Annotated in this window: 50 protein-coding genes and 3 tRNA genes (2 of these 53 cut by a window edge); 46 read left to right on the top strand and 7 right to left on the bottom strand. The window is 65.9% G+C overall.

The window, feature by feature from the left end; all coding sequences use genetic code 11:
• Positions 1–41, top strand: the final stretch of a protein-coding gene (locus AC27VL_RS07340) for a ribonuclease E inhibitor RraB (RefSeq protein WP_488765930.1). The gene continues 307 nt to the left of window position 1, outside the view; the window shows 41 of its 348 coding nt (coding positions 308–348); its start codon lies off the left edge, out of view; it ends in the stop codon at positions 39–41.
• 113 nt (positions 42–154) lie between these two features.
• On the opposite strand, the gene asd is transcribed toward AC27VL_RS07340, so the two are convergent.
• Both asd and AC27VL_RS07330 read right to left on the bottom strand, forming a co-directional pair.
• Positions 155–997 carry an archaetidylserine decarboxylase gene (asd, locus tag AC27VL_RS07335; RefSeq protein WP_488765929.1) on the bottom strand — a complete coding sequence of 281 codons (843 nt, stop codon included), beginning with the start codon at positions 995–997 and terminating at the stop codon, positions 155–157.
• Positions 994–1,644 carry an SCO family protein gene (locus AC27VL_RS07330; protein ID WP_025876141.1) on the bottom strand — a complete coding sequence of 217 codons (651 nt, stop codon included), beginning with the start codon at positions 1,642–1,644 and terminating at the stop codon, positions 994–996. The genes asd and AC27VL_RS07330 overlap by 4 nt, the downstream gene beginning before the upstream one ends.
• Positions 1,645–1,767: 123 nt before the next feature.
• Between AC27VL_RS07330 and prmB the strand changes: the two genes are divergently transcribed.
• The 13 genes from prmB to AC27VL_RS07265 all read left to right on the top strand — a co-directional run bounded on the left by prmB (position 1,768) and on the right by AC27VL_RS07265 (position 20,071).
• Entirely contained in the window at positions 1,768–2,697 is a 930-nt protein-coding gene (gene prmB / locus AC27VL_RS07325) for a 50S ribosomal protein L3 N(5)-glutamine methyltransferase (RefSeq protein ID WP_488765928.1), read from the top strand.
• Positions 2,694–3,797, top strand: coding sequence for a chorismate synthase (gene aroC / locus AC27VL_RS07320; RefSeq protein ID WP_100461071.1), 1,104 nt, complete (start codon positions 2,694–2,696; stop codon positions 3,795–3,797). The genes prmB and aroC overlap by 4 nt, the downstream gene beginning before the upstream one ends.
• Positions 3,790–4,827, top strand: a complete 1,038-nt coding sequence (locus AC27VL_RS07315) for a 2-hydroxyacid dehydrogenase (protein ID WP_488765927.1) — start codon at positions 3,790–3,792, stop codon at positions 4,825–4,827. The genes aroC and AC27VL_RS07315 overlap by 8 nt, the downstream gene beginning before the upstream one ends.
• Before the next feature lie 90 nt (positions 4,828–4,917).
• The gene (locus tag AC27VL_RS07310; protein ID WP_089236322.1) at positions 4,918–5,946 is read left to right on the top strand and encodes an aspartate-semialdehyde dehydrogenase; all 1,029 of its coding nucleotides are present in this window, start codon (positions 4,918–4,920) and stop codon (positions 5,944–5,946) included.
• 130 nt (positions 5,947–6,076) lie between these two features.
• Positions 6,077–8,089, top strand: coding sequence for a FimV/HubP family polar landmark protein (locus tag AC27VL_RS07305; protein ID WP_488765926.1), 2,013 nt, complete (start codon positions 6,077–6,079; stop codon positions 8,087–8,089).
• On the top strand, positions 8,086–8,445 hold the full coding sequence (locus AC27VL_RS07300) for a VOC family protein (RefSeq protein WP_100553112.1): 360 nt from the start codon (positions 8,086–8,088) through the stop codon (positions 8,443–8,445). Before AC27VL_RS07305 ends, AC27VL_RS07300 begins: the two co-directional genes overlap by 4 nt.
• 32 nt (positions 8,446–8,477) lie before the next feature.
• Positions 8,478–9,248 (top strand): tRNA pseudouridine(38-40) synthase TruA, encoded by a 771-nt coding sequence (gene truA / locus AC27VL_RS07295; protein WP_089236319.1) that lies wholly within the window; start codon positions 8,478–8,480, stop codon positions 9,246–9,248.
• On the top strand, positions 9,245–9,901 hold the full coding sequence (locus tag AC27VL_RS07290; RefSeq protein WP_100553111.1) for a phosphoribosylanthranilate isomerase: 657 nt from the start codon (positions 9,245–9,247) through the stop codon (positions 9,899–9,901). The genes truA and AC27VL_RS07290 overlap by 4 nt, the downstream gene beginning before the upstream one ends.
• 168 nt (positions 9,902–10,069) lie before the next feature.
• Positions 10,070–10,744, top strand: a complete 675-nt coding sequence (locus AC27VL_RS07285; RefSeq protein ID WP_089236317.1) for a DUF1449 family protein — start codon at positions 10,070–10,072, stop codon at positions 10,742–10,744.
• Entirely contained in the window at positions 10,741–12,759 is a 2,019-nt protein-coding gene (locus AC27VL_RS07280; protein ID WP_191078760.1) for a flotillin family protein, read from the top strand. The genes AC27VL_RS07285 and AC27VL_RS07280 overlap by 4 nt, the downstream gene beginning before the upstream one ends.
• Before the next feature lie 82 nt (positions 12,760–12,841).
• Complete coding sequence (locus AC27VL_RS07275) at positions 12,842–18,214, top strand: DNA repair ATPase (protein ID WP_488765925.1); 5,373 nt, start codon at positions 12,842–12,844, stop codon at positions 18,212–18,214.
• 5 nt (positions 18,215–18,219) lie between these two features.
• Positions 18,220–18,918 carry a hypothetical protein gene (locus AC27VL_RS07270; RefSeq protein WP_243381817.1) on the top strand — a complete coding sequence of 233 codons (699 nt, stop codon included), beginning with the start codon at positions 18,220–18,222 and terminating at the stop codon, positions 18,916–18,918.
• A gap of 43 nt (positions 18,919–18,961) precedes the next feature.
• Positions 18,962–20,071, top strand: a complete 1,110-nt coding sequence (locus tag AC27VL_RS07265; RefSeq protein WP_488765924.1) for a toxic anion resistance protein — start codon at positions 18,962–18,964, stop codon at positions 20,069–20,071.
• Positions 20,072–20,152: 81 nt separating this feature from the next.
• Here the strand turns inward: AC27VL_RS07265 and AC27VL_RS07260 are convergent, their stop codons facing one another.
• Positions 20,153–21,040: a LysR family transcriptional regulator gene (locus AC27VL_RS07260; protein ID WP_100553105.1), complete on the bottom strand. Its 888-nt coding sequence runs from the start codon at positions 21,038–21,040 to the stop codon at positions 20,153–20,155.
• 96 nt (positions 21,041–21,136) lie between these two features.
• Here AC27VL_RS07260 and trpB point away from each other — a divergent pair, with 96 nt between their 5' ends.
• From trpB to glmM, 5 genes are all read left to right on the top strand, one after another.
• Positions 21,137–22,354, top strand: coding sequence for a tryptophan synthase subunit beta (trpB, locus tag AC27VL_RS07255; RefSeq protein ID WP_100553104.1), 1,218 nt, complete (start codon positions 21,137–21,139; stop codon positions 22,352–22,354).
• The gene (locus tag AC27VL_RS07250) at positions 22,351–23,019 is read left to right on the top strand and encodes a hypothetical protein (RefSeq protein WP_100553103.1); all 669 of its coding nucleotides are present in this window, start codon (positions 22,351–22,353) and stop codon (positions 23,017–23,019) included. The genes trpB and AC27VL_RS07250 overlap by 4 nt, the downstream gene beginning before the upstream one ends.
• A gap of 1 nt (position 23,020) precedes the next feature.
• On the top strand, positions 23,021–23,830 hold the full coding sequence (gene trpA / locus AC27VL_RS07245) for a tryptophan synthase subunit alpha (RefSeq protein ID WP_191078755.1): 810 nt from the start codon (positions 23,021–23,023) through the stop codon (positions 23,828–23,830).
• A gap of 216 nt (positions 23,831–24,046) precedes the next feature.
• Positions 24,047–24,922, top strand: a complete 876-nt coding sequence (gene accD, locus AC27VL_RS07240) for an acetyl-CoA carboxylase, carboxyltransferase subunit beta (RefSeq protein ID WP_089236309.1) — start codon at positions 24,047–24,049, stop codon at positions 24,920–24,922.
• Entirely contained in the window at positions 24,922–26,286 is a 1,365-nt protein-coding gene (gene glmM, locus AC27VL_RS07235; protein WP_100553101.1) for a phosphoglucosamine mutase, read from the top strand. The genes accD and glmM overlap by 1 nt, the downstream gene beginning before the upstream one ends.
• Positions 26,287–26,358: 72 nt before the next feature.
• Here glmM and galE read toward each other — a convergent pair whose 3' ends face one another.
• The 4 genes from galE to AC27VL_RS07215 all read right to left on the bottom strand — a co-directional run bounded on the left by galE (position 26,359) and on the right by AC27VL_RS07215 (position 31,335).
• Positions 26,359–27,366 (bottom strand): UDP-glucose 4-epimerase GalE, encoded by a 1,008-nt coding sequence (galE, locus tag AC27VL_RS07230; RefSeq protein ID WP_100553100.1) that lies wholly within the window; start codon positions 27,364–27,366, stop codon positions 26,359–26,361.
• A gap of 70 nt (positions 27,367–27,436) precedes the next feature.
• Positions 27,437–28,294: a polysaccharide deacetylase family protein gene (locus tag AC27VL_RS07225; protein ID WP_100553099.1), complete on the bottom strand. Its 858-nt coding sequence runs from the start codon at positions 28,292–28,294 to the stop codon at positions 27,437–27,439.
• Positions 28,287–29,432 carry a glycosyltransferase family 4 protein gene (locus AC27VL_RS07220; protein WP_191078752.1) on the bottom strand — a complete coding sequence of 382 codons (1,146 nt, stop codon included), beginning with the start codon at positions 29,430–29,432 and terminating at the stop codon, positions 28,287–28,289. Before AC27VL_RS07220 ends, AC27VL_RS07225 begins: the two co-directional genes overlap by 8 nt.
• Before the next feature lie 19 nt (positions 29,433–29,451).
• On the bottom strand, positions 29,452–31,335 hold the full coding sequence (locus tag AC27VL_RS07215; RefSeq protein WP_346558526.1) for a DUF3413 domain-containing protein: 1,884 nt from the start codon (positions 31,333–31,335) through the stop codon (positions 29,452–29,454).
• Positions 31,336–31,490: 155 nt separating this feature from the next.
• On the opposite strand from AC27VL_RS07215, the gene AC27VL_RS07210 reads away from it, so the two are divergent.
• The 27 genes from AC27VL_RS07210 to pnp form a co-directional block, all read left to right on the top strand.
• A complete protein-coding gene (locus tag AC27VL_RS07210; protein WP_100461028.1) occupies positions 31,491–32,468 on the top strand; it encodes an isopenicillin N synthase family dioxygenase in 978 nt (325 codons plus the stop codon).
• Between the two features lie 689 nt (positions 32,469–33,157).
• Positions 33,158–33,913 carry a triose-phosphate isomerase gene (gene tpiA / locus AC27VL_RS07205; RefSeq protein WP_100553097.1) on the top strand — a complete coding sequence of 252 codons (756 nt, stop codon included), beginning with the start codon at positions 33,158–33,160 and terminating at the stop codon, positions 33,911–33,913.
• A 50-nt stretch (positions 33,914–33,963) separates the two neighbouring features.
• Positions 33,964–34,401, top strand: coding sequence for a preprotein translocase subunit SecG (gene secG / locus AC27VL_RS07200; protein WP_089236303.1), 438 nt, complete (start codon positions 33,964–33,966; stop codon positions 34,399–34,401).
• A 51-nt stretch (positions 34,402–34,452) separates the two neighbouring features.
• Positions 34,453–34,537 (top strand) — tRNA-Leu (locus AC27VL_RS07195).
• Positions 34,538–34,649: 112 nt separating this feature from the next.
• The gene (locus AC27VL_RS07190; protein ID WP_005414075.1) at positions 34,650–35,006 is read left to right on the top strand and encodes an NADH-quinone oxidoreductase subunit A; all 357 of its coding nucleotides are present in this window, start codon (positions 34,650–34,652) and stop codon (positions 35,004–35,006) included.
• The gene (locus AC27VL_RS07185; protein WP_089236302.1) at positions 34,997–35,551 is read left to right on the top strand and encodes a NuoB/complex I 20 kDa subunit family protein; all 555 of its coding nucleotides are present in this window, start codon (positions 34,997–34,999) and stop codon (positions 35,549–35,551) included. Before AC27VL_RS07190 ends, AC27VL_RS07185 begins: the two co-directional genes overlap by 10 nt.
• Positions 35,552–35,584: 33 nt before the next feature.
• On the top strand, positions 35,585–36,331 hold the full coding sequence (locus AC27VL_RS07180; RefSeq protein WP_089236301.1) for an NADH-quinone oxidoreductase subunit C: 747 nt from the start codon (positions 35,585–35,587) through the stop codon (positions 36,329–36,331).
• Positions 36,328–37,635 (top strand): NADH-quinone oxidoreductase subunit D, encoded by a 1,308-nt coding sequence (locus tag AC27VL_RS07175; RefSeq protein ID WP_089236300.1) that lies wholly within the window; start codon positions 36,328–36,330, stop codon positions 37,633–37,635. The genes AC27VL_RS07180 and AC27VL_RS07175 overlap by 4 nt, the downstream gene beginning before the upstream one ends.
• A gap of 97 nt (positions 37,636–37,732) precedes the next feature.
• Entirely contained in the window at positions 37,733–38,260 is a 528-nt protein-coding gene (nuoE, locus tag AC27VL_RS07170; RefSeq protein ID WP_025876204.1) for an NADH-quinone oxidoreductase subunit NuoE, read from the top strand.
• A 4-nt stretch (positions 38,261–38,264) separates the two neighbouring features.
• Positions 38,265–39,605: an NADH-quinone oxidoreductase subunit NuoF gene (gene nuoF, locus AC27VL_RS07165; RefSeq protein WP_025876206.1), complete on the top strand. Its 1,341-nt coding sequence runs from the start codon at positions 38,265–38,267 to the stop codon at positions 39,603–39,605.
• Complete coding sequence (gene nuoG / locus AC27VL_RS07160) at positions 39,602–41,848, top strand: NADH-quinone oxidoreductase subunit NuoG (RefSeq protein ID WP_488765923.1); 2,247 nt, start codon at positions 39,602–39,604, stop codon at positions 41,846–41,848. The genes nuoF and nuoG overlap by 4 nt, the downstream gene beginning before the upstream one ends.
• Positions 41,845–42,939, top strand: coding sequence for an NADH-quinone oxidoreductase subunit NuoH (gene nuoH / locus AC27VL_RS07155; RefSeq protein WP_099819057.1), 1,095 nt, complete (start codon positions 41,845–41,847; stop codon positions 42,937–42,939). Before nuoG ends, nuoH begins: the two co-directional genes overlap by 4 nt.
• Before the next feature lie 3 nt (positions 42,940–42,942).
• Positions 42,943–43,431, top strand: a complete 489-nt coding sequence (gene nuoI, locus AC27VL_RS07150) for an NADH-quinone oxidoreductase subunit NuoI (protein ID WP_005417924.1) — start codon at positions 42,943–42,945, stop codon at positions 43,429–43,431.
• A 9-nt stretch (positions 43,432–43,440) separates the two neighbouring features.
• Positions 43,441–44,097, top strand: a complete 657-nt coding sequence (locus AC27VL_RS07145; RefSeq protein WP_100553094.1) for an NADH-quinone oxidoreductase subunit J — start codon at positions 43,441–43,443, stop codon at positions 44,095–44,097.
• Positions 44,094–44,399, top strand: a complete 306-nt coding sequence (gene nuoK / locus AC27VL_RS07140; protein WP_006381125.1) for an NADH-quinone oxidoreductase subunit NuoK — start codon at positions 44,094–44,096, stop codon at positions 44,397–44,399. Before AC27VL_RS07145 ends, nuoK begins: the two co-directional genes overlap by 4 nt.
• Before the next feature lie 7 nt (positions 44,400–44,406).
• On the top strand, positions 44,407–46,566 hold the full coding sequence (gene nuoL / locus AC27VL_RS07135) for an NADH-quinone oxidoreductase subunit L (RefSeq protein WP_180166332.1): 2,160 nt from the start codon (positions 44,407–44,409) through the stop codon (positions 46,564–46,566).
• 23 nt (positions 46,567–46,589) lie between these two features.
• On the top strand, positions 46,590–48,098 hold the full coding sequence (locus AC27VL_RS07130; protein WP_089236294.1) for an NADH-quinone oxidoreductase subunit M: 1,509 nt from the start codon (positions 46,590–46,592) through the stop codon (positions 48,096–48,098).
• 15 nt (positions 48,099–48,113) lie between these two features.
• Entirely contained in the window at positions 48,114–49,574 is a 1,461-nt protein-coding gene (nuoN, locus tag AC27VL_RS07125) for an NADH-quinone oxidoreductase subunit NuoN (protein WP_089236293.1), read from the top strand.
• 130 nt (positions 49,575–49,704) lie between these two features.
• Positions 49,705–49,781: transfer RNA gene (locus AC27VL_RS07120), tRNA-Met, on the top strand.
• 84 nt (positions 49,782–49,865) lie between these two features.
• Positions 49,866–49,942, top strand: a tRNA-Met gene (locus AC27VL_RS07115).
• Between the two features lie 356 nt (positions 49,943–50,298).
• On the top strand, positions 50,299–50,889 hold the full coding sequence (rimP, locus tag AC27VL_RS07110; RefSeq protein WP_089236292.1) for a ribosome maturation factor RimP: 591 nt from the start codon (positions 50,299–50,301) through the stop codon (positions 50,887–50,889).
• A gap of 4 nt (positions 50,890–50,893) precedes the next feature.
• Positions 50,894–52,405, top strand: a complete 1,512-nt coding sequence (nusA, locus tag AC27VL_RS07105) for a transcription termination factor NusA (protein ID WP_089236291.1) — start codon at positions 50,894–50,896, stop codon at positions 52,403–52,405.
• 92 nt (positions 52,406–52,497) lie between these two features.
• A complete protein-coding gene (infB, locus tag AC27VL_RS07100) occupies positions 52,498–55,140 on the top strand; it encodes a translation initiation factor IF-2 (RefSeq protein WP_089236290.1) in 2,643 nt (880 codons plus the stop codon).
• Positions 55,141–55,239: 99 nt separating this feature from the next.
• Complete coding sequence (gene rbfA, locus AC27VL_RS07095) at positions 55,240–55,623, top strand: 30S ribosome-binding factor RbfA (RefSeq protein ID WP_089236289.1); 384 nt, start codon at positions 55,240–55,242, stop codon at positions 55,621–55,623.
• Positions 55,624–55,732: 109 nt separating this feature from the next.
• Positions 55,733–56,641, top strand: coding sequence for a tRNA pseudouridine(55) synthase TruB (truB, locus tag AC27VL_RS07090; RefSeq protein ID WP_191078748.1), 909 nt, complete (start codon positions 55,733–55,735; stop codon positions 56,639–56,641).
• A gap of 179 nt (positions 56,642–56,820) precedes the next feature.
• On the top strand, positions 56,821–57,081 hold the full coding sequence (rpsO, locus tag AC27VL_RS07085; protein ID WP_005410445.1) for a 30S ribosomal protein S15: 261 nt from the start codon (positions 56,821–56,823) through the stop codon (positions 57,079–57,081).
• 148 nt (positions 57,082–57,229) lie between these two features.
• Positions 57,230–57,454, top strand: the 5' end (the start) of a protein-coding gene (pnp, locus tag AC27VL_RS07080) for a polyribonucleotide nucleotidyltransferase (protein WP_100553090.1). 1,884 nt of this gene lie beyond the right edge of the window; the window shows 225 of its 2,109 coding nt (coding positions 1–225); its start codon is at positions 57,230–57,232; its stop codon lies beyond the right edge, outside the window.

The raw sequence follows: 57,454 nt of genomic DNA, 5'->3' as shown, positions 1-57,454 counted from the left end.
ACGACGGCATGGACGTCGGCCCGGCGCCGACCCTGCAGTAACGCCCGCATCCGGTAGTGCCGGCCGCTGGCCGGCATTCCGTTGAAGCCATCCACGCATGGCGTGGATCTACTGGCCAAGCGTGAGCCCAGCACGGCTCGGCTCTACATGAACCTCAGCGCAGCTTCGCCAGTGCCTGGCCCAGCTGCACCGGATGCTCTGCATCCAGATGCGGGGCGAATTCGGCCACCCCCGGTGGCAGCAGCACGATCACGGTCGAGCCGTAATTGAAGCGCGCCATCTCTTCGAAGCGCTGCAGCGTGATGCCGCGGCCCCGGTAATCCTTGCGGGTGATGCGGTCGCCGTAATGCGGAATTTCTTCGCCGCTCCACACCGTTTCCACGCCCGACACCAGCAGCGCACCGACCATCACGCTGACCATCGGGCCGAAACTGGTGTCGAAGTGGCAGACCAGGCGTTCGTTGCGTGCGAACAGGCCTGGCACGTTGTTCACCGCGGCCGGGCCAACGCTGAACAGGCGGCCGGGCACGTGCACGGTTTCGCGCAGGGTGCCGGTCCACGGCATGTGCACGCGGTGATAGTCGCGCGGCGACAGGTACACCGTGGCATACAGCCCATCGTTGAACGGCTTGGCATCCTCGGCGCTGCCCAGCAGCTCGGCGGCGGTGAAGGACTGGCCCTTGGCCTGGAAGATGCGGCCGGCGTCGATCTTCCCGAGCTGGCTGATGCGGCCATCGGCCGGCATCACCAGGCTGCGCGGATCGGCATCGGCCACGCGTGCGCCGGGCTTCAGCGCGCGGGTGAAGAACTGATTGAAGGTCGCGTAGCTGCGCGGGTCCGGGTTGGCCGCTTCATCCAGGTTGACGTTGAATTTGCGGGTGACCGTGTCGATCAGCCAGCGCGATACGCGCGGGTTGTCCGAGTACGCCAGCGAACGCGCCATCGAGGACAGCAGGCGGTGGGGCAGGACGTACGTCAGGGCGGTGGTCAGACTCATGGGGCGGATTTCTCGGTCAGCTTCTGCAGGTCGCGGGCGATCGCCGGCGCGTTGAACGGGGGCCGCACCAGGCCGGCAAGCCGGCCCTGCGGATCGAGCACGGCCAGGCTGGCGGAGTGCTCGAGGGTGTAATCCTCGGGATTCTCGTCGAAGTGCTTGCCCGGTACCTTCTGGAACACGAAGCCCAGCGAGGTGGCAAAGCGCTCCAGCGAGGGGATGTCGGCGGTCGCCGCCAGGGTGTCCTTGTGGAAGCCATGGGCGTACTCGCCGAGGCGGGTGGCGGTGTCGCGCTCCGGGTCGACCGAGACGAACAGCACGCGCGGGCGCAGGCCATCGGGCAGGGCTTCCCACTGGTTCTGCGCACCGGCCAGCTCGGCCAGGGTGGTCGGGCACACGTCCGGGCAGAAGGTGAAGCCGAGGAACACCAGGGTCCAGTGGCCCTTCAGCTCGCCGGGAATCAGGCGCGTGCCGTCGGACTGGGCCAGGTTGTAGTCGGGCAGGGCGCGCGGCTGCGGGTACAGGGTGATCGCTTCGGTGGCCGGCTGCCCGGCCGGCGGCTTCGGCGCGAACACCTGCTGGGCGGCGAGCAGGCCAAGGCCCGCCGCCAGGGCGATCAGCAGGATGATGCCGACGTTGCGATTGAACATGGGATTCCGCCGCAGGAAGTGGCCACCATCATACCGGCTGCGACTGGATCGTTTCTGCCGCAACGGATGCCGGCGCAGGCGGCAACCCCTATAATCGGGGGCCACTTTGCCCGCAGTACCGCCATGACCGCTGAAACGGCCGCCGAACTCCATACGATCATCGATCTGATCCGCTACGGCACCAGCCGTTTCAACGCTGCGGGCCTGACCTTCGGGCACAGCTACGACAATGCCCTGGACGAGGCCACCCAGCTGGTGCTGCACGGCCTGCACCTGCCGCACGACCTCGGCCCGGCCTACGGCCAGGCGCGCTTGCTGCGCGAAGAGAAGCTGGCGGTGCTGGAGCTGTTCCAGCGCCGTATCGACGAGCGCATCCCGGCCGCCTACCTGACCGGTGAAGCCTGGTTCGCCGGCCTCAGCTTCAAGAGCGACACGCGCGCCCTGGTGCCGCGCTCGCCGATCGCTGAGCTGATCGAGTGCGGCTTCGAGCCGTGGCTGGCTGGCCGCGACGTCAGCCGCGCGTTGGACCTGTGCACCGGTTCGGGCTGCATCGCCATCGCCATGGGCCACTACTACCCGAACTGGGAAGTGGACGGCGTGGACCTCAGCGATGAGGCGCTGTCGCTGGCCGAAGAAAACAAGGAACGCCTGCAGGCGCACAACGTGACCCTGCTGAAGTCGGACCTGTTCAACGGCCTGACCGGCCGCCACTACGACCTGATCGTCACCAACCCGCCGTACGTCACCAACGACGAGACCGATGCCCTGCCGCAGGAATACTCCTACGAGCCGGAGATGGGCCTGCGTGCCGGCGACGACGGCCTGGACCTGGTGCTGAAGATCCTGCGCGACGCGCCGCTGCACCTGAGCGAGGACGGCCTGCTGATCTGTGAAGTGGGCGAATCCGAACAGCACCTGATCAAGCTGCTGCCGGAAGTCGATTTCGCCTGGGTCGAATTCAAGGTCGGCCAGATGGGCATCTTCGCGGTCGAGTGCCGCGAGCTGATCGCCCACAGCGCACGCATCACCGAACTGGCGGCACAGCGCTCGTGAGCTCCAATTCGTTCGGCAAGCTGTTCACCGTCACCACGTTCGGCGAATCGCACGGGCCGGCCATCGGCTGCGTGATCGATGGCTGCCCGCCGGGGCTGGCGCTGGACGCGGCCGAATTCAGCCATGACCTGCAGCGCCGTGCCACCGGCAAGAGCCGGCACACCTCGGCGCGGCGAGAGGCCGACGAAATCGAGATCCTGTCCGGGGTGTACGAGGGCCTGACCACCGGCACCCCGATCGCGCTGCTGATCCGCAACACCGATCAGCGCAGCAAGGACTACAGCAACATCGGCCAGCAGTTCCGTCCGGGGCATGCCGACTACAGCTACTGGCACAAGTACGGCATCCGTGACCCGCGTGGCGGCGGCCGTTCCTCGGCGCGCGAGACCACCATGCGCGTGGCTGCTGGCGTGGTCGCCAAGAAATGGCTGGCCGAACGCTTCGGCATCACCGTGCGCGGCTACCTGTCGCAGCTGGGCGAGATCACCCCGGCCGGTTTCGACTGGTCGGTGGTCGAAGACAACCCGTTCTTCTGGCCGCATGCCGCACAGGTGCCCGAGCTGGAGGCGTACATGGATGCGCTGCGCAAGTCCGGTGATTCGGTCGGTGCCTGCGTGGACGTGGTCGCCGACAATGTACCGCCGGGCTGGGGCGAGCCGATCTACGGCAAGCTCGATGGGGAACTGGCTGCCGCACTGATGAGCATCAACGCGGTGAAGGGCGTGGAGATCGGCGACGGTTTCGCCAGCGCCATGCAGAAGGGCACCGAACACCGTGACCTGCTGACCCCGCAGGGGTTTGCCAGCAACCATGCCGGCGGCATTCTCGGTGGCATCTCCACCGGCCAGCCGGTGGTCGCCTCGATGGTGCTCAAGCCGACCTCCAGCCTGCGCCTGCCGGGTGAGTCGCTGGATACGGCCGGCAATGTGGTGGAGGTGGTCACCACCGGCCGCCATGATCCCTGCGTCGGCATCCGCGCCACACCCATCGCCGAGGCGATGATGGCACTGGTGCTGATGGACCAGGCGCTGCGCCACCGCGCACAGTGTGGCGACGTCGGCACCATCACTCCGCGCATTCCCGGCCAGCTTGATGGCTGATACGCGGCCGACGGTCTGGGTGAGCCAGCCGCTGATCGACGCGGCCATCGTGCCGCTGCGCGATCGCGTGCAGCTGCGCACCACCGATACCGTCACCGCCTGGACGCCGCAGCAGATCGCCGCGCAGCTGGCTGACGTTGACGGCGCGATCGTCACCCTCAACGAGCGCATCGGCGCGGCTCAGGTTGCCGACGCCGTGCAGCTGCAGGTGATCGCGAATGTCGGGGTCGGCTACAACAATCTGGATGTCGACGCGCTCAGCGCCGCCGGCATCCTCGCCAGCAACACCCCGGACGTCCTCACCGAGACCACCGCCGATCTCGGTTTCGCCCTGCTGATGGCCACCGCACGCCGGATCACCGAATCCGAGCGCTGGCTGCGCGAGGGCCAATGGGGACAGTGGTCGTTCCAGACCATGCTCGGTGCCGACATCCATGGCAGCACGCTGGGCATCCTCGGCATGGGCCGCATCGGGCAGGGCATCGCCCGGCGCGGTGCGCACGGCTTCGGCATGAAGGTGCTGTACCACAACCGTTCGCGGCTGCCGGCCGACGCCGAAGCCGCGCTCGGTGCGACCTATGTGGATCTGGACACGCTGCTGGCGCAGTCCGACCATCTGCTGACCGTACTGCCGTACACCACTGCTTCGCACCACATCATCGACGCTGCGGCGTTGGCCAAGATGAAGCCGTCGGCCACGCTGGTGAACATCGCCCGCGGCGGCATCGTCGACGAACTTGCGCTGGCCGATGCACTGGCCAACGGTCGCCTGGCCGCGGCTGGCCTGGATGTCTACGAAGGCGAGCCGAACGTGCGGCCGGAACTGCTGGCCCTGCGCAACATCGTGCTGACCCCGCACATCGGCAGCGCCTCGCTGGCCACGCGCACGGCCATGGTGCAGATGGCCGTGGACAATCTGCTGGCCGGGCTTGGCCTGGACGGCAGCCCGGCGCGCATGCCAAGCGCGATCAACGCCGACGCGGCCCTTGCCGCGCGCGCCTCCTCGGATAAAAAAAGCGGGAAACGATAGGGAACCTCCGCGCATCCATCCGAGGAGGCTCCCCGAACCCAGCTGTCGTGCGTGAGTTTTCCCCCTTCCCGTTTTCGTGAGAGTTCCCCCATGAGCAATGCACAACGCAGCTTCCACGTCGCCATCGTCGGCGCCACCGGTGCGGTCGGCGAGACCATGCTGGCCATCCTGGCCGAGCGTGATTTCCCGGTCGCCACCCTGAGCCTGCTCGCTTCCGAGCGATCGGCCGGCGGCGAAGTCGAGTTCAACGGCAGCAAGGTGAAGATCCAGGACCTGGCCACCTTCGACCCGAGTGGCGTGGACATCGCCCTGTTCTCGGCCGGTGGCAGCGTGTCCAAGGAATACGCCCCGAAATTCGCCGCCGCTGGCGCGGTGGTGATCGACAACTCCTCGGCCTTCCGTTACGACGACGACGTGCCGCTGGTGGTGTCGGAGGTCAACCCGGACCAGGTCGGCAACCGTCCGCGCGGCATCATCGCCAACCCGAACTGCTCGACCATGCAGATGCTGGTCGCGCTGGCACCGCTGCATCGCAAGTACGGCATCGAGCGCATCAACGTGTCCACCTACCAGTCGGTGTCCGGTGGTGGCCGTTCGGCGCTGGAAGAACTGGGCAAGCAGACCGGCCAGCTGTTGAGCTTCCAGGAAATCGATCCGCAGCGTTTCCCGGTGCAGATCGCCTTCAACCTGATCCCGCACATCGACGACTTCCTGGACAACGGCTTCACCAAGGAAGAGATGAAGCTGGTCTGGGAGACCCGCAAGATCCTGGGCGACGACAGCATCCTGGTGAACCCGACAGCCGTGCGTGTGCCGGTGTTCTACGGTCACTCCGAATCGGTGGCGATTGAAACCCGCGACAAGGTGACCGTGGCCGAAGCGCGCGCGTTGCTGGAACAGTCGCCGGGCATCGAGGTGGTGGATCGTCATGAAGCCGGTGGCTACCCGACGCCGGTTACCCATGCCTCGGGCACGGACGCGGTGTACGTCGGCCGCATCCGCGAGGACCTTTCGCATCCGCGCGGCCTGAACCTGTGGATCGTGTCGGACAACGTGCGCAAGGGGGCTGCCCTGAACGCGGTGCAGCTGGCCGAACTGGTCGCCGCCGAGACGCGCTGATGGAGAGGCCGGGCAACGCCCGGCCTTTTCTGTAGAGCCGGGCCCATGCTCGGCTCTCCCCAAGCAGCCGAGCATGGGCTCGGCTCTACATGGGTGCGGACCGTGGTCCGCACGCTTTATAGTGTCGCCCATGAATAAACGAGCCAAGGGCGCACGGCGTCCGCTCACCTGTCTCTCCGCCGCGCTGCTGGCCCTGGTCAGCAGTTCGGCCATGGCCCTGGGGCTGGGCGACATCCGGGTCCTGTCCAAGCCGGGACAGCCGTTGCTGGCCGAGATCCCGGTGATCTCGGCCGATCCATCCGAACTTGAGAACCTGCGCGTCGCGCTCGCCTCGCCGGTCACCTTCGAGCGCGTTGGCCTGCAGCGTCCGGCTGGCCTGGTCAGCGAGCTGCAGTTCGAGTTGACCCGCAACGCACAGGGCAGGGCGGTGGTGCGGGTTACCTCGCAGACGCCTGTGGAAACACCGTCGCTGAGCTTCCTGGTCGAGGCCGACTGGGGCCAGGGTCGGCTGGTGCGTGAGTACTCGGCGCTGGTTGATGCACCGGCCAGTGCACTGGCCGTGGCCGAACCGGAGATCGTCGCGCCGGCCGGCGTGCTGTCGGACACCATCGTCCGCGATGCGCCTGCCGCCGCTGCAACCGCAGCCGAGCCGGCACCAGCCACGCCGGCAGCCGTACCGGCTGCACCTGCTGCACCTGCTGCACCGCGTCCGCGCGCTGCGGCATCTGCGCCAGCACCAGCAGCACCAGCAGCACCGGCAGCACCGGCACTGGCCGCAGACGGCAGCGTGACCGTGCAGCGCGGGCAGACCCTTTCGCAGATTGCCGGGTCGCTGGCCCGTGGCAATCAGATCAGTCGCGACCGGGCGATGATCGCGCTGTTGCGTGCCAACCCCGAAGCCTTCATCCGAGGCAACGTCAACCTGCTCAAGCAGGGCGCGGTGCTGCGCATGCCGGGCGATAGCGCACTGGCCGCGGTGGATGCGGCCGAGGCCGCCGCGCTGGTTCGCGAGCATGCCGCGCAGTGGCGACAGGCACGCACCGTGCCGCAGCCGGCTGGCGCCCCGATGCCGGTGGCCAAGGCCAATGGCAGCGTTTCTTCCCCGGCTGCGGCCACAGGGGCACGACTTGAAATCGCTCCGGCGCTGGCGTCCGACGCCGCGCACGCGGGCACAACCACCGGCACCACTGCCGGCAGCGAGGGTGACATGCTGGGCAACGAACAACTGCGCCAGGCCAAGGAGGACATCGCCACCCGCGATGCCGAGATCGGCGATCTGAAGCAGCGCGTGGCGGAGCTCGAAAAGCTCAAGGAGCAGCAGCAGTCACTGATCGCGATGAAGGACAATGACCTGGCCGCCGCGCAGCAGCGCTTGGCACAGGCGCCGGGTGCGCCGGGCGCCGGCACGCCGTGGTACTGGCTGGGCCTGCCGCTGCTGGTGCTGGTTGCCCTGGGCGCCTGGTTGCTGCGTCGTCGCAAGCCCTCGCCGCTGCCGCCGCTGCGCGAGGAACACGATGCCGCCGGCCTGGCCGCAGCGCTGCCGGCAGGTGCCGCGCTCGATACCCTGGCCGAGCAGGACGCCGGGGTGGGTTTCGCGGCCGAAGGCGGACGCCAGGAACCGGCGATGCCGGCCTGGGCCAGCACTGCCGACGATGATGCGCCGGATGCGGACATCCGTGAGGATGCCTCGCCGGCCGAGTGGCGGGCGGGTGAGCTTGATGAGGACGCGCTGGCTGAACTGCCTGCTGCGGTGAACGATCTGCCGCGCTGGGACGATGCTGCAGCCCCGGTCACGCCGACCGAGGCCGCCGAGGTGGCCGTACCCGACTACGCGCTGCAGGCCGAACAGGAGCCGCAGTTCCGCGGTGTGTTCGATCTGCCGGCCGAACCGCATGAGCACGGGACGGCTGGACCGGTCGACCTGCACGACGACCATGCTGCCACCGAGGACGCTGCCGTGCCTCCGGCAGACAGTGGCCATGACTGGACCCCGCGTGTCGGCCAGGAACGGCTGGAACTGGCCATCGCTTATCTGGACCTGGGCGACGCGCAGACTGCGCGCACCCTGCTGCACGAGGTGGCCGAAGGTGGCGATCTGCATTGCCAGGCGCAGGCCCGCGAACTGCTGGCCCGTCTGCCATGACCCGCGAACGCCGTCTCGACTACGTTGAATTCGCCTCGAGCGACCCGGCTGCGAGTCGCGTCTTTTTCGAAGACGTGTTCGGCTGGTCGTTTGTCGATTACGGCAGCGACTACACCGCCTTCGATGACGGCCGCCTGCAGGGAGGCTTCTTCCGCGGCCAACCGCAGCGTGCCAGCGAAGGCGCGCCACTGCTGGTGCTGTATGCCGACCAGCTGGCGCCGATGGAAGCGGCGGTGCGCGCGGCCGGTGGCGAGATCGTGCGAACCGTGTTCTCTTTTCCCGGCGGCAGCCGTTTCCAGTTCGTCGAGCCCGGTGGCAATGAACTGGCGGTCTGGTCCGAGCGCGACCCGGCCTGAGCGCCGCCCCACCCGCAACATCGAGGTAGCACATGCGTTACGCGCTCGGCGTCGAGTACGACGGCAGCGATTTCAGGGGATGGCAGAACCTGGGCGAGGGCGGACCCAGTGTCCAGGCCAGCCTGGAACAGGCCCTGTCATCGGTGGCCGATACCCCCTTGCAGGTGGTCTGCGCCGGCCGCACCGATGCCGGCGTGCATGGCCAGTGCCAGGTCGTGCACTTCGAGACCGACGTGGTGCGTGATCCGCGCGCCTGGATGCTCGGCACCACCACCCGCCTGCCGCGTTCGATCGCGGTGCGCTGGTGCGTGCCGGTGGCCGATGACTTCCATGCCCGTTTCTCCGCGCGGGCACGACGCTACCGCTACCGCCTGCTCAACCGCGAGGTACGCCCGGCGCTGGGTCGGCAGACCCTCAGCTGGGAGCGCCGTCCGCTCGATGCCGAGCGCATGCACCTGGCCGGGCAGGCCCTGCTGGGCGAGAACGACTTCAGCGCCTTCCGCTCCGTCCAGTGCCAGGCCCTGCATGCGCGGCGTGAACTGCAGTCGCTGCAGGTCAGCCGCCACGACGACGTCATCGAGGTGGCGGTGCGTGGCAATGCATTCCTTCATCACATGGTCCGCAATATTGTCGGCTCGTTGATTCTGGTTGGCAGTGGGGAGAAACCGGTGGAGTGGATCGCCGAACTGCTGGCCGGGCGCGACCGAACCGTAGCCGGTCCCACCGCTCCTCCGCAGGGACTGGTGTTCCTGGGGCCGCTGTACCCCGACAACTGGCATCTGCCCGCCGAGGTAACGCTATGAGCCGCTCCTACTACCGTACCCGCATCAAGTTCTGTGGCATGACCCGCGCCGGCGACGTGCGCCTGGCCGGCGAGCTGGGCGTGGACGCGGTGGGCTTCATTTTCGCCCGCGAGAGCAGCCGCCGGGTCGCACCGGCCGAAGCGCGCGCGATGCGCCAGGCGATCGCACCGATGGTCGACGTGGTGGCGCTGTTCCGCAACAACAGCAAGGAAGAAGTGCGTGAGGTGCTGCGCACCGTGCGGCCGACCCTGCTGCAGTTCCATGGCGAGGAAGACGAAAGCTTCTGCCGCAGCTTCAACATGCCGTACCTGAAGGCGATCGCCATGGGCGGGCGTGAGGAGATCAATGCGCGCACCCTGCAGCTGCGCTACCCCAGCGCCGCCGGTTTCCTGTTCGACAGCCATGCCCCGGGCGGCGGCGGCGGTACCGGCGTGGCCTTCGACTGGTCGCGCGTGCCGACCGGACTGCATCGTCCGTTCCTGCTGGCCGGTGGCCTGACCCCCGAAAACGTGTACGACGCCGTGCTGGCGACCCTGCCGTGGGGCGTGGATGTGTCCAGTGGCATCGAACTGGAGCCGGGCATCAAGGACGGCTACAAGATGCGCACGTTCGTGGAAGAAGTCCGCCGCTCCGATTGCGCCGTGCTGGATTGAGTCGTGGTCGGTTCTGGCGTGTCCGGCCTTCACATTTGAGCCTGCACACCTTCTTCACATAGGATGATCCCAAGCGTGCTGGCCATGAGGGCCGGCACGAGGATCGACGGAGCCGCTGTTGGCGTGCTCCGAACGGGCGCTTGGCGCCCCAGCCCAGGAAGGCAAACGATGCAGGAATTTCTGACCGTCGTGCTCGGTTATCCGACCCTCCCGTACAGCGTCGCGCTGGCGGTGGCGGTTCTGTATTGGGGGATTGCCGCCTTCGGCCTGGTCGATGACGGTTTCGGCGAGGCCGGTGCCGACGGCGCCCTCGAAGGCGACGCCCATCTCAGCGGTCTGTCCGCCCTGCTGGCGCGCTGGGGGCTGGGCGGTGTGCCGCTCATGGTGGTGGTGACGCTGCTGAGCCTGTTCGCCTGGACCCTCACCTACTTCATCCATCTGTACCTGCTGCTGCCGTTGCCCGACCTGCTGCGCTGGTCATTGGGCACCGTGGTGGCGGTGCTCGCACCACTGCCGGCCGTGCCGGTCACCGCGCTGCTGCTGCGTCCCATCCGCCGCTTCCTGCTGCGCCTGCGCCCGGTGCCGCAGGCCTCGCTGCTGGGCCGCGTTGGCGTGGTCGCTTCGCCGAAGGTCGACGCACGCAGTGGCCATGCCACCGTCGATGACGGCGGTGCCGGCCTGGTCCTGCAGATCCGCAGCGACATCGAACTGCAGCGTGGCGAGCGCATCGTGCTGGTCGAGCACGTGGCTGCACAACACCATTACCGGGTGGTCCGCGCCGACGCGGTCGCCCTCGACTTCCAGGACAACCTGCTTCCGGGCAACAAGGAGAATCATCAATGACGTTGGCTTCCGTGCTCCCCTTCCTCTTCATCGTGGGCTGCGTGCTTGCCCTCCTGCTCGGCGTGGCCGGCCTGTTCAAGGCGTTCTACCGCAAGGTCGACCAGGGCGTGGCGTTGATCGTCAACGACATGAGTGCGACCCCGAAAGTGCATTTCACCGGCGCGCTGATCATTCCCGTGCTGTACCGCGCCGAGCTGATGCGCATCAGCCTGATCACCCTGCAGATCGACCGTCGCGGCAAGGAAGGCCTGATCTGCCGTGACAACATGCGCGCCGACATCGCCGTGGCGTTCTACCTGCGCGTCAACGAGACCCAGGCCGACGTGCTGCGCGTGGCCAAGGCCATCGGCGCTGATCGCGCCTCGGACAAACACGCGGTCGATGAGCTGTTCAACGCCAAGTTCTCCGAAGCACTGAAGACGGTCGGCAAGAAGTTCGACTTCACCGAGCTGTTCGAGAAGCGCCAGGAATTCCGCGACGAGATCATCGCGGTGATCGGCAATGACCTCAATGGTTATGTGCTGGAAGACGTGGCCATCGACTACCTCGAGCAGACGCCGAAATCGCTGCTGGACCAGTTCAACATCCTCGACGCGCAGGGCATCCGCAAGATCACCGAGCTGACCGCTGCGCAGAACGTGGTGACCAACGAGCTGGAGCAGAACGAGAAGCTGGCCATCACCAAGAAGAACGTCGAAGCGCGCGAAGCGTTGCTGGCGCTTGAACGGCAGCAGGCCGAGGCCGAGGCACGGCAGAAGCGCGAGATCGAAACCATCCGTGCGCGCGAGGAAGCCGAGACCGCCAAGGTGCAGGAAGAGCAGCGCCAGCTGTCCGAGAACGCCCGCATCGAAGCGCAGCAGGTGATCGACATCCGCGAGCAGAACCGCATGCGCGAAGTCGAAGTAGCCGAACAGAACCGCCAACGCGCCGTGGCCATCGAAGCCGAGCGCGTCGAACGTGCACGCCAGCTGGAGCAGGTCACCACCGATCGCGAAGTGCAGCTGCAGGGCGTGGAACGTGACAAGGTGGTCGAGCAGGGCAAGATGGACGTGGCCAACATCACCCGCGAACGCATCTCCATCGACAAGACCGTGGCGCAGGAAGAAGAGCGCATCAAGGAAGTGCGCGAAGTCTCCGAGGCCGACCGCCAGAAGCAGGTGCTGATCCTGGAAGCTGAGGCGAAGGCGCAGGAATCGCTGGTGCGCGAAGTGAAGGAAGCGCAGGCCCGCGAGACCGCGTCCAAGCATCGTGCTGTGGAGCTGACCACGCTGGCGCAGGCCGAGCACGAAGCGGCCGGCAAGCAGGCCGAAGCCAAGCGTCTGCTGGCCGATGCGTTCCGCGCCGAGCAGGCCGCACCGGGTCTTGCCGAAGCGCAGGTACGCGAAGCGTCGGCGCTGGCCATCGAGAAGGTCGGCATCGCCGAAGCACGCGTGATCGAAGCCAAGGCCGAAGCGAACCTGAAGCAGGGCAGCAACGAGGCGCGCGTGCTGGCCGAGACGCTGCAGGCACAGGCACAGGGCGAAGAGAAGATGGGCCTGGCCCGCGCCACGGCTACCGAATCGCTGGGCAATGCCGAAGCCGGCGTGGTGCAGAAGAAGCTGCTGGCCGAAGCCGAAGGCCTGGTCCGCAAGTTCGAAGCGATCGCCTCGCTGAGCGACCAGGCACGTGGCCACGAAGAGTTCCGCATGATGCTCGACAACAGCCTCAAGCAGGCCCTGGCTTCGATCGAAGCCGGCAAGGAAGTCTCGCGCGAGAACGCGGGCGTGATCGCCAGCGCACTGCGCAATGCCGACATCGACCTGATCGGTGGAGACGGCGGCATGTTCGAAAACCTGATCAAGGCGGTTTCGCTGGGCAAGTCGATCGAAGGCTTCGCCGGCAAGAGTCCGATCGTGCAGGACCTGATGCAGCGCTACCTGGGCGTCAACGTGGCCGACAGCGCGCCGCGACAGATCGCCGAGGACGCGGAGACCGTGCCCGTCGCGGCGACCGTTGTGGTCGACAGCGCGCGCTGATCCACCCGGCGATGGCCATCGCCATCGCCCACCCGTGCCGGCCGCATCGACGGCCGGCCGTCCGTGAGCCGGAAACCTGCAGATGTCCGAAACCAAACCGTCCACCGAGTCCGTCGTGCCAGAGGCTGCCGGCGATACCGTCGACCAGGCCGTTGCCCAGGGCGGCGCCTATGAAGTCCTGCGGCGCCGTCTTGGCGAACAGGGCCAGCGCCTGCAGGCCGTTGCCGAGCAGCTGAACCGCCAGCGCCTGGCCGAGTTCGGCGACAGCCGCCTGGAGGTGGTCGGCCGCTTCCGCATCCGTAGCGAGAACAACTGCGTCGGCCGCGACATCGTCCAGGTCGGCCCGGACCGCCTGCTGTTCGGCTACAACGTGTTCATCGGGCTGAAGACCCAGACCCGCATCGAAGATGTGTTCGGCCTGTACCGGCTGGTACAGGGCAACGAGGGCTACGACGTCGCCGCGCTGGAGCTGAAGGGCAGTTTCCTCGACCAGCCCGGCTTCGTGCATGACTTCAACGAGCTGTACGCGTACTACAAGCACGCGCGCCTGCTGCAGCTGATCGTGGTGGGCGACAAGCTGCTGGCCTCGTTCCAGATCGGCGAGCGCAGCAGCGACGTGCGCGTGTTCCGCTGGGCGCTGTCACGCGAAGGTGAACTGACCTATCTCGATGCACGTGGCGAGCGTGACATCGCCTTGCCACCGCCGTTCGATTTCGAATGGACCCGCGCCACGCGCGACCTTGCTGTCAACGGCCGCCACTCGCATCTGAACATCCTCGATACCCTGTTCGTGGAAACCACCGGTGGTGATCTGACCATCAAGGTGGAGAACAACACCGAAACCGGGCAGGGCATCTACAGCGAACCGGTGGAAGACAGCACGCAGTCGCTCGACGACGCGCAGTTCGAGTTTGCCCGTGTCGGCTCGCTGGTGCTGCTGAAAGTGCTGCCCTACCGCGAAACCGAATGGCGCGGACTGATCTACAACACGCTCACCGGTGACATCGTGCGCAACGATGCCATCGTCCAGGCCTGCGTGCAGCTGCCCGAAGACCACGGCATCATCTTCCCCGGCGGCTATTACCTGCAGGGTGGCGAGCACAAGGCGTTCGACGCCTCGATGGATGGCATGCAGTTCAAGCGCAGCATCCGTTCGCCCAACGGCGAGGACGTGCTGTACATCTTCTACGAGCGCGAAGGCGGGCGCTCGGCGCTGTTCGTCTACAACACCATCCAGCGCGTGCTGCAGAACCCGGTCTTCGGCCACGGCTATGCCTTCATGCAGGATGGGCGCATGGTGCTGTTCCATGCCGAAGGCACCGAGCCGACCCGTATCCATCCGATGCAGGTCTGGCAGACGCCTTTCAGCAGCGATGAGTTCGCCGCCAGCCGTCCGCCCGGCAATACCTTCATGGGGCGCATCGGCAACGCCGAGCTGGTGCGTGGCATCTCCAACCTGTTCAACCTGGCGCGCGAGATCGATGGCCAGGATGTATCGGTGCAGCGCTACCAGCGTCTGGTGGCCGACACCCGGCGGCTTTTCGATGCCCATCATTGGCTGGGCGACGAGGCGTGTGATGGTGCCGAAGCGTTGCTGCGGCAGATCAGCGCCACCGGCGAGTCGGTGCTGGACGAATACGAGAAAGTGCAGTCGATCCGCCAGCAGTCGGCGCAGGCGATGGCCGAGGCCGAGAGCACGCACAAGGCGCTGCTGGGCCGGCTGCAGCCGGAAAACTGGAACGAGGTGCAGGCCTTCGTCGAAGCGCTCAACGCGATCACCGCGCTGCGCGGTCGCCTGCTGACCATCCGCGAACTGCGCTACATCGATACCGCGCGCATCGAGGCCATGGCTGCCGAGCTGGTACAGGCGCACGACCGCGTCGGCGCCGCCACCGGTGCCTTCCTCGCCGGCGATGCGGCACTGGCGCCCTTGACCGCCCGCATGCAGGCGCTGGACGAGGCCGCACAGCAGGCCGCCAGTGCACGCCAGCTGGATGAGCAGCTGGACGGCCTGCGCGACATGGCCGGTGATCTGGACATGCTGTCCGAGCTGATGGCCGGGCTGAAGGTCGACGATGCGACCGCGCGCACCCGCGTGGTCGAATCCATCTCGCTGCTGTACGGGCGCTTGAACCAGGCGCGCACGCGCGCCGAACAGCGGCGAAGGTCGCTGGGCTCGGCCGAAGCTGTGGCCCAGTTCGCCGCCCAGTTCGCCCTGTTCTCGCAATCGATCACCAGCGCGCTGGCGATGGCCAGCGATCCTGAGCGTGCCGACGAACAGCTGTCGCGCCTGCTGGTACAGCTGGAAGAACTGGAGAGCCAGTTCGGCGAGCATGAGCAGTTCCTAGGCGACATCCTGAGCAAACGCGAAGAGCTGGTCGAGGCCTTCGACACCCACAAGCAGGCCCTGCTGGATGATCGCCAGCGCAAGGCGCGCTCGGTGCTTGATGCTGCCAACCGCATCCTCGACGGCCTGGGCAAGCGTACCGAGCGGTTCGGCACGGCCGACGAACTCAATGCGTTCTTCGCCGGTGATCCGCTGATCCTCAAGCTGCGTGAACTGGCCGAACGCCTGCGTGCGCTGCGCGACAACGTCAAGGCCGACGATGTCGAGGCGCGCCTGAAGGGCGTGCGCGACCAGGCCGTGCGCCAGCTGCGTGACCGCAGCGACCTGTACGAGGCCGGCGGCAACGTGGTCCGCCTTGGTCCGCGCCATCGATTCAGCGTGAACACCCAGGCGCTGGACCTGACCCTGCTGCCGCGTGGCGAAACCCTTGCCATCCATCTCACCGGCACTGACTTCCTGGAGACCCTGCACGATCCCGAGCTGGATGCGCTGAAGCCGTTCTGGCAGGTCACCCTGGATTCGGAATCGGCAGCGATCTACCGCGGCGAATACCTGGCCGGGTGCCTGTTGCTGGCTGCGGAGGAGGGCCGGGATGGCCTGGACCTGGCCCAGCTGCAGCACGATGCGGCCGAACCCGAAGCGCTGGACCAGCGGGTCCGCGCGTTTGCCGCGCCCCGTTACCGCGAGGGGTACGAGCGCGGTATCCATGACCATGACGCCGCCCTGATCCTGCGCGCGCTGTTGCCGTTGCAGCAGGCCGCCGGCCCGCTGCGGCATTCGCCCCACGTGCGTGCGTTGGCGCTGCTGTTCTGGGCCGCGCGGCAACGCGATGAATCCGTGGCGCAGTGGCCCGGCCGGCAGGCCGGCGCGGAGGCCATCGCGCGCCTGTTCGGTTCCGATGAGGGACGTCAGGCGCTGCGCGCGGAAATGGCGAAGGCGCTGCATGACTATGCACAGACCCATGCATTGCCGTTCGACGCCGCCGCCGCCGATGCTGCAGCGGCGTATCTGGGCGAAGAACTGGTCGCCGGCGAGCCGGTGTTCAGCAGCAGCCGCCACGCGCAGGCACTGCTGGACGCGCTGTCGCAGCAGCTGGAGCAGGCCGGCCAACGGGATGCGCTTGAGCGTGCGCTGCAGCGCTCGCAGGATCCGCTTGCCACGCGCTGGGCGTTGGCCGGGCAATGGCTGCGGGCGCTCGCCGGGCTGCCGGCACAGTCGGCGCACGCCGGTTATGTCGAAGAAGCAGCGGCACTGCTGCTGGTGCAGCGACAGCTGCGCACGCGTGCCACCGATGTACCGCTGCAGGCGGAGGTCAGTGGCCTGCTGGGCGAGCATGCCCGCATCCACAACGGCAGCCTGACCGTGTCGCTGGACGATTTCCTGGCACGAATGCAGCACCACCTGCAGTCCTTCGTTCCAGCATTCCATGCCTATCAGGCGGTGCGCCAGGGCATCATCGGCCGCGAGCGCGAAACCCTGCGGCTGTCGGAGTTCAAGGCGCGGCCGTTGTCGTCCTTCGTGCGCAACAAGCTGATCAACGACGTGTATCTCGGCGTGATCGGCGACAACCTGGCCAAGCAGATGGGCACTGTTGGCGAGAACAAGCGCAGCGACCTGATGGGCCTGCTGATGATGATCTCGCCGCCGGGCTACGGCAAAACCACGTTGATGGAGTACGTAGCGCATCGCCTCGGCCTGGTCTTCATGAAGATCAACGGCCCCGCACTGGGCCACGAAGTGCGGTCGCTGGATCCGCAGCAGGCGCCGGACGCGACCTCGCGGCAGGAACTGGAGAAGCTCAACCTGGCGCTGGAGATGGGCAACAACACCATGCTGTATGTCGATGACATCCAGCACACCCACCCGGAGTTCCTGCAGAAGTTCATCTCGCTGTGCGATGGCACGCGTCGCATCGAAGGCGTGTGGCGCGGCCGTACGCGCACCTACGACATGCGTGGCAAGAAGTTCTGCGTGGTCATGGCCGGCAACCCGTACACCGAGTCCGGCGAAGTGTTCAAGATCCCGGACATGCTGGCCAACCGTGCCGACATCTACAACCTCGGCGACGTGCTCGGCGGCATGGAAGCGGCCTTCACCCTCAGCTACATCGAGAACAGCCTGACCTCCAATCCGGTACTGGCGCCGCTGGCCACGCGTGAGATGGCCGACCTGTACCTGCTGGTCGACCGCGCGATGGGCAAGGACGTGTCCAGCAACGGCCTGAGCCATGCCTACAGTGGCGCCGAGGTCAACGAGATCACCGCCACCCTGCAGCGCATGCTGCGCGTGCGCGACGTGGTCTACAGGGTCAACCAGCAGTACATCGCCAGCGCCGCACAGGACGACCGCTATCGCACCGAGCCGCCGTTCCGCCTGCAGGGCAGCTACCGCAACATGAACAAGCTGGCGGAGAAGATTTCGCCGGTGATGAATGACGACGAGCTGCAGCAGTTGATCTCCGATCACTACCTGGGCGAAGCGCAGCTGCTGACCACCGGTGCCGAAGAAAATCTGCTGAAGCTGGCCGAGCTGCGTGGCGTACTGGATGACGAGCGCGCGCAACGCTGGGCGCAGATCAAGCGCGATTTCCTGCGCAACAAGGCGATGGGCGCCGGTGACAGCGATGTTGGTGGGCGCGTGGTCGCGCAGCTGGCCGACATCGCCAGCGCGTTGCAGCTGCCGCCAGCGCCGGCGGAGGTAGCCGCCGCACCCGAGCCTGCACCATGGCCGGCCCTGCTGGCGGCACTGCAGCGCCTGGCGGATGCACGGCCGGCCAGCGCGCCGGCGGCTGCGGCGCCGCAGCCCGCAGCCACGCCATTGGCCGAAGACCTGCAGGCCGGTCTGGCACCGCTGCTGCAGCTGCTGGTCGCCTCGCAGGAACAGCAGGTGCAGCTGTCGCAGACGTTGGCGGCGTTTGCCGGGTGGGCACGGCAGCAGGTAACGACCGATGTGGCCACGACCGACTCGCGTCGTCGCCCGCGCGTGCGTCGTGCAGCGACTCCGGAAGAACGTGCGCTGGACGAAGCGCTGATGCGCCACTTCTACGGTGAGTCATTGCCGCCGGAAACGATGGCTGATGACGGCCCACGGCCGCCGCCACTGCCGTGACCTGCGTGCGCTCCCTGCCCGAACCCACGCTTCCTGCGCGCGTCGATGTGGCCGCGCTGGCCGTGTACGGCAGCCCCTTGCTGCAGGTACTGGCCGAGCCGGCACCGTTGCAGGCCGACGCGGGCGGCGAAGGACTGGTGGCTGCGCTGGCGCGGATCGCCTTGGCCCTGCAGGCCAGTGATCCTGCGCGCCTGCGGCGGCAGGAGAGCTGGTGGGGGCGCCTGCTCGGCCGCGACGTTGCACGCCAAGCGCAGGCGCAGGAGCTGCAGGCGCAGCTGGGCGTGCTGGTGCTGCAGGCACGCGAGCAGGCACAGGGTCTCGCCCAGCGTGTGCAGCAGCGTGCCCAGACCATCATCGACAACGACGCGGCTGCCGCCGCGTTGGAGGCCTGGGCCACGTTCGGCGCCGCGCAGTTGGCGAGCCTGGAAGGCGCTGCGCAGGCCGCGCTGGCGCCGCGTGTGGACCACCTGCAGCGGCTGGCCACGCTGCGGCGCATCGAAAGCGGGCAATGGCAGCTGCTGCAGGAGCAGGACGAAGCCCTGCTGCAGCGCTTCGTCCGCATCCACGATGTCCTGCTGCCGGCCTGGCGCCAAGCCGCGCTGGCTGGCCAGGCACAGGCCCAGGCTGCGCAGGCCGCGCAGGCAGCCACGCTGCAGGCCCAGATCGACGACGAAGTGGCCGCTGCTCAGGCTAGACTGCCCTGAGCCGGCCGCCGCTGCCGCATATCCACCGCAAGGACACTGCCCGATGACCCAGGACAGCCAGAACTCCGGCACGCTCGTGCCCGCCACCACGCCTGCTCCGGAACTTGATGACAGCACGTTGAAGGCCCTCGGCCTGGTCCGCGACGACCTGCCGCGCATCGCCGAAATCGGCCGCGAGCTGGAAGATCTGCGCCCAGGCAACCTGCAGGTGTTCGGCCGTGAAGCCGCCGCACGGACGACGGCCTTCTCCAGCCAGTTGCTGGACCAGGTGCGCAATCGTGACCTCGACGCCAACGGCGAGAAGCTCGGCGAAGTGGTACGCATCGCGCGCGAGCTCAAGCTGGATGGTTTTTCCCAACGCTCGAAGGTGCCGCTGATCGGTGGCCTGATCGATCGCCTGCGCTCCTCCAAGGGCGAACTGGTGCAGAAGTTCAGCGATACCAATTCGCAGATCGAACAGCTGCTCGGCGACGTCGGCGCGCAACAGGCGCTGATGGGCAAGCGGGTGAGCGATTTCGACCGCATGCACGACATCGTCCGCGAGGAGCGTCACGCCCTGGGCCTGTATGCCGCTGCCGGCAAGCAGCGCCTGGCCCAGCTGCAGTCCGAGCAGTTGCTGGGGCAGGGCAGCGAAGATCCGCAGCAGCGCATCCGTCAGAGCGAGATCGACAATGCGATCCGCCTGATCGAGAAGCGCGTTTCCGACCTGCAGCTGATGCAGCATGCGGCTGATCAGTCGTTGCCGATGATCCGCCTGATCCAGGCCAATGCGCTGCAGCTGATCGAGAAGTTCAACACCGTCCGCGACATCACCATCCCATCGTGGAAGCGTCAGTTCGCGATCCAGTTGTCGCTGGGCGAGCAGAAGAACGCGGCCGAACTGGCCAATGCGATCGATGATGCGACCAATGAGCTGATGCGACGCAATGCCGATCTGATGCGCCAGGCCTCGGTGGACACCGCACGCAGCAACCAGCGCGGCGTGATCGACGTGGCGACTCTGCGCCACGTGCACGATCAGCTGATCGCCACGGTCGAAGAGGTGCGCAGCATCCATCGCGAGGGCATGCAGCAGCGTCAGCAGGCCGAAGTCGAGTTGTCGCGCCTGCGCGAGGATCTGCAGCAACGCCTGGCGGCGCCGACGGCACCCTGACAGCGCTTGGCAGCATCGAGCGTGCTCGATCGCTGCCGGTTGGTCCTTCTGTAGAGCCGAGCCCGCGCTCGGCCTTACTACTCAACGCAACTGCCCAACCACCCAGTCCGCCAGCGCGTCCACGCGCGCATCGACAGGACCGTCCGGCCGCGCCAGCACCCAGAATCCGCCGGTCGCGGCAAACCCCCACGGTGCCAGCAGCCGCCCCGCGGCCAGATCCTCTGCCACCAGCGGCTCGGGCGCGATCGCCGGGCCCAGTCCCGCCACCGCCGCTTCCAGCAGGTAGTACAGGTGTTCGAAGCCGGTGCCCAGTTGCAGCTGGCCTGGATCCAGATCATGTGCCTGCGCCCACGCCGGCCACGCTTGCGGCCGCGAACTGGTATGCAACAGCGTTTCCTGCAGCAGGGCCGACGGCGGCACGTGGCGCAGCCGATGCGCCGCCGGGTGCGAGGGCGCCACCACCACGCCCACCCGTTCCGGTGCCAATTCGCGTACCTGCCAGCCGCGCGGCCACGGCCCCTGCGCCAGCAGCAGCACCGCATCCAGGGTGGCCTGCGTCTCGGTGAAGCTGCCATCCAGGGCCGACCACTGCAGGTGCACGCCGGGCAGGGCCGCCTGCAGGGCCGGCAGCCGCGGAATCATCCAGCGCGCCAGCACGCTGCCGCTGCACCCCAGCACCAGCGCCGGCGAAGCAGCTGGCCGCTGCAATGCGCGCACGCAGTCCTCGATGCCGCTGAAGGCATCGCTGCAGGCTTCCTGCAGGCGGGTGCCGGCGGCGGTGAGGCGCAGGCCGCGGCCTGCACGCTGGAACAGGGCCAGGCCCAGATGGTCTTCCAGCAGCTTCAGCTGGCGGCTGATCGCGCCATGGGTCACATGCAGGGCCTGTGCAGCGCGGCCAACGCCGCCCAGGCGTGCGGTGGCCTCGAATGCCCGCAGTGCATTCAGCGGCGGCAGCAGTGACGTACTCATGTGAGATTTCCTGACGGGATGCGCCAGATAATATCCATTTTCCGGACACAATCCGTGCGCTAGAGTATCCACCTGTCTGAACGACCGGTCGTCTCCATGCCTGCCTCTCCCATTGCCGATTTCCACGCATTCCCTGACGCCCAGGGCCACTTCGGCCGTTACGGTGGCAGCTTCGTCGCCGAAACCCTGGTCGGCCCGCTGCAGGAACTGGCCCAGGCCTATGACCAGGCCCGTCAGGACCCGGCGTTCCAGCTGGCCTATGACCGCGATCTGGCCCATTACGTGGGCCGGCCAAGCCCGATCTACCATGCTGAACGCCTCAGCGACCACGTCGGCGGCGCGCAGATCCTGCTCAAGCGTGAGGACCTGAACCACACCGGCGCGCACAAGATCAACAACACCATCGGCCAGGCGCTGCTGGCTGCACGGATGGGCAAGAAGCGCATCATCGCCGAGACCGGCGCCGGCCAGCATGGCGTGGCCAGTGCCACCGTCGCCGCGCGGCTGGGCCTGGAGTGCGTGGTGTACATGGGCGCCACCGACATCGAGCGGCAGAAGATCAACGTCTACCGCATGAAGCTGCTCGGTGCGACGGTGGTGCCGGTGACCTCCGGTTCGGCCACCCTGAAGGACGCCCTCAACGAGGCAATGCGCGACTGGGTCACCAACGTGCAGGACACCTTCTACATCATCGGTACGGTTGCCGGTCCGGACCCGTACCCGCGCATGGTGCGCGACTTCAACGCCATCGTCGGCCGTGAGGCGCGCGAGCAGATGCTGGCCGAGTACGGTCGCCTGCCCGATGCGATCACCGCCTGCGTCGGCGGCGGCAGCAATGCGATCGGCTTGTTCCATGCCTTCCTCAACGACCGCGAGGTCGAGATTGTCGGCGCTGAAGCCGCCGGCGATGGCATCCACACCGGACGCCACGCAGCCTCCATCGCCGCCGGCCGTCCGGGCGTGCTGCACGGCAACCGCACCTATGTGCTGTGCGACGACGACGGCCAGATCATCGAGACCCATTCGGTATCGGCCGGCCTGGACTACCCGGGCGTCGGCCCTGAGCACGCGTTCCTGGCCGACAGCGGCCGCGCGCGTTACCTCGGCATCACCGACGAAGAGGCGTTGCAGGCCTTCCACCTGCTGGCCCACACCGAAGGCATCCTGCCGGCGCTGGAGTCCAGCCACGCGCTGGCACAGGCGATGAAGCTTGCGCGCGGGCGTCCGCGCGACCAGATCGTGCTGTGCAACCTCTCCGGCCGCGGCGACAAGGACGTGCATACCATCGCTGCGCGCGAAGGCCTGGTGCTGTGAGCGCGCTGCTTCGCAGGAGCAGCGCACTGCTGCTGGCGTTCGGTTTGGCCGCGTGTCAGCCACCGGAACCACCGGTGCTTGCGCCGGCTGCCAAAGCCACTACGCAGCCTGTGCAGCAGCCGGCCGCCAACGATGATCTTGACCCGATGGCGCGCACGCCCATCGTCGATCCGCCGTCCGCGGAAGGCACGAGCAACGGTGACGCACCGGCAGTGGCCTCGGTGGCGCTGGACCACGCCGGCGACGTGCTGGTTGGCCAGCACATGAGCGACGTCAAGCACCTCGGCTCGTGGGAGTCGCAGGGCGCGATCGAGACCTGCGAGTACTTCACCGGCAAAGGGCTGCCGCCGGGCGTTTCGATGATGGTCGACGATGGACGCATCGTCCGCTTCGACCTGGATCAGGATGAGGATGCCGAAACACCAGTCGCCCAGCCTGGCCCGTACGGCCTGCGCATCGGCATGACCCGCGCACAGGCGCTGGCGCAGTTCCCCGGCGCGCCGGTTTCCGAGCCGCATGCCTATCTGGACGACCAGGGGGAATACCTCACCTGGCAGGACCCGGGTTCCGACCTGGGCATCCGCCTGGAACTGTTTGAAGGGAAGGTTACCCAGATGTACTGGGGAACCAGTGAAGCGATTGAACTGATTGAAGGGTGTGCCTGAAATGTCCGTATCCCGACTCGATGCCTGTTTCCTGCGCCTGCGCCAGCAGCAGCGCAAGGCCCTGATCCCCTTCATCACCGCCGGTGATCCGTCCCTGGAAGCCACGGTGCCGGTCATGCACGCGCTGGTCGGGGCCGGTGCCGATGTGATCGAACTGGGCGTGCCGTTCTCCGATCCGATGGCCGATGGCCCGACCATCCAGCGCAGCTCCGAGCGCGCGCTAGGCCGCGGCGCAGGTAGCCGCTATGTGTTGGAGGCAGTGGCGCAGTTCCGCGAACAGGATGTGCAGACGCCAGTAGTGCTGATGGGCTATCTCAACCCGGTGGAGATCCACGGTTACGTGGCGTTCGCCAACGCGGCGGTGGCCGCTGGCGTGGATGGCGTGCTGCTGGTCGACCTGCCACCGGAAGAAGCCGGCGAAGCCCAGCAGGCCTTCGACGCTGCGGGTCTGGCGTTGGTTCTGCTCGCATCGCCGACCACCAGCGAGGCGCGCGCCGACAAGCTGCTGGCGCTGGCCCGCGGCTATCTCTACTACGTCAGCTTTGCCGGTGTCACCGGCGCCTCCGAACGACTGGACAGCGACGCGGCCAGTGCACGTCTGCAGGCGCTGCGGGCCAAGGCCAGCGTGCCGGTGGTGGCTGGGTTCGGCATCAAGGACGCAGCCAGTGCGGCGGCCATGGCCCGCCAGGCCGATGGCGTGGTGGTCGGCAGCGCGCTGGTGGCGGTGCTGGCCGAAGCGGCTACTGCCGAGGATGCAGCGCAGCGCGCCGCTGCGTTCCTGGCCCCGCTGCGGCAGGCGCTCGACGCGTAACGGTAGTGCCGGCCGCTGGCCGGCACCCTCCGTACCCGCCCGCGTGCAAGTGCTGCCGGCCAGCGGCCGGCACTCCCCACCACCTAAACGTACGTCCCAGCATGGTTTTTTCCGCCGGGCCCAAGGCCGGGCAGGGGGTGCACGGGCAGGGAAAGCGGAGCTAGACTGTCCGCCTTTGCGGCCCCCGGGCCGCCCTGAACGGAAGTGTCCTCCCGCATGAGTTGGCTCAGCAAGTTGATGCCGTCTGGCATCCGCACCGACAACACCCCCAGCAAGAAGCGCAGCGTCCCCGAGGGCCTGTGGGAAAAGTGCAGCAACTGCGGCAGTGCGTTGTACCGTCCGGAGCTGGAAGAGAATCTGGAGGTCTGCCCGAAGTGCGGCCACCATATGGCCATCCGTGCGCGTGCGCGCCTGGCCGCGCTGTTCGACGCCGACAGCACCACCGAGATCGCTGCCCGCCTGGGGCCGACCGACCTGCTGAAGTTCAAGGACCAGAAGAAGTACGGCGAGCGCATCAAGATCGCGCAGAAGAACACCGGTGAGTACGACGCGCTGATTGCCATGCGCGGCCTGCTCAAGGGCCGTCCCCTGGTGGCCTCGTCCTTCGATTTCGCCTTCATGGGCGGCTCGATGGGTTCGGTGGTCGGCGAGCGTTTCGCCCTCGCCGCCGAGACCGCCGCCGAGATCGGCGCACCGTACGTGTGCTTCTCCGCCAGCGGTGGCGCGCGCATGCAGGAAGGCCTGTTCTCGCTGATGCAGATGGCCAAGACTTCGGCCGCGCTGGGCAAACTGCGTGAAGCCGGACAGCCGTACATTTCGGTGCTGACCCACCCGACCACCGGTGGTGTATCGGCGTCGTTCGCGATGCTGGGCGACATCAACATCGCTGAACCGCGTGCACTGATCGGCTTCGCCGGCCCGCGCGTGATCGAGCAGACCGTGCGCGAGAAGCTGCCGGAAGGGTTCCAGCGTTCGGAGTTCCTGCTCGAACACGGTGCCATTGACCAGATCTGCGACCGCCGTGAACTGCGCGACCGCCTGGCCGACCTGCTGGCGATGCTGCGCCGCGAGCCGGCACCGGAGGAGGTTTGATGGGGAGCCGCAAGTACTTCGGTACCGACGGCATCCGTGGTCGGGTCGGCCAAGGCGCGATCTCGGCTGATTTCGTGCTGCGCCTGGGCAACGCCCTGGGCCGCGTGCTGGTCGCCCAGCGTGGCCAGGATGGGCGCCGTCCGATCGTGGTGATCGGCAAGGACACGCGGATCTCCGGCTACATGTTCGAAGCCGCGCTGGAAGCCGGGCTGGTCGCTGCGGGTGCTGACGTGCAGCTGCTCGGTCCGATGCCGACCCCGGCCGTTGCCTTCCTCACCCGCACCCTCGGCGTGGATGCGGGCATCGTCATCAGCGCGTCGCACAATCCGCACTACGACAACGGCATCAAGTTCTTCTCCGCCCAGGGCGAGAAGCTCGACGATGCCACCGAGCTGGCGCTGGAAGCTGCACTGGACGTGCCGTTCACCACGGCCGTTTCGGAGAAGCTCGGCAAGGCCTCGCGTGCACGCGAGGCCGTCGGCCGTTACATCGAGTTCTGCAAGTCCAGCGTGCCGCGCTCGTTCGATCTTCGCGGCGTGCGCCTGGTACTCGACTGCGCGCATGGCGCCACCTACCAGATCGCGCCGCTGCTGTTCCGCGAACTGGGGGCGGAGGTCATCGGCATCGGTGCCGAACCCAATGGCGTCAACATCAACGACGGCGTCGGTTCGACCCACATCGACAACCTCGCTGCCAAGGTGCGTGAGACCCGCGCCGACCTGGGCATCGCCTTCGACGGTGATGGTGACCGGGTGTTGATGGCCGATGACCGCGGCAACCCGGTCGACGGCGATGACCTGGTGTACATCCTGGCGCGCGCGTGGCAGGCCGAAGGTCGTCTGCGCGGGCCGGTGGTCGGCACCTTGATGAGCAACTTCGGTCTGGAAAAGGCCTTGGCCGAACTGCAGATTCCGTTCCAGCGCAGCAACGTCGGCGACCGCTACGTGCATCAGGCGCTGGTGGAGGGGGGCGGCGTGCTCGGCGGCGAAGCGTCCGGCCATCTGCTGTGCCTGGACCGGGCCACCACCGGTGACGGCATCGTCAGTGCCCTGCAGGTGCTGGTGGCGCTGAAGCAGCAGGGAAAGAACCTGCGCGAAGCGCTGCAGCCGTTGTCCAAGGTGCCGCAGAAGACGGTCAACGTGCGCCTCGGCGATGTCTCGGCCAAGGCCACCGTGCAGGCCGAGAGCGTGCAGGCTGCGCTGACCGAAGCGCAGCAGGCGGTATCCGGTCGCGGGCGTGCCTTCCTGCGTCCCTCCGGCACCGAGCCGGTGGTGCGGGTCACGGTCGAGGCCGATGACGCGACGTTGATGCAGGACACCCTGGATCGGCTTTCGGCGGCGGTCAGGACAGCGGCTGCGACCTGAGCCCTGTCGCTGGATCGAACCGACAACATGGCCGCCTGTGCGGCCATGTTGCTGTCTGGCGCAAGCAAGGTATCAGGCGCTGCGCGGCATCGCCGTCTGCCATTTCCAGGTGTCGCGGCACATGTCCGCCAGGCCATGGCGCGCGGTCCAGCCCAGCTCGCGCAGGGCAAGGGACGGGTCGGCAAAGCTCACCGCGATGTCGCCGGTGCGGCGACCGGTGATCCGGAACGGAATCGGCCGGCCGATGGTCTGCTCGAAGGCCTTGATCAGTTCCAGCACGCTGTGGCCCTGCCCGGTGCCCAGGTTCAGGGTGATGCTGCGGCGCTTGTCGCGCAGGTACTGCAGCGCCAGCACGTGGGCCCGCGCCACGTCTTCCACATGGATGTAGTCGCGTACGCCGGTCCCGTCGCAGGTCGGGTAGTCATCGCCGAATACCTGCACTTCGGGCAGCAGGCCGGCAGCGACCTGGGCGATGTAGGGCATCAGGTTGCTGGGGGTTCCGTGCGGCAGCTCGCCGATCAGAGCGCTTGAATGCGCACCCACCGGGTTGAAGTAGCGCAGCGTTGCCGCATGCAGCGTTGCATCGGCACTGACCAGGTCGGACAGCAGCTGCTCCACCACCAGCTTTGAACGGCCATAGGGTGTCATGGCGCAGGTCGAGGCCGTCTCGGCCACCGGGCAATGGTCCTGGTCGCCGTACACGGTTGCAGACGAGCTGAACACGAACGTGCCCACGCCGGCATCGCGCATGGCGCCGAGCAGGGCAAGGGTGCCGCTGATGTTGTTGTCGAAGTAGTCCAGCGGCATCTGCCGCGATTCGCCAACCGACTTCAGCGCAGCAAAATGCAGCACCGCATCGATCGAATGCTCGCGCAGCACCGCGGTGATCCGCGCACGGTCGCGCACGTCGGCCTGTACGAACAACGGTGTGGTGCCGGTGATGCTGCCGATCCGATCGATCACCCCGGCGTCGCTGTTGCAGAGCGAGTCGACGATGACCACCGTATGGCCCTGCTGCTGCAGTTCCACGCACGTATGGGAGCCGATGAATCCCGCACCGCCGGTAACCAGAACGTTCATTTCCTGTAGTCCTTCCACTCTGTTGGAGCTTCCTTGCCGAAGCCGTGTCAACCCAGTGCTGGCAGCGCCGTCACGGTCCCGGCACCATCTTCTTCTGCCGCGCCTTGAAGCCATTGAACAGCGGTGCGATCAGCGGGTTGTAGCTCCACGCGATGCGCTTGCGCAGCCAGCTTGCCGGCCGGTTGCGGATGGCGAAGCGGTAGATGCGCTCGGGATCGCCGCCGATCACGTTGCGTCCGAACGGATGGGTGGTATGCAGGTAGCGGAACCCCTGCTCACGCGCCACTTCGATGTAGTCCTGGTCGAAATCACCGTACGGCCAGCACAGCGTGTCCGATACCTCGCCCAGCTTCTCCAGCAGCACTTCCCTGGCCTTCGACAGGTCGCCACTGATACCGGCACGGCGCTGGGCGCGGTCCAGGTCCTGGCGGCGCAGCCAGCGCGTGTGGGTGTGGGTATGGCAATGGATCTCGAAGGTGCCGGCCTCGATGGCCGCACGTGCTTCGCTCCAACGCATCATCACTTCGTCGCTGCGGCCCTGCTTGTAGATCAGGTCTTCGCAGGCGCGATGCTCGGGCGTTTCCGGCAGCGTGGCACCGGTGATGCCGGCATGCGGGCGCATCGGGCCCTCGTGCATCCAGCCGGTCACCACGAACACCACCGCGTGCATGCCGTACTTCTGCAGGATCGGGTGGGCGTAGACCCAGTTGTCCAGGTAGCCATCATCGAAGGTGATCACGATCGACTTGCGCGGCACCGGCTTGCCGGCCAGGAAGCCGGCGTACTGGTCCAGCGTCAACGAAGTCCAGCCGGTGCGCGCCAGCCAGGCGATCTGGCTTTCGAAATTTTCCGGCGACACCGTGATCATGCCGGGCGAGTTGCTGACGTGATGATGCATCAGCACCGGTACGGTTCTGGCATTAGCCATGACCCAGCTCCTTCATCCATTGGTGGTAGTAGTGTTCGGTGGCTTCAGCGTGGCCTTCGGGGCTGAAACGCTTTGCGCTGCGGATCCAGTCCCAGCCGGAACGTCCCATCTGCCGGCGACGCTCGGGATCGTCCACCAGCAGCCGCAGCGCGCCGGTCAGGGCGGCGCCGTCACCCAGTCGAGTGAGGATGGCATTGCTGCCTTCCACCAGCATTTCGGGCACGCCGCCGACCCGGTGCGACACGATCGGCAGGCCCGCCTGTGCCGCTTCCAGGAAGACCGTGCCCGATGCTTCCTTGTGTGTGGCCAGCGCGAAGATGTCGAAGCCCGGCATCAGCTGGCTGGCATCGCTGCGGAAGCCCAGCAGATGGACCTGGCGCTGCAGCTCGTGTTCGGCGCAGGTGGCCTGCAGGCGCTGCATCACGGCCTGGCCATCGCCGACCACCACCAGATGCAGGCGGGGGTTGGCCTTGCACAGCGGCACCATGGCCTGCAGCAGTTCGGCGTGGCCCTTGGGTTCGCGCAGCACGGCCACGCAGCCCACCACGATGTCCTGTTCGTCGAATCCGAGCTCGGCGCGCACGCGTGAACGCGTCTCCTGCAGCGCCTGCCAGGACGGCTCCTGCGCGGCGTCAATGCCGGTTGGAGAAACCGCCATCGGCGGCACGATGCCGATGTGGTCGGCGGGAATTCCGCGGTCCGCCAGCAGTTGCTTGACGAAGTTGCTTACCGTGATGACCCGGTGCGGCAGGCCGGTGTAGGTCAGCAGCGAATTCACCGGGCTCATCAGGTGGCGCGAGCGCACCACCAGCGGTGTGCCGCCGAGGCGTGCACCCGCGGCGGCAATCAATGCATCGCGACGGCTGGTGGTGTTGACCACGTCGTAGCGCTCGCGGCGCACCAGCCGTGACACCGACCAGATGCCGCGCAGCAGCCGGCCCATGCCGCCCATGCGCAGCGTATGCACGGTGAAGCCATCATCGCGCGCGCGGGTGGCCAGGCGCGCGTCCGGCTGGCACAGCAGGGCGACGTCATGACCGCGCGCGCGCATCACCTGCATGTGGCGGAAAATGTAGATCTCCTGCCCACCCATGCCTTTGGCGGCTTCGGTATGCAGGATGCGCAGCGGACGGTTCATGGTGGATCGGTCCTTGGATTCAGCGGTTGCGGAAGCGCGTCAGCGCTTCCCATGCCGCGCGGAGGCTGGCGGCGTCGGGGGTCTGTTGCGGCAGGGGGCGGTAGCGCGCATCGAGCGCGGTGGCATTGCCGAATTTGTCGAACACGTAGATCGCCTCGCCATTGCGCACCGCGCGCTGCGACCAGCTTTCCACCACCAGCGCGCGCTTGCCGGTCGGTGCAGCCAGCAGGTCATGGCCGGTGCTGTAGTCGGTCAATGCGTTCTCGCAGCCCAGGCCGTGGCGCATCAGCGTCGGCACCCAGTCTTCATGCGAACTGACCCGCGCGTCGCGGCCGCCACCCTGGCCGGGCCAATGCAGCACGAAGGGCACCTGCAACTGGTAGTTGGAGAAGTTGCCGTTGTGGCCCCAGTAGTTGAGCTTGAGGTCGTTGAATTCCTCGGCGTGGTCACCGGTCACCAGCACGATCGTGTCCTGGTCCAGTCCCTGTGCGCGCAGATCATCCAGCAGTGATCCAATCAGGCTGTCGGCGTAATGCACCGCGGTGTGATAACGGTTCAATTCCGGCGTTGGATCGTGCTCGGGGCCGAACTTGAGAAAATCGATGGCATCGGCCATCGGCGTGGCGAGCGGCGGATAGCCGGCCGGCATGTGGTAAGGCGCGTGGGTGGAATCGAGGAACACGAAACCGAACCATGGGCGCTGTGCAGCCTGGCTGGCGCGGATGTCCTTCTGCAGTCCAGCGACGATGGCGGCATCGCGGCCGTCGGACGTCAGTTCGGACGGTCCCTGGTGCAGCTGGTCGCGGACATCGGCGAACGCAGTGCGATCGAACTCCGGGCTGTACAGCGGCGCGCTGCCATACAGATGCAGGTCATAGCCCTGCTGTCCCAGCACCTTGAACAGCTGCGAGCCACGCTGTTCGTCGAGCATGCTGGGCCAGTAGCCGCCCGGCAGGCCATACAGCAGGCCGAACAGGCCATAGCGGGTGGCGTTGCCGGTGCTGAAATGATGTTCGTACACCCGCGAGGAGCGGGCCAGTGCCGATGCGTTGGGCATGAACTGCGGGGTGAGCACGTCATGGCGCAACGACTCCAGCACCACCATCAGGATGTTCGGCCGCTGGTGGCTCTGGCAGCGCAGCGGCTGCAATGGATAGTTGAGCTGGGCATGGCGCGGATCGGGCAGGCCGACCTGGTGCTGGCTGACCACGCCGAAGCGGCGCATCGCGCTCTTGGCGGTGATCGGTTGCGCCCATGGCAGGTAATTCCACTGGCTGATCACTGCGCGTTCGCCAAGCGCGTCGTAGTAGGCAGTGGCGACCTGGCCGCCGCCCATCAGCAGGGCAATCACCGCCCAGGCCTGCAGTACCCGCCGCCGCCGCGGCGCTGCGGGCAGCAGCTTCCAGCAGGCCCAGGCCAGCAGGCCCTGCGCGGCGAAGATCGCCGATACCATGGCAGCCGCTTGCAGCCAGGTCTTCCAGGACAGACTCACCTGATCCTGCAGTGCGCCGCCGAACACCATGTTGGCGACCATCGCGTTGAGGTGGAAGCGATACAGCGCGAACACCTTGGCATCCACCAGCAGCAGGCACAGCCACAGACCCTGGCAGATCACCGCCGACACGCTGAGCGCGCGCGCACTGCGCGGCCACAGGCCGATGGCCAGCGGCAGCAGGCCGGCCAGTGCGCCGAACGCGAGCAGATGGCCGGGCAGGGCAATCGCCAGATAGGCAAGGCCGAGTGTCCCGCCGGGGTTGTCGCGCAGCGGAACGTTGCCCAGCGCGATGAGCGCGGCCAGCACCGCGTTGGCCGCGATGAACAGGGACCACCAGGCCAGCCTGCGCCAGCGTCGGGCGGGGCCGGGAAGAGCGGCGGCGGTGGCGTCGGGCAGGGCGGCGTCCATGGAGAAGGCGGGTTGGGATGGGGTAACGGGTGGCGTTTCCCGGCGTGACGAAGTCGTTAAACCGCGCGCGGGTGGCGCATTGTATCGGTTTGTTTCAGTGTGTCGGTGGCGTGCCCCGATCTATCTGTCACAATGTTCAGATCGGTCGCCATGACATGGCGGGCCCGTACCGACTCAACGACAAGCCAGGAACCGCTGTGAGCCAGATCCCCACCCTCGACATCACCCGTTTCGACAGTGACCGCGACGCCTTCGTGGCCGAGCTGGGGGCGGCATATCGCCAATGGGGGTTTGCCGGCATCCGCAACCACGGCATCCCGCAGGCCGACATCGATGCGGCCTACGACGTCTTCAAGGCCTTCTTCGCACTGCCGGATGAGACCAAGCGCAAGTACCACGTGGCGGGCAGCGGCGGCGCCCGTGGCTATACCCCGTTCGGTGTGGAGACCGCCAAGGGCTCCAAGCACTTCGACCTGAAGGAGTTCTGGCACATCGGTCGCGAGATCGCCGACGACTCCAAGTACCGGGACGTGATGGCGCCGAACCTGTGGCCGTCCGAGGTCGAGGGCTTCCGTGAGCGTGGTTACGGCCTGTACCAGGCGTTGGACAATTTGGGTTCGCGCGTGCTGTCGGCCCTGGCCCTGCACATCGGCCTGCCGGAGCACTTCTTCGCCGACAAGACCAATTTCGGCAATTCGATCCTGCGCCCGATCCATTACCCGCCGATCACCACCGACGACATCCCGAACGTGCGTGCCGGTGCACATGGCGACATCAACTTCATCACGCTGCTGGTCGGTGCCAGCGCGGCAGGCCTGGAAGTGCAGTCGCATGATGGGGACTGGGTGCCGTTCACCTCGGACGCGGACACCATCGTGGTCAACATCGGCGACATGCTGCAGCGCCTGACCAACCATGTGTATCCGTCGACCATCCACCGGGTGGTCAATCCCCCGGGCGAGCTGGCCCGCCAGCCGCGCTATTCGGTGCCGTTCTTCCTGCACCCGAACCCGGATTTCCTGATCGACGTGCTGCCCTCGTGCATCAGCGAGGAGAACCCGAGCCGGTACCCGGAGCCGATCACCGCACACGGCTTCCTCGAAGAGCGCCTGCGCGAGATCAAGCTGAAGTAATGAAGAAGCCGCCGAAAGGCGGCTTTTTCATTACGGGTAGCGCCGGGCCATGCCCGGCGAGCGCAGCGGAGGGTGTTCGGCAGGGTTGCACCCTGCACCCGCAGAGGCCAAAGCCAAAGCCAAAGCGGCTTCGGGTTTCTGCGGGTTGGGCGGGCCGGCGTGGGCTGGCAGGACACGCCGTAAACCCATCCCTGGGGGCTCGATGGCGCCATCCATGGCGCCAACGGTCCTGCCAGCCCACGCCGCCCCACCCCCGACAATTTCCCGCGGCTGTTGGTAGGTGTCGACCTTGGTCGACACGATCCATCCACGTCATGCGTGGATGAGATCTGTCAGGCCTCGAAGCGGGGCAGGGAGCTCGGTTTCTGCTCTTGATCTTCTTTTTTCTTTCCGTGGCGGGCGGAACCGCCGGAATGTGTCAGGGGCCGGGCGGGTGGGGCTGGCGAGGGTGTCCGCGGCATGGATGCCGCGGCCAAGCCCCCAGGGATGGGTTCACGGCGTCCCTCGCCAGTCCCACCCGCCCGGCCAACCCCCAGATCCCACCGGGCTTTCCGCGACCAACCCAGCCCAAACCCCGCCACGAGGGGCTGCGCCGTTGGCTGAAAATCCATGTAACCGCTTACAAAGAAACGGTTTTTTGCCGCAGCAGGTATCATGGGCGGCTGAGTTCACACAGGAGCCACCCGCTCATGCGCCGCAAGATCGTCGCTGGAAACTGGAAGCTGCACGGCAGCCGTCAATTCGCCACCGAACTGCTGGGGCAGGTCGCTGCCGGGCTGCCGAAGCGCGGGGTGGAGGTGGTGATCCTGCCGCCGATGCCCTACCTGGGTGAGCTGGTCGAAGACTTTGGCGACACCGGCCTGGCCTTTGGTGCACAGGACGTCAGCAGCAACGAAAAGGGCGCCTACACCGGTGAGGTATGCGCGGCCATGCTGCACGAGGTGGGTGCCCGCTATGGCCTGGTCGGCCACTCTGAGCGCCGCCAGTACCACAACGAGAGCAGTGAGCTGGTGGCCCGCAAGTTCGCTGCCGCCCTGCACGCCGGCCTGGTGCCGGTGCTGTGCGTCGGTGAAACCCTTGAGCAGCGCGAGGCCGGGCAGACCGAGTCGGTCATCGCCAGCCAGCTGGCCCCGGTGCTGGAGCTTGTCGGGGCGGAAGGCTTCGCCAATGCCGTGGTCGCCTACGAGCCGGTCTGGGCGATCGGAACCGGCCGTACCGCGACCAAGGAGCAGGCGCAGCAGGTGCACGCGTTCATTCGTGGCGAAGTCGCGCGCATCGATGCTAGAATTGCTGATTCACTGCCCATTGTTTACGGCGGTAGCGTGAAGCCCGACAATGCCGGGGAACTGTTCGCGCAGCCGGATGTCGATGGTGGGCTGGTTGGTGGTGCCTCCCTGGTGGCCGCCGACTTCCTGGCCATCGCAGAGGCGGCGGCAAACAATTAGTTACGGTTGCCGGCTAGCCGCCGGCACTCTAGTCCGAGGGCGGATTTCCAATGCTGATGTTGATCCTCAATGTCGTCTACGTGCTGGTTGCCGTAGCCATGGTCGCGCTGATCCTGATGCAGCGTGGCTCGGGTGCGGCGGCAGGTTCGGGCTTTGGCGCTGGCGCCTCGGGGACCGTGTTCGGTGCGCGTGGCGCGTCCAACTTCCTGTCCAAGTCGACCAAGTGGCTGGCCGTGGTGTTCTTCGGCATCAGCCTCTTCATGGCCTGGTACGCCGGCCATGGCAACCGCCCGGCCGCCGAACAGGATCTGGGTCTGATGTCTGCCCCGGCGGCCAGCGCTCCGGCCGCTCCGGCGGGCGAATTGCCGGCCGTTCCGAAGGCTGATGCGGTCCCGGCCGCCCCGGTTCCGGCCGCAACTGTGCCGGCTCAGGCGGAATCTTCGGTTTCTGGTGAAGAAAAGCCTTCGGAAGGCTCCCAGAAAGACTGAAGCCGGTTACAATACGCGGCGCATCGGGAAGATAGTCTGATGTGATCGTTTGCCCAGGTGGCGGAATTGGTAGACGCACTACCTTGAGGTGGTAGCGACTTAGGTCGTAGGGGTTCGAGTCCCCTCTTGGGCACCATTTAGTAAGTAAAGCGGGTTCGTCTGGCGCGCAAGGCGCCAGGCAGATTCCCGTCCACTCCCCCATGCCAAAGCGCCTGCAGGCGCAGCGGCAGAGGCAAGAGAGAATCGCTGTGCTGGCCGAATATTTGCCGTCTCTGCTGTTTCTGATCGTTGCCACCGGTATCGGCATTACGCTGATGCTGGTTGGTCGATTCCTCGGTCCCCGCCGCCCCGATCTGGAAAAGCTGTCGCCGTACGAGTGCGGCTTCGAAGCCTTCGAAGACGCACGCATGAAGTTCGACGTGCGCTACTACCTGATCGCGATCCAGTTCATCGTCTTCGACCTGGAAATCATCTTCATCGTGCCGTGGACGCAGGTCTTCATGGAGCTTGGCGCGCGTTCGCTCGTCACCATGGGCCTGTTCGTCGGCATGCTGTTCCTCGGTTTCATTTATGTCTGGAAGAAGGGAGCGCTGGAATGGGAGTGATTCAGACTCTCGATGGCCTGATGACCAATCCTGTCCCGGAAGGGCGGGTTGATGACATCCTGCGGCCGGAAGGCGACAACCCGCTGCTGGAAAAGGGCTTTGTCACCACCAGCGTCGATGCCCTGCTGAATTGGGCACGTACCGGTTCGATGTGGCCCATGACCTTCGGTCTGGCCTGCTGTGCGGTCGAAATGATGCACGCAGGTGCGGCGCGCCTGGACCTTGACCGCTACGGTGTGGTGTTCCGCCCGTCGCCGCGTCAGTCCGACGTGATGATCGTCGCCGGCACCCTGGTCAACAAGATGGCCCCGGCGCTGCGCAAGGTCTATGACCAGATGCCCGACCCCAAGTGGGTGATCTCCATGGGCAGCTGCGCCAACGGCGGTGGTTACTACCACTACTCCTATTCTGTGGTGCGCGGCTGTGATCGCGTGGTGCCGGTGGACATCTATGTCCCGGGCTGCCCGCCGACCGCCGAGGCGCTGGTGTACGGGATCCTGCAGCTGCAGAAGAAGATCTGGCGTACACAGACCATCGCCCGCTGACCCCTTCACCTGACAAGAGCGCGCCAAGCCCCCATGGCAGAGCAAGCATCCTTCATCGACCGACTCTCCGCACGTTTCGCAGGTGCGAAGGTCATCGTGGTCGAACCCCGCGGCGAAGTGACGCTGGAAGTGCCTGCCGCTGAGTGGCACGCCACCGCCCTCGCGCTGCGTGACGAGTTTGGTTTCGAGCAGGCCGTGGACCTCTGCGGCGTCGATTACCTCGGTTACGGCTCCGATGAGTGGGACACCGCCGACGTGTCCTCGCAGGGCTTCAGCCGCGGTGTCGAAGGCAAGGCCCAGGGCCGCTTCGCCTGGGGCGAGTTCCCCAGCGAAGAGAGCGCCGACGGTGCCCGCCCGCAGCACATGCCGACCCAGCGCTTTGCCGTGGTCGCACAGCTGCGTTCGTACCAGCACAACCTGATGATGCACCTGCGCTGCTTCGCGCCTGACGAAGCGCTGCCGGTGGTGTCCTCGCTGACCGGCATCTGGCCGGGCCTGAACTGGTTCGAGCGCGAAGCGTTCGACCTGTATGGCGTGATCTTCGAAGGTCACCCGGACCTGCGCCGGATCCTGACCGACTACGGTTTCGTCGGTCATCCGTTCCGCAAGGACTTCCCGCTGATCGGCAACGTCGAAGTCCGCTACGACGAAGAAAAGAAGCGTGTCATCTACGAACCGGTCACCTCGGTGGAGCCGCGTGTCGGCGTGCCGCGCGTGATCCGCGACGACGCCCGCCTGCAGACCGCTGCCGGCGAGCGCTCGCAGGAGGCAGTGAAGTGAGTCACGTACACCAGGCCGGCGAAGCATTCGCCAGCAATGCTGCCGAAAGCCGGCAGGAAATCCGCAACTACACCATGAACTTCGGCCCGCAGCATCCGGCCGCGCACGGTGTGCTGCGCCTGATCCTGGAGATGGACGGCGAGACCATCATGCGTGCCGACCCGCACGTGGGTCTGCTGCACCGGGGCACCGAGAAGCTGGCCGAGTCCAAGCCGTTCAACCAGTCGATCGGCTACATGGATCGCCTGGATTACGTGTCGATGATGTGCAACGAGCACGCCTACGTGCGCTCGATCGAGACCCTGATGGGCATCGAGGCGCCGGAGCGCGCGCAGTACATCCGCACGATGTTCGACGAGATCACCCGCATCCTGAACCACCTGATGTGGCTGGGCTCCAACGCACTCGACCTGGGTGCTATGGCGGTGATGCTGTACGCCTTCCGCGAGCGCGAAGAGCTGATGGACTGCTACGAAGCGGTCTCCGGCGCGCGCATGCACGCGGCGTACTACCGTCCGGGCGGCGTTTACCGCGACCTGCCGGACCATATGCCGAAGTACAAGGAATCGCGCTGGCACAAGGGCAAGGCCCTGAAGAACCTCAACGCCTCGCGCGAAGGTTCGCTGCTGGACTTCCTGGAAAACTTCACCAATGAATTCCCGGGCCGTGTCGACGAATACGAGACCCTGCTGACCGACAACCGTATCTGGAAGCAGCGTACCGTTGGCATCGGCGTGGTCACGCCGGAACTGGCCCACCAGTGGGGCATGACCGGTGTGATGCTGCGTGGTTCGGGCATCGCCTGGGATCTGCGCAAGAAGCGTCCGTACGCGAAGTACGATGCTGTCGATTTCGACATCCCGCTGGGCAAGGAAGGCGATTGCTACGATCGCTACCTGTGCCGCGTGGCCGAAATGCGCGAGTCCAACCGCATCATCAAGCAGTGCGTGGCGTGGCTGAAGGCCAACCCAGGCCCGGTCATGGTCAAGAACTTCAAGGTCGCTCCGCCCAAGCGCGAGGACATGAAGGACGACATGGAAGCGCTGATCCACCACTTCAAGCTGTTCAGTGAAGGCTATTGCGTGCCGGCCGGCGAGACCTACGCCGCGGTTGAAGCGCCCAAGGGCGAGTTCGGCTGCTACCTGGTTTCCGACGGCGCCAACAAGCCGTTCCGCGTACACCTCCGTGCGCCGGGCTTCGCCCACCTGTCCTCGATCGATTCGATCGTGCGCGGCCACATGCTGGCCGACGTGGTGGCGATGATCGGTACCTACGATCTGGTGTTCGGCGAGGTTGACCGGTAATGCCGTCCGCCACGCCAACGCCCGCTGCAGGCAGCCGGCGCAAGCCGGCGCCGCAGTTTCTGCAATTTCACGTTATGCATTTCGCTGAGGTCGGCCGATGAAGGCGACAGGTAATTTCGAGGCGGCGCGCGACGTCGACCCGATGGTGGTGTTGAGCGACAAAACCCGCGCTCACATCGATCACTGGCTGTCCAAGTTCCCGCCGGACCGCAAGCGCTCTGCCGTGCTGCAGGGTCTGCATGCTGCCCAAGAGCAGAACCAGGGCTGGCTGACCGACGAGCTGATCGCCGGCGTGGCCAAGTACCTGGACCTGCCGCCGGTGTGGGCCTACGAGGTTGCCAGCTTCTACTCGATGTTCGAGACCGAGAAGGTGGGTCGCAACAACGTGGCCATCTGCACGAACATCAGCTGCTGGCTCAATGGCGCCGAAGACATCGTGCGCCATTGCGAGAAGAAGCTGGGCATCAAGAACGGTCAGTCGACCGCTGACGGCCGCGTCTACCTCAAGCGTGAGGAAGAGTGCCTGGCCGGCTGCGCGGGTGCACCGATGATGGTCATCAATGGTCACTACCATGAGCGTCTGACCCTGGAAAAGGTCGACGAGCTTCTGGACGGGCTGGAGTAAGGGCATGGCACATCACCACGAATCCAAGGGTCCGGTCGGCCCCGCGCCGCTGCCGCACCAGGTGGTCTACACCACCCTGCATTACGACACCCCGTGGTCGTACGAAAGCTATCTGAAGACCGGTGGCTACGCCGCCCTGCGCAAGATCCTCGAAGAGAAGATCCCGCCGGAGCAGGTCATCGAGATGGTCAAGGCCTCGGGCCTGCGCGGCCGTGGCGGCGCTGGTTTCCCGACCGGCCTGAAGTGGTCCTTCATGCCCAAGGGCAACGTGCAGAAGTACATCCTCTGCAACTCGGATGAATCCGAGCCGGGCACCTGCAAGGATCGCGACATCCTGCGTTACAACCCGCATTCGGTGGTGGAAGGCATGGCGATCGCCTGCTACGCCACCGGTTCCACCGTGGGCTACAACTACCTGCGCGGTGAGTTCCACCACGAGCCGTTCGAGCACTTCGAGCAGGCCCTGGCCGATGCCTATGCAAACGGCTGGCTGGGCAAGAACGTGCTGGGCTCGGGCGTGGATATCGACATCTACGGCGCCCTCGGTGCCGGCGCCTACATCTGCGGTGAAGAAACCGCACTGATGGAATCGCTGGAAGGCAAGAAGGGCCAGCCGCGCTACAAGCCGCCGTTCCCGGCCAACTTCGGCCTGTATGGCAAGCCGTCGACGATCAACAACACCGAAACCTATGGTTCGGTGCCGGCGATCATCCGCAATGGTCCCGAGTGGTTCAAGGGCCTGAGCCTGACCGCCAATGGCGGCCCGAAGTGCTTCTCGGTGTCCGGCTGCGTGCAGAAGGGCGGCAACTTCGAAGTGCCGCTCGGTACCACCTTCGACGACCTGCTGGAGATGGCTGGCGGCCTCAAGCCGGGCCGCAAGCTCAAGGGCGCGATCCCGGGCGGCGTGTCCATGCCGGTGCTGACCGCGGCCGAGCTGAAGGGCCTGCCGATGGACTACGACACCATCCGTGCGCTGGGCTCCGGCCTGGGTTCCGGTGCGGTCGTGGTGCTGGATGACAGCGTCTGCTGCGTCAAGTTCGCTTGCCGCATCAGCCAGTTCTTCCACAAGGAATCCTGTGGCCAGTGCACCCCGTGCCGTGAAGGTACCGGCTGGATGCACCGCGTGCTGGAGCGCATCGTCGCCGGCAAGGCCACGATGGAAGACCTGCACCAGTTGAAGACCGTGGCCGGTCAGATCGAAGGTCACACCATCTGTGCGTTCGGCGAAGCGGCGGCGTGGCCCATCCAGGGCTTCCTGCGCCAGTTCTGGGACGAATTCGAGTACTACATCGTCAACGGTCATTCGATGGTTGACGGCAAGAAGGTGGAGGCAGCCGCTGCATGAGCGCGCAACCCAATAATCCTGGAGTGACCCCCAGCGTGCCACCGGATCACGTCACCATCGAGATCGATGGCAAGTCGCTGGTCGTGCCCAAGGGTTCGATGATCATCCAGGCCGCCGACAAGGCGGGCATTTCGATTCCGCGCTTCTGCTACCACGAGAAGCTGCCGATCGCTGCCAACTGCCGCATGTGCCTGGTCGACGTGGAAAAGTCGCCGAAGCCGGCGCCGGCCTGTGCCACGCCGGTGATGGACGGCATGAAGGTCGCCACCCGCAGCGAGAAGGCGCTGAAGTTCCAGCGCTCGGTGATGGAGTTCCTGCTGATCAACCACCCGCTGGATTGCCCGATCTGCGATCAGGGCGGCGAGTGCGAACTGCAGGACGTGTCGCTGGGTTATGGCCGTTCGGTCAGCCGCTTCAACGAGCGCAAGCGCGTGGTGGCCGACGAGGACATGGGGCCGCTGGTCGCCACCGAGATGACCCGCTGCATCCAGTGCACCCGCTGCGTCCGCTTCACCGCCGACGTCGCCGGTACCTACGAACTGGGTGGCATGTACCGCGGTGAAAACCTGCAGATCGGCACCTACGACGGCAAGCCGCTGACCACCGAGCTTTCGGGCAATGTGGTCGACGTGTGCCCGGTCGGCGCGCTGACCAACAAGGTGTTCCAGTTCCGCGCCCGTCCGTGGGAACTGACCGCGCGCGAATCGCTGGGCTACCACGACGCGATGGGCTCGAACCTGTTCCTGCACGTGCGTCGCGGCGAAGTGCTGCGTACCGTGCCGCGCGACAACGAGTCGGTCAACGAGTGCTGGCTGTCCGATCGTGACCGTTATTCGCACCAGGGCCTGTACAGCGAAGACCGTGCGGTCAAGCCGCTGCGCAAGGTCAATGGCGAGTGGAAGGAAGTGAGCTGGGCCGAAGGCCTGGCCGCGGCCGCCGAGATCCTCAAGGCCAACCAGGGCGACAACCTGGGCGTGCTGGTGCACCCGTCGACCTCGAACGAAGAGGGCGCACTGCTGGCCCGCCTGGCTACTGGCCTGGGTTCGAGCAACATCGACCACCGCATCAACAACCGTGACTTCTCCGACGCCGCCACCGCCGAAGTGTTCGGCCTGCCGCTGGCCGAGATCGAAGGCGCCGACCGCATCGTCGTTCTGGGCAGCAACATCCGCCACGAACTGCCGCTGCTGCACGCCCGCCTCCGCAAGGCGCAGACGACCAACGGCGCGAAGATCCACGTCGTCAACCCGGTCGACTTCGACTTCGCGTTCAGCATTGCCGGCAAGCAGATCGTGGCCCCGTCGAAGTTCGCCGATGCACTGGCCAACGCCGAGCTGCGTTCGGCGGTGCAGGGCGGTACCAACACCGTGCTGATCGTCGGTGGCATCGCCGAGAACCATCCGCAGGCTGCCGCGATCCGTGCCGCTGCGCGTGACTTCGCCGCCGCCACCGGTGCCAAGCTGTGCCGTATCCCGCAGGGCGCCAACGCGATCGGCCTGACCCGCGCCGGCGTGCTGCCGGCCGGCAAGGACGTCGCCGCGATGCTGGCCGATCCGCGCAAGGCCTACGTGGTCTACGGCCTGGAACCGGGCCTGGACTTCGCCGATGCTCCGGCCGCGCGCAAGGCGCTGGTCGGCGCACAGGTGGTGGCCTTCAGCCAGTTCGCCTGCGCCTCGACCCGCGACGTTGCCGACGTGATCCTGCCGATCGGCGCGCTGCCGGAAATCGACGCCACCCTGACCAACCTCGACGGTCGCGAGCAGTCGGCCCGTGCCGGCGGCAAGCTGCCGGGCGAGGCCCGCGAGGGCTGGCGAGTGCTGCGTGCGCTTGGCGCTGAGCTGGCCGTCGCCGGCTTCGAGTTCATCGACCTGGCCGGCCTGCGCGCCAGCCTGGCCCCGGTGACTGTTGCCGTCGCTGCCTCGGCCCAGCCGGCCCTTACCGGCGAAGGCCTGGAAGTGGCCTCGACCGCTGCGATCTACCGCACCGATGCGGTGGTCCGTCGCGCCCCGGCGCTGCAGTCGCATCCGCTCAACAACGCCCCGCGCATCGTGCTCAACGCTGACGATGCCGCCCGCCTGCAGCTGCAGGAAGGGCAGATGGCCAAGGTCGGCACCGATGCCGGCAAGGCCACCCTGCCGGTGGTGGTCGACGCCCGCGTCGCTGCGGGTTCGGTCTGGATTGAATCGGGCCACGGCGCAACCGCGCCGCTGGGTGCCGCTCGTGTTTCGGTGGTGGCTGCATGAACGAATTGCTGATTAACGCGGTTGATCCGCTGCACCAGTGGCTGCTTGGCCTCGGTGACATCGGCGCGCTGATCTGGATCATCCTGAAGATCCTGGTGATCACCGTTCCGGTGATCGTCTCGGTGGCCTTCTACGTGGTCTGGGAACGCAAGCTGATCGGCTGGATGCACGTCCGCCACGGCCCGATGTACGTGGGCATGGGCATCTTCCAGGCCTTCGCCGACGTCTTCAAGCTGCTGTTCAAGGAAGTCCTGCAGCCGAGCAGCGCCAACAAGGCGATCTTCCTGCTGGCGCCGCTGATCACCCTGGCTCCGGCCTTCGCGGCCTGGTCGGTGGTGCCCTTCGATTCGCAGATCGTGCTGTCCAACGCCAACGCCGGCCTGCTGTATCTGTTGGCGATGACCTCGCTCGGCATCTACGGCATCATCCTGGCCGGTTGGGCATCCAACTCGAAGTATGCGTTCCTGGGTGCGATGCGCGCCTCGGCGCAGATGATCAGCTACGAAATCGCCATGGGCTTCGCCCTGGTCGGCGTGATGATCGCTGCGGGCAGCCTGAATCTGAGCAACATCGTGATGGCGCAGGCCGGCAACTCCGGTTTCTTCGACTGGTTCCTGCTGCCGCTGTTCCCGCTGTTCGTCATCTACTGGGTGTCGGGCGTTGCCGAAACCAACCGCGCGCCGTTCGACGTGGTGGAAGGTGAGTCGGAAATCGTCGCCGGTCACATGGTCGAGTACTCGGGCGGTGCGTTCGCGCTGTTCTTCCTGGCCGAATACGCGAACATGATCCTGATCAGCTTCCTGATCTCGATCTTCTTCCTCGGCGGCTGGCTGAGCCCGATCCAGGGCTGGGTCAACCCGGGCGATATCTCGCCGCTGGTCGACTGGATCTGGAAGGGCGGTGCACCGTGGCTGTTCGTCAAGGTGTTCTTCTTCGCCAGTGCCTACATCTGGTTCCGTGCCAGCTTCCCGCGCTTCCGCTATGACCAGATCATGCGCCTGGGCTGGAAGGTCTTCATCCCGCTGGCCATTCTGTGGATTGCGGTTACCGCCGTCATGGTGTTCTTCGGCGTGATTCAAAAGGGCGTCTAAGTGATGAACAGGATTACCCATTACTTCAAGAGCCTGTTGCTGCTCGAACTGCTGGCCGGTCTCTGGCTGACGCTGAAGTACAGCTTCAAGCCGAAGTACACGATGATGTACCCGATGGAGAAGTTCCCGCAGTCGCCGCGCTTCCGTGGCCTGCACGCTCTGCGCCGTTATCCCAACGGTGAAGAGCGCTGCATCGCCTGCAAGCTGTGCGAAGCGGTGTGCCCGGCATTGGCCATCACCATCGATTCGGCCAAGCGCGAGGACGGCACCCGCCGTACCACGCGCTACGACATCGATCTGTTCAAGTGCATCTTCTGCGGCTTCTGTGAGGAAAGCTGCCCGGTGGACTCGATCGTCGAGACCCACATCCTCGAGTACCACTTCGAGAATCGTGGCGAAAACATCGTTACCAAGCCGCAGCTGCTGGCCCTGGGCGACCGTCTCGAATCCGAGATCGCCGAGCGTCGTGCCGCCGATGCCGCTTACCGCTGAGGTCGAGAGATGGATTGGGTAAATATCGCTTTCTGGGTCTTCGCCATCGCGGCAACGGTTTCGGCCGCTGCAGTGATCAGCGTGCGCAACCCCGTGCATGCTGTCCTGTGCCTGGTGCTGACCTTCTTCTCCATCGCCTGCGTGTGGCTGCTGGTCGGTGCCGAGTTCCTCGGTGTTGCGCTGGTGCTGGTCTACGTCGGTGCGGTGATGGTGCTGTTCCTTTTCGTGGTGATGATGCTCGACATCGATCCTACGAAGATGCGTGAAGGCTGGGTGCGCTACCTGCCGGTCGGCCTCATCGTTGCCGTGGCGATGCTGGTGCAGATGCTGACCCTGATCGGCGTGAAGGGCAGGGCGGTCACTCCGTTCCCGGCCGACAACGCCGCCGCGGTTGCTGCAGACAGCTCCAACGTCACCTGGCTGGCCCGCACGCTGTTCACTGAGTACCTGCTGCCGTTCGAGTTCGCTGCCGTCATCCTGACTGTGGCTGTTGTGGCCGCGGTAATGCTGACCCTGCGTCGCCGTACCGGTGTGAAGAGCCAGAACCCGGGTGAACAGACCATGGTCAAGGCGGGCGACCGCCTGCGCATGGTCAAGATGGGCGCCGAAGTGCCGGTCGTGCACAGCAACAGCAAGCCGGTTGCCGGCGAGGAGACCCAGCCGTGATTACCCTTGGCCACATGCTTGCGCTCGGCGCGGTGCTGTTCGCCATCAGCCTGGCCGGCATCTTCCTCAACCGGAAGAACGTCATCGTCCTGCTGATGTCCATCGAACTGATGCTGCTGTCGGTGAACGTCAATTTCGTCGCGTTCTCGCGTCAGTTGGGTGATCCGTCCGGTCAGCTGTTCGTGTTCTTCATCCTGACCGTCGCCGCAGCCGAGGCCGCCATCGGCCTGGCGATCCTGGTGACCCTGTTCCGTACACGCCGAACGATCAATGTCGGCGAAGTCGATTCGTTGAAGGGCTGATCCACAGATGGAAATCACTCTCTCCAAGAGTCTGTTGATCGCAGTGGTGCTTGCACCGCTGTTCGGCAGCATCATCGCCGGCCTGTTCGGTCGCCAGGTCAAGCGCTTCGGCGCGCAGACCATCACCATCCTCGGTGTCGCCGTTGCCTGCGGCCTGTCGATGCACACGCTCTACCAGCTGCTGTGGGGCGGGGCTCAGCCGTTCAACGAGAACCTGTACACGTTCTTCGAAGTCGGCCAGTACTCGGCCCACGTCGGTTTCATGGTCGACAAGCTGACCGCGATGATGATGGTGGTGGTGACCTTCGTGTCGCTGCTGGTCCACATCTACACGATCGGCTACATGCAGGACGATCCGGGTTACCAGCGGTTCTTCAGCTACATCTCGCTGTTCACCTTCTCGATGCTCACCCTGGTGATGAGCAACAACTTCCTGCAGCTGTTCTTCGGCTGGGAAGCAGTGGGCCTGGTGTCGTACCTGCTGATCGGTTTCTGGTTCAAGCGTCCGACCGCGATCTTCGCCAACATGAAGGCGTTCCTGGTCAACCGCGTCGGTGACTTCGGCTTCCTGCTGGGCATCGCCGGTGTGTTGTGGGTGTTCGGTACCCTGGATTACTCGCAGGTGTTCTCGCAGGCCGGCATGCTCGCCGACCCGCGCGCCCAGCTGCAGATCTGGGACGGCACCATGTTCGGCATGCAGCTGCTCAACGAGCCGGTGATCTGGTCGATCGCCACCGTCATCTGCATCGGCCTGTTCATCGGCGCCATGGGCAAGTCGGCGCAGGTTCCGCTGCACGTGTGGCTGCCGGATTCGATGGAAGGCCCGACCCCGATCTCGGCGCTGATCCACGCCGCGACGATGGTGACCGCCGGTATCTTCATGGTCACCCGCATGTCGCCATTGTTCGAGCTGTCGCAGACCGCGTTGAACTTCATCCTGTTCATCGGTGCCACCACCGCGTTCTTCACCGGCCTGATCGGCATCGTGCAGAATGACATCAAGCGCGTCGTCGCGTACTCCACGCTGTCCCAGCTGGGTTACATGACCGTGGCGCTGGGCGTGTCGGCGTACTCCGCTGCCGTCTTCCACCTGATGACCCACGCCTTCTTCAAGGCGCTGCTGTTCCTGGGGGCCGGCTCGGTCATCATCGCGATGCACCACGAGCAGGACATGCGCAAGATGGGCGGCCTGCGCAAGTACATGCCGATCACCTTCATCACCATGTGGATCGGTACCCTGGCCCTGGTCGGTACGCCGTTCTTCTCCGGCTTCTACTCGAAGGACACCATCATCGAGGCCGCCGAGATCCACGCCCACATGCAGAACAGCTGGGTGGCCACCTATGGCTACTGGGCAGTGCTGGGTGGCGTGCTGGTGACCAGCTTCTACAGCTTCCGCCTGCTGTTCCTGACCTTCCACGGCAAGGAACGCTTCCGCGATGCACACGATGATCACGGCCATGGTCATGACGACCACCATGCTGCCGACGCACACCATGCCGACGCGCATGACGACCACGGCCATGGCCACGGTCCGCATGAGCCGCATGAAACGCCGTGGGTGGTGACGCTGCCGCTGATCCTGCTGGCCATCCCGTCGATCGCCATCGGTTTCTTCAGCATCGGTCCGATGCTGCACGGCACCGACTGGGCCGGTCACCACGCCCATGCGGCGATCAAGGGCCAGGTCAACACGTTCTTCACCGGCATCGTCGATTTCTACGATCCGGCCAAGAACACCGTGGCCTTCCTGGGCGAGGAGTTCCATGGTCCGGTGGCGTTCGCGCTGCACGGCATGATGCTGCCGCCGTTCTGGCTGACCCTGGCAGGCTTCCTGCTGGCTGCGTTGTTCTACCTGTGGAAGCCGGACCTGTCGGGCAAGGCGCGCAAGACCTTCGCCCCGGTGGTGTCCGTGCTGGAAAACAAGTACGGCTTCGACAAGCTGTGGATCGATGGCCTCGCCGGTGGCAGCGTCAAGCTGGGCAAGGTCTCGCGCTGGATCGACAGCAACATCGTCGACGGCGTGGTCAATCTCTCGGCACGTGTTGTGGACGTCGCAGCCAGCGTGCTGCGCCGTACCCAATCCGGTTTCCTCTATCACTACGCCTTCGCGATGATCATCGGCCTGATTGCCCTCCTGGGCGTGCTGATGCATTACCTGCGTTGATGACCTGTACGGAATAAGAAGACGTGTCGAACTGGCCTCTACTCAGTGTCCTCATCTGGCTGCCGATCCTCGGCGGTGCCCTGATCCTTGCGATCCGTGATGCGCAGACCGCCCGCTGGGCGTCGCTGGGCGTCGCGGTGCTGACCTTCGTGGCGAGTCTCTCGCTGCTGGGCGGCTACAACCCGGGCATCGACGCGCTGCAGTTCGTCGAGACCCACGCCTGGATCCCGACCTACAACATCGGCTACAACCTGGGCGTGGACGGCATCGCCGTAGCGCTGATCCTGCTGACCACGCTGGTCAGCGTGCTCGCCCTGATCGGTGCCTGGAGCGCGATCGACAAGCGCGTGAACCAGTACGTGGCGGCCTTCCTGATCCTGGAAGGTGTCACCGTCGGTATCTTCTCGGCCACGGACGCGATGCTGTTCTACGTGTTCTTCGAGGCGATGCTGATCCCGATGTTCCTGATCATCGGTGTCTGGGGCGGCCCGCGCCGCATCTACGCCGCGCTGAAGTTCTTCCTGTACACCTTCCTCGGCTCGGTGCTGATGCTGGTGGCGCTGATCTACCTGTACATGAAGGGTGGCAGCTTCCAGCTGGCCGACCTCTATGCACTGCAGCTGTCGGGCAAGGAACAGACCTGGATCTTCTTCGCCTTCCTGATCGCGTTCGCGGTCAAGGTGCCGATGTTCCCGGTGCACACCTGGCTGCCGGACGCGCACGTGGAAGCGCCGACCGCCGGTTCGGTGATCCTGGCCGCCATCGCACTGAAGATCGGTGGCTACGGCTTCCTGCGCTTCAACCTGCCGATCGTCCCCGATGCGTCGCAGGAGTGGGCATGGCTGGTCATCGCACTGTCGCTGATCGCGGTGATCTACGTCGGCCTGGTCGCCCTGGTGCAGGACGACATGAAGAAGCTGATCGCCTATTCGTCGATCGCGCACATGGGCTTCGTCACCCTGGGCACCTTCATTGCCCTGTGGCTGGTGCGTGAAGCCGGCAACGTCGATGCGGCCCGCCTGGGCCTGCAGGGCGCCATGGTGCAGATGATCTCGCACGGCTTCGTGTCCGGCGCGATGTTCTCCTGCGTCGGCGTGCTGTACGACCGCATGCACAGCCGCCGCATCGCCGATTACGGCGGCGTGGTCAACGTGATGCCCTGGTTCGCCACCTTCGCCATGCTGTTCTTCATGGCCAATGCGGGCCTGCCGGGTACCAGCGGTTTCGTCGGCGAGTTCATGGTCATCCTCGCGGCGTTCCAGCGGAACCCGTGGATCGCCCTGGGCGCAGCCACCACCCTGATCATCGGCGCGGCCTACACCCTGTGGCTGTACAAGCGCGTCTTCTTCGGCGAGGTGGCCAACAGCCACGTCGCCGAACTGAAGGACATCAACGGCCGCGAATGGCTGGTGCTGGGCGTGTTCGCCATTGGCGTGCTGGCCCTGGGCATCTACCCCAAGCCGCTGACCGACCTGATGGAGCCCTCGATCGCAAAGCTGGCGATGCAGATCGCATCCAGCAAGCTGCTGTAATTCCAGGATTTGATGATGACCACCTCGCCGCTGCTGCCACTGACCGCCGCTGACCTGCCACCGCTCGCTCCCGAGCTGGTGCTGATCGGCAGTGCCTTCGCCCTGATGATCCTCGACCTGTTCGTCAGCGAACGGAACAAGATCGTCACCCACCTGTTCTCGGTCGCCGCACTGGCCGTGGTGCTGTTCATGCTGGCCACCGGCGTGGGCGGGCAGGGGGAGGTCTTCCATGGCATGTTCGTGCGCGATACCGCCGCGGACGTGATGAAGACCGGGATCGTGCTGCTCAGCGGCCTGACCCTGATCTACGGCTGGGGCTACCTGCGCGAGCGCAAGCTGTTCCAGGGTGAGATTCCGGTGCTGATCCTGTTCGGTACCGCCGGCATGATGATCCTGGTCTCCGCCGGCAGCCTGCTGATGGTGTACCTGGGCCTGGAACTGCTGGCCCTGTGCTCCTACGCGCTGGTCGCCAGCAACCGCGAAAGCGGGCTGGCCTCGGAAGCGGCGATGAAATACATCGTCCTCGGCTCGCTGGCTTCGGGCCTGCTGCTGTACGGCATGTCGCTGATCTATGGCGCCACCGGCAGCCTGCACCTGGATGCCATCCAGGCCGCCATCCCGCACTCGGAAGAGCGCGTGCTGCTGATCACCGGCGCGGTATTCATGATTGCCGGTGTTGCCTTCAAGCTGGGTGCCGCACCGTTCCACATGTGGCTGCCGGACGTGTACCAGGGTGCTCCGGCACCGATCGCGCTGTTCATCAGCTCGGCACCGAAGCTGGCCGCCTTCGGCATGGCCTATCGCCTGCTGGAAATGGGCGTGGGTCCGCTGTCGACCGAACTGCAGCTGATGATTGCCGGCCTGGCCGCGTTGTCGCTGGTGATCGGCAACCTGATGGCCATCGCACAGAGCAACCTCAAGCGCATGCTGGCGTTCTCCACCGTGTCGCACATCGGCTTCCTGCTGATGGGCATCGCCGGTGGCGGTTCGCAGGGTTATGCGGCTGCGCTGTTCTACGCTCTGGCCTACGCCATCATGTCGACCGCAGCCTTCGGCGCGATCATCGCGCTGTCGCGTGCCGGCTTCGAGGCCGAGAACATCGAGGACTTCAAGGGTCTGAACGCCCGCAACCCGTGGATGGCCGGCCTGGTGCTGTGCATCATGGCGTCGCTGGCAGGTATCCCGCCGTTCCTCGGTTTCTGGACCAAGCTGGCCGTGCTCGGCGCCGCCATCAACGGCGGCCTGTTGTGGCTGGCGATCCTGGGCGTGCTGTGCGCCGTGGTCGGTTGCTTCTACTACCTGCGCGTCATCAAGGTCATGTACTTCGATGAGCCGGTGGGCGAGGCCATGCCGCGCAGCAAGGACCGCGTGCTGGGCGTGGTGCTGGGCGTGAACGCACTGGCATTGCTGGCGCTGGGCCTGGCCTGGAACCCGATCATGGTCTGGTGCCAGCAGGCATTTGCGCATCTTGCATAAAAGTTGACACAAAGCTGCGCGATTCGTGTAATATACGCAGCTTGAGTTGTCACTGCAGCGGTTCAGCCAGAACATCGTTGCGGAGCGCACTCCCTCGCCAGAGTGGAGGCAGCGGTTCAAACACTTCCGGTGCGGGGTGGAGCAGTCTGGCAGCTCGTCGGGCTCATAACCCGAAGGTCGCAGGTTCAAATCCTGCCCCCGCTACCAACACATCGAATCGGCGCCAACCAGTTCGATGAATGAGGAAAAGCTTGCAGGTTTTGAAGTTATCCCTCATAATTCCGCTTCTGATGCGGGGTGGAGCAGTCTGGCAGCTCGTCGGGCTCATAACCCGAAGGTCGCAGGTTCAAATCCTGCCCCCGCTACCAAGTAAAGAATGCGCCTTCGAAGTTCTGCTTCGAAGGCGTTTTTCTTTGGCGCTTCCGCTGATCCACCGGGCCATGCCCGGCGAGCGCAGCGGAGGGTTTCAGCACGGCCGCAGCCTTGCACCAGAGCGGTGCAGGGGCTATCATCAGCGGCCTAGAAGTACCCCTGACGGCGGCGCTCCCCATCGGAGATCCACACGGAAGGAGGGCCGCAGCACGCTTGTTCAGCGCGTTGCAACCGGAATCCAGTCACCGGAGTCTTTCCGGAAAAGGGGCCCAGCGGGCCCTTCGTCGTTTTCGGGGCGTCATGTTTCCATGCTGGCCAAGGCCGGCACCCAACCAAGAGATCAAGGCAGGCTGTGAGCGACAAGGCAACCGACATCGCGAATCTGCTCGCCCCGACCGTTGTGTCGCTGGGCCTGGAGCTGCTGGGCGTTGAGTATCTGCCGGCCCCCGGCGGTGCGACCCTTCGCCTTTACATCGACGTGCCGCTGGCGGAACAGCCCGAGCGCATCATCAATGTGGACGACTGTGAGCGGGTAAGCCGCGAAGTCTCTGCACAGATGGACGTCGAGGACCCGATCAGCGGCAATTACACGCTGGAAGTGTCTTCGCCGGGCGTGGATCGCCCGCTGTTCAACCTGGAGCAGTTCGGTCGTCACCTCGGCGAATCGGCCAAGGTCACCCTGAAGCTGCCGCAGGAAAACCGCCGTCGCCTGCAGGGTCGCATCGACGCGATCGACGAGGCGCAGGGCAGCATCACCTTCATTGTCGACAACACCGCACTGGTGGTGTCGGCCGACAACATCGACAAGGCGCGGATCATGCCTGACTGGGTGGCGCTGGGGCTGGCCCCGAGCAAGCCGACCGGTCCGGCACCGAAGCGTCCGAAGCCGAACAAGAATTCTTCTTCCAACGAGCCGGCGGCAAAGAAGCCGCGCGCGGAGTGAGCCAATGAGCAAGGAACTGTTGCTGGTAGTGGACGCGGTCGCCAACGAGAAGGGCGTGCCGCGTGAAGTAATCTTCGATGCCATCGAGGCCGCCCTGGCCTCGGCAGCGAAGAAGCGCTATCCCGACGAGGAAGTGCTGACCCGCGTGGTCATCGACCACAAGGATGGCAACTACGAAACCTACCGCCGCTGGGAAGTGGTGGCCGATGACGTAGTGATGGAATCGCCGGATCGCCAGATCCGCCTGATGGACGCGATCGACGAAGCCGAAGGCGTGGACGTCGGCGATTACATCGAAGAGCAGATCGAGAACCCCGACTTCGGTCGCATCGCCGCCCAGGCCGCCAAGCAGGTGATCGTGCAGCGCGTGCGCGAAGCCGAGCGCCAGCAGGTTGTCGATGCATGGGCCGACCGTGTGGGCGAGCTCATCACCGGTGTGGTCAAGCGCGCCGAGCGCGGCAACATCTATGTCGACCTTGGCGGCAACGCTGAAGGTTTCATTCCGAAGGACAAGGGCATTCCGCGTGATGTCCTGCGTGCCGGCGACCGCGTCCGCGGTTACCTGGCCGAAGTGCGTTCGGAACCGCGTGGCCCGCAGCTGTTCATCAGCCGCGCCGCACCGGAATTCATGATCGAGCTGTTCAAGCTGGAAGTGCCGGAAGTCGGCCAGGGCCTGGTGGAAATCAAGGCCTGTGCCCGCGATCCGGGCGACCGCGCCAAGATCGCCGTGCTCGCCCACGACCAGCGCACCGATCCGATCGGCGCCTGCATCGGCATGCGTGGTTCGCGCGTGCAGGCCGTGTCCAACGAGCTCAATGGCGAGCGCGTGGACATCGTCCTGTGGAACGAGAACCCGGCCAACTTCGTCATCAATGCGATGGCGCCGGCCGAAGTGCAGTCGATCATCGTCGATGAAGACAAGCATTCGATGGACCTGGCCGTTGCTGAAGACCGCCTGGCCCAGGCGATCGGCAAGGGCGGCCAGAACGTGCGCCTGGCCAGCCGCCTGACCGGCTGGCAGCTCAACGTGATGACCCAGGACCAGGTGACCGCCAAGTCGGAAGCCGAGCAGGCTTCGGCCCGCCAGCTGTTCATGGACAAGCTGGAAGTGGACGAGGAAATCGCTGGCATCCTGGTCAGCGAAGGCTTCGGCACGGTCGAGGAAATTGCATACGTACCGGTCGGCGAACTGCTGGCCGTGGAAGGTTTCGACGAAGACATCGTCGAAGAGCTGCGCGCACGTGCCCGCGATGCGCTGCTCAATGAGGCCCTGGCAGTCGAGGAAGGCCTGGAGGACGGCCAGCCGGCACAGGACCTGCTGTCCCTGAAGGGCATGGACGAAGCCACCGCATACGCGTTGGCCGGCCACGGCGTGCGTACCAGCGAGGACTTGTCCGACCTGGCCGCCGACGAGGTCATGGACTTCGGCATTGAAGGGCTGGACCAGGAGCGCGCCGCGGCGCTGATCCTGGCCGCGCGTGCCGAGGAAATCGCCCGACTGGAACGCGGCGAATGAGCCGGCAATGAACAGGGCCCTGAGCCGATCAGGGCGTAGAATCCGCGCCACCTCCAGATGCGGGGGGGCGCCCACAAGATCATAGGATCCGAATGTCGCAGCAAACCACCATCCGCAAGCTTGCTGAACTGGTCAATACACCGGTCGAAAAACTGCTGGAACAGCTGGCTGGTGCCGGCATGAAGTTCAGCGGTCCCGACCAGGTCGTGACCAGCTCCGAGAAAGTGAAGCTCCTGGGCTTCCTTCGTCGCTCGCACGGCAAGCCCGAGCAGGCCCCGGAAGAGACTGATCAGTCTGCCAAGAAGATCACCCTCAACCGTCGCAAGCAACAGGAAGTGACGGTCAGTTCCGGTCGCAGCAAGACAACCGTGAACGTGGAAGTGCGCCAGAAGCGCACCTACGTCAAGGATGGTGCTCGTGCGATGACCCCGGACGAAGAGCGTGCCGACATCCTGCGCAAGCTGGAAGAGTCGCGCGCACGCAACCTTGCCGAGCAGCAGGCCCTGGCCGAGAAGGACCGCCTGCGTGACGAGGCCATCGTCCGTGCACGCGAGGAAGAGGTCGCTGCCAAGGAGCGTGCCGAGGCCGAGAAGAAGGCGGCCGAGGAAGCTGCGGTTGCCGCCAAGGCTGCCGAGGCCCTGGCTGCCAGCAAGCCCAAGGTGCGTGCTCCGATCGACGAAACCGCGCCGCGCCCGCCGCGCGCTCCGGCCGCAGCCCCGGCTGCTCCGCGTAGTGCAGCGCCGCCGCGCAGCGACGACCGCAACAACCGCAACGCGCCGCGCAACGAGCGTGGACCGGGTGACCGCTTTGCCGGTCAGATGCACCTGTCCGCTGCCGATCGTGCGCGCCGTGGCAACAGCAACAACAGCAACAACCGTGGTCGCCCGGGCAGCCGTCCGACGTCCGGCCGTCGCGACATGTCGCGCGGCGGTGGCAACTCCGGCCCGCATGCCTTCGAGCGTCCGACCGCACCGGTCGTGCGTGAAGTGGCGATCGGCGACACCATCACCGTGGCCGACCTGGCGCAGAAGCTCGCGCTGAAGGGCGGCGAGGTGGTGAAGGCGCTGTTCAAGATGGGCGTGATGGCCACCATCACCCAGTCCATCGACCACGACACCGCGGCACTGGTCACCGAAGAGCTGGGCCACAAGGCGATCCGCGCCAGCGACAACGACGCCGAAGACGCGCTGTTGGCATCGGCGGGTGAGAACAAGGGCGAGGCCGTGCAGCGTCCGCCGGTGGTCACCATCATGGGCCACGTCGACCACGGCAAGACCTCGCTGCTGGATTACATCCGTCGCACCAAGGTCGCCACCGGCGAAGCCGGCGGCATCACCCAGCACATCGGTGCGTACCACGTTGAAACGCCGAAGGGCGTCATCAGCTTCCTGGATACCCCGGGCCACGCCGCGTTCACCTCGATGCGTGCCCGCGGTGCCAAGCTGACCGACATCGTGGTGCTGGTCGTGGCTGCCGATGACGGCGTCATGCCGCAGACCAAGGAAGCGATCCAGCACGCCCGTTCGGCGGGTGTGCCGCTGATCGTGGCGATCAACAAGATCGACAAGTCCGGCGCCGACCCGATGCGGGTCAAGAACGAGCTGCTCTCCGAGCAGGTCGTGGCCGAAGACTTCGGTGGCGACACCCAGATGGTGGAGATCTCGGCCAAGACCGGCCTGGGCATCGACGATCTGCTGGAAGCTGTTTCGGTCCAGGCTGAGCTGCTGGAACTGAAGGCGGTCGACGAGGGTCGTGCCAACGGCGTGGTCATCGAATCGTCGCTGGACAAGGGCCGTGGCCCGATCGCGACGGTGCTGGTGCAGCAGGGCCGCCTGAAGAAGGGCGATTACCTGGTGTGCGGTATCCAGTACGGCCGCGTGCGTGCGCTGTTCGACGAAACCGGCAAGCAGCCGGAGTTCGCTGGCCCGTCCATCCCGGTGCAGGTCCTGGGCCTGTCCGGCGTGCCGGAAGCCGGTGACGACTTCGTCGTCGTCGACGACGAGCGTCTGGCCAAGGACGTTGCCCAGCAGCGTGAGACCAAGCGCCGCGAATCGCGCCTGGTCGCCACCGCTGGCAGCCGCATGGAAGACATCATGGCGACCCTGGGCAAGGGCGAGGGCCAGCAGGTCCTCAACCTGGTCATCAAGGCCGACGTGCAGGGTTCGGTGCAGGCGTTGAGCCAGGCCCTGGTGGCGCTGTCCAACGACGACATCCGCATCAACGTGATCCACTCCGGCGTGGGCGGCATCACCGAGTCGGACGCCAATTCGGCCGCCGCTTCGAAGGCCACCGTCATCGGCTTCAACGTGCGTGCGGATGCTTCGGCCCGTCGCATCATCGAATCCAACGGCGTGGACCTGCGTTACTTCTCGATCATCTATGACGTGATCGATCAGGTGAAGCAGGTGGCCTCCGGTCTGCTGGGCGTGGAGATCCGCGAAGAGATCATCGGTATCGCCGAGGTCCGCGACGTCTTCCGCAGCTCCAAGCTGGGTGCCGTCGCCGGCAGCATGGTCATCGAGGGTGTGGTCAAGCGCAACAAGCCGATCCGCGTCCTGCGCGACAGCGTGGTGATCTTCGAAGGCGAACTGGAATCGCTGCGCCGCTTCAAGGAAAACGTCGAGGAAGTCCGCAACGGTACCGAGTGTGGTATCGCGGTGAAGGCCTACAACGACGTCAAGCCGGGTGACCAGATCGAGTGCTTCGAGCGTATCGAAGTGCCGCGCACCCTGTAATGCTGCAACGGACCGGCCCTCACGGGCCGGTCTCGTTTCATCCCGTAAACTGTAGTGCCTGACCTCGGTTGGGCCACAATCGAATCAAGAGCCTGCCGCGTGCCCAAGACTTTCCATCGAACCGACCGTGTCTCCGCCCAGCTGCGCCGTGAACTCGGCACCCTGGTGCACAACGCCGTGCGTGAGCACGGGTTGCCCTCGGTGAGCGTGTCCGACGTGGAAATCACCCGCGACATGGCCCACGCCAAGGTGTTCGTCACCGCGCTGATGCCGGAACGTTCGGTTGAAGCCATGAAGGGCCTGAAGGAACTGGCCTGGGGCCTGCGCATGGAGCTGGCGCGCGCGATGAAGCTGCGGCATGTGCCGGAGCTGCATTTCCATTACGACGACTCGGTCGATCGTGGCGAGCGCATCGACAACCTGCTGCGCGACCTGCCCGATACCGTGGCCGCCGAAAAGCGCCGCGAAGGCGACGAAGAATAACCGCGCGACGCCGGGCATGCCCGGCGTTGTTGCATTCCGGCTGCGCGATGTCTGATGCAGACCGCGCTGCGCGCTCGCCGGGCATGGCCCGGCGCTACCCGTACCTGTCATGACCCGAATTCAGTTCCGCCGCCTGGATGGCATCCTGCTGCTCGACAAGCCGACCGGCATGAGCTCCAACGCCGCGCTGCAGGTCGCTCGTCGCCTGTTCCGTGCGGAGAAGGGCGGCCACACCGGCAGCCTTGACCCGCTGGCCACCGGCCTGTTGCCGCTGTGCTTCGGCGAGGCCACCAAGATCGCCGGCCTGCTGCTGGGCTCGGCCAAGTCCTACGACGCCGAGATCGTGCTGGGCCAGACCACCGATACCGATGATGCCGAGGGCCAGGTGCTGCTCGAGCGGCCGGTGCCTGCGATCAGTCCCGAGACCCTGCAGGCGGCAATAGCGCCGCTGCTGGGCGACATCCTGCAGCGTGCGCCGATCTATTCCGCGCTCAAGCAGGGCGGGGAACCGCTTTATGTGAAGGCCCGCCGAGGCGACGCCATCGAGGCGCCCGAGCGCCAGGTCAAGGTCCATGCCATTGAGATACTGGAGCAGCAGCCCGAGCGGCTGCGGCTGCGGGTCACCTGCGGCTCGGGCACCTATATCCGCAGTCTGGCCCGTGACCTTGGTGAAACGCTGGGCTGCGGGGCGCACATCAGTGCCCTGCGTCGCTTGTGGGTGGAGCCGTTCCACGAACCGGCGATGGTCACCCTGGAGCAGCTGAGGGCCCTGGTGGAAGCGCAGGACGAGACCGCCATGGACGCGCTGCTGCTACCGCTTGCAGCCGGTCTGTCCGAGTATCCCCGGGTCGACCTGGACGCCGAGCAGGTCCAGCGTTTCTGCGTAGGCCAGCGCCAGCGCAACCCTTCCTGGCCACGCGGTCTGGTGGCCGTATTTGGTCCCGGATCGGTGGCGCAGGGCCTGGGCCAGGTCGATGATGGCGGTCTGCTGGCCCCGCAGCGCCGCTTCAACCTCTGAACGGGGAGGCCCGGTTCAGCCCCGGACCTTGTTCCAAAGCCCCCTGGCCGTTACAATTTCGCGGCCGTTTTACGGCAGCCTGCCGAAGGCGGGTTTCATCCATTTGTTGGTTCACGGCGAGCCAGGCGGTGCGCGAAAGCGCGTTCCTGCCGGCCACGCATCACAGAGAAAAAAAAGACATGTCGATCGACACCCAGAAGGTCATTGAAGACAACAAGCGCAGCTCGGCTGACACCGGCTCCCCGGAAGTCCAGGTTGCACTGCTGACCGCCCGCATCGAACTGCTGACCGGCCACTTCAAGACCCACAAGAAGGATCACCACAGCCGCCGTGGTCTGCTGCAGATGGTCAACCGCCGCCGCAGCCTGCTCGACTACCTGAAGAAGAAGGACGTCGAGCGTTACAAGGCCCTGATCGAGAAGCTTGGCCTGCGTCGCTAAGCAACGAATCCCCCGCGGCGCAGCGATGCGCCGCGGTTTTGTTTTGTAGCACCGCAATACCTTTTTCAGATCGGAACGACCGATCATCCGTTGGCGGCAAGGGTCGCCCTCGGTCCATTCGCAGACAGCATCCCCAAGGACACCCTCCGTGGCAAAAATCACCAAAACCTTCCAGTACGGCAAGCACACCGTCACGCTTGAGACCGGCGAAATCGCCCGCCAGGCCGGTGGCGCCGTCATCGTCAAGTTCGACGACACCGTGCTGCTGGTCTCCGCCGTTGCCGCCAAGAGCGCGCGTGAGGGCCAGGACTTCTTCCCCCTGACCTGTGACTACCAGGAGAAGTTCTACGCCGGTGGCCGTATCCCGGGTGGC

It is taken from the genome of Stenotrophomonas sp. 14P6.2.3 (assembly GCF_057799055.1).
This window is presented reverse-complemented; position numbering and strand designations above follow the sequence as displayed.

What these genes read in the sequence shown, in the direction of transcription:
- nusA (WP_089236291.1), top strand. Translation starts at nt 50,894, where the DNA reads ATGAGCAAGGAACTGTTGCTGGTAGTGGACGCGGTCGCCAACGAGAAG.
- trpA (WP_191078755.1), top strand. Translation starts at nt 23,021, where the DNA reads ATGTCCGTATCCCGACTCGATGCCTGTTTCCTGCGCCTGCGCCAGCAG.
- trpB (WP_100553104.1), top strand. Translation starts at nt 21,137, where the DNA reads ATGCCTGCCTCTCCCATTGCCGATTTCCACGCATTCCCTGACGCCCAG.
- AC27VL_RS07330 (WP_025876141.1), bottom strand. Translation starts at nt 1,644, where the DNA reads ATGTTCAATCGCAACGTCGGCATCATCCTGCTGATCGCCCTGGCGGCG.
- glmM (WP_100553101.1), top strand. Translation starts at nt 24,922, where the DNA reads ATGGGGAGCCGCAAGTACTTCGGTACCGACGGCATCCGTGGTCGGGTC.
- AC27VL_RS07215 (WP_346558526.1), bottom strand. Translation starts at nt 31,335, where the DNA reads ATGGACGCCGCCCTGCCCGACGCCACCGCCGCCGCTCTTCCCGGCCCC.
- AC27VL_RS07315 (WP_488765927.1), top strand. Translation starts at nt 3,790, where the DNA reads ATGGCTGATACGCGGCCGACGGTCTGGGTGAGCCAGCCGCTGATCGAC.
- AC27VL_RS07275 (WP_488765925.1), top strand. Translation starts at nt 12,842, where the DNA reads ATGTCCGAAACCAAACCGTCCACCGAGTCCGTCGTGCCAGAGGCTGCC.
- AC27VL_RS07145 (WP_100553094.1), top strand. Translation starts at nt 43,441, where the DNA reads ATGGATTGGGTAAATATCGCTTTCTGGGTCTTCGCCATCGCGGCAACG.
- truB (WP_191078748.1), top strand. Translation starts at nt 55,733, where the DNA reads ATGACCCGAATTCAGTTCCGCCGCCTGGATGGCATCCTGCTGCTCGAC.
- AC27VL_RS07225 (WP_100553099.1), bottom strand. Translation starts at nt 28,294, where the DNA reads ATGGCTAATGCCAGAACCGTACCGGTGCTGATGCATCATCACGTCAGC.
- AC27VL_RS07305 (WP_488765926.1), top strand. Translation starts at nt 6,077, where the DNA reads ATGAATAAACGAGCCAAGGGCGCACGGCGTCCGCTCACCTGTCTCTCC.
- AC27VL_RS07185 (WP_089236302.1), top strand. Translation starts at nt 34,997, where the DNA reads ATGGGAGTGATTCAGACTCTCGATGGCCTGATGACCAATCCTGTCCCG.
- nuoL (WP_180166332.1), top strand. Translation starts at nt 44,407, where the DNA reads ATGGAAATCACTCTCTCCAAGAGTCTGTTGATCGCAGTGGTGCTTGCA.
- truA (WP_089236319.1), top strand. Translation starts at nt 8,478, where the DNA reads ATGCGTTACGCGCTCGGCGTCGAGTACGACGGCAGCGATTTCAGGGGA.
- infB (WP_089236290.1), top strand. Translation starts at nt 52,498, where the DNA reads ATGTCGCAGCAAACCACCATCCGCAAGCTTGCTGAACTGGTCAATACA.
- AC27VL_RS07290 (WP_100553111.1), top strand. Translation starts at nt 9,245, where the DNA reads ATGAGCCGCTCCTACTACCGTACCCGCATCAAGTTCTGTGGCATGACC.
- AC27VL_RS07265 (WP_488765924.1), top strand. Translation starts at nt 18,962, where the DNA reads ATGACCCAGGACAGCCAGAACTCCGGCACGCTCGTGCCCGCCACCACG.
- AC27VL_RS07285 (WP_089236317.1), top strand. Translation starts at nt 10,070, where the DNA reads ATGCAGGAATTTCTGACCGTCGTGCTCGGTTATCCGACCCTCCCGTAC.
- AC27VL_RS07180 (WP_089236301.1), top strand. Translation starts at nt 35,585, where the DNA reads ATGGCAGAGCAAGCATCCTTCATCGACCGACTCTCCGCACGTTTCGCA.
- AC27VL_RS07280 (WP_191078760.1), top strand. Translation starts at nt 10,741, where the DNA reads ATGACGTTGGCTTCCGTGCTCCCCTTCCTCTTCATCGTGGGCTGCGTG.
- nuoH (WP_099819057.1), top strand. Translation starts at nt 41,845, where the DNA reads ATGAACGAATTGCTGATTAACGCGGTTGATCCGCTGCACCAGTGGCTG.
- secG (WP_089236303.1), top strand. Translation starts at nt 33,964, where the DNA reads ATGCTGATGTTGATCCTCAATGTCGTCTACGTGCTGGTTGCCGTAGCC.
- AC27VL_RS07260 (WP_100553105.1), bottom strand. Translation starts at nt 21,040, where the DNA reads ATGAGTACGTCACTGCTGCCGCCGCTGAATGCACTGCGGGCATTCGAG.
- AC27VL_RS07300 (WP_100553112.1), top strand. Translation starts at nt 8,086, where the DNA reads ATGACCCGCGAACGCCGTCTCGACTACGTTGAATTCGCCTCGAGCGAC.
- AC27VL_RS07220 (WP_191078752.1), bottom strand. Translation starts at nt 29,432, where the DNA reads ATGAACCGTCCGCTGCGCATCCTGCATACCGAAGCCGCCAAAGGCATG.
- asd (WP_488765929.1), bottom strand. Translation starts at nt 997, where the DNA reads ATGAGTCTGACCACCGCCCTGACGTACGTCCTGCCCCACCGCCTGCTG.
- rpsO (WP_005410445.1), top strand. Translation starts at nt 56,821, where the DNA reads ATGTCGATCGACACCCAGAAGGTCATTGAAGACAACAAGCGCAGCTCG.
- nuoN (WP_089236293.1), top strand. Translation starts at nt 48,114, where the DNA reads ATGACCACCTCGCCGCTGCTGCCACTGACCGCCGCTGACCTGCCACCG.
- AC27VL_RS07210 (WP_100461028.1), top strand. Translation starts at nt 31,491, where the DNA reads ATGGCGGGCCCGTACCGACTCAACGACAAGCCAGGAACCGCTGTGAGC.
- nuoE (WP_025876204.1), top strand. Translation starts at nt 37,733, where the DNA reads ATGAAGGCGACAGGTAATTTCGAGGCGGCGCGCGACGTCGACCCGATG.
- tpiA (WP_100553097.1), top strand. Translation starts at nt 33,158, where the DNA reads ATGCGCCGCAAGATCGTCGCTGGAAACTGGAAGCTGCACGGCAGCCGT.
- nuoG (WP_488765923.1), top strand. Translation starts at nt 39,602, where the DNA reads ATGAGCGCGCAACCCAATAATCCTGGAGTGACCCCCAGCGTGCCACCG.
- accD (WP_089236309.1), top strand. Translation starts at nt 24,047, where the DNA reads ATGAGTTGGCTCAGCAAGTTGATGCCGTCTGGCATCCGCACCGACAAC.
- AC27VL_RS07310 (WP_089236322.1), top strand. Translation starts at nt 4,918, where the DNA reads ATGAGCAATGCACAACGCAGCTTCCACGTCGCCATCGTCGGCGCCACC.
- prmB (WP_488765928.1), top strand. Translation starts at nt 1,768, where the DNA reads ATGACCGCTGAAACGGCCGCCGAACTCCATACGATCATCGATCTGATC.
- galE (WP_100553100.1), bottom strand. Translation starts at nt 27,366, where the DNA reads ATGAACGTTCTGGTTACCGGCGGTGCGGGATTCATCGGCTCCCATACG.
- nuoF (WP_025876206.1), top strand. Translation starts at nt 38,265, where the DNA reads ATGGCACATCACCACGAATCCAAGGGTCCGGTCGGCCCCGCGCCGCTG.
- nuoI (WP_005417924.1), top strand. Translation starts at nt 42,943, where the DNA reads ATGAACAGGATTACCCATTACTTCAAGAGCCTGTTGCTGCTCGAACTG.